Genomic DNA, 57671 nt, shown 5'->3' with positions numbered 1-57671 from the left:
TTTGCTTTGGGGCAAATAATACTATTTTTAAGTGGAGTACGGGGATGAGAGTCTCGAAGGTTCATATACAGTTCTTTTTTTATTTTGTAGCCTTTGTATTAACATTAGGATTTGCGATTGTAAATGAAACCGTCCATCTAAACGTAATGACTATTCTGCTGGGAGCCTTGATTGGTATATTAAATGCAAACGGCAATATCCAAATGTCTAAGGCTTTTGAAAAAGGGCCTGCTAGTTTGACCTCGCCATTAATAGGCACGAATACTATATTTCCAATTGTTTGTGCAGCCTTTGTTTTTCATGAACAAATTACACTGATTCAGTGGTTAGGAATTGTATTTATGTTGGGATCTGCCATGGCCATTCAGTATTCAAATGAAAAAAAGCGAAAGACCAATTATCTTTCTTGGATGATTCGTGTAAGCCTAGCTATTGTATCCTTTGGAATATTAGGAATTTTAATGAAAACAACCTCATATTTGCATCTCAATTCATTGAATATCCTCATTTCTATGTATGGTGGCGGAAGTATCTATTTAATCATTTGTAGTGTCCTGACGAAGGAAAAATGGCAGAGAGCAGAAGTCAATGTGGGTTCGATTGTAGGTCTAATTAGTATATTGGGTTATAGTTGTTATTTCTACGCGCTTAAAACAGGGACAGCAAGTATCGTCTTTCCAGTAGTAAGTTTAAATTGTCTAGTCGTTGTTCTAGCTGGATTTCTACTTTATAAAGAAAAACTAAAAAGGTATCAAGTTATTGGAGTTCTTACTGCCATTCTTGGGATCATTTTTACGAAGTTATAAAGAGCTAATTTTATTTGTTCAATAAAAAGTGCAGAGCCTTTCAGTTTAATTGAAAGGCTCTGCACTTTTTTTATCTAGCTCAAAATTTAGTTAATGAGACCCAGCATTTTCAGTCCATTAAAAATACCAGAATCAGTGACCTCTGTCGTTTTATGTTTGGTATATTGAAAAAGATCGGGATGTCCGTTTCCCATCGCAAAGCCTTCCCCAACATTTTGAAGCATTTCCTTATCGTTCATTCCATCTCCAAAGGCGATCGAACTTTCCTTTTCGATTCCAAGTCTCTGTAATACTACTTGAACTCCAAAACCTTTGTTCACGCTATCTTGAATGACATCATAACAATGGCGCATCCCATCTACATTGACTTGGGATAAATGGATTCCTTCTTCATTTTTCTGATAAAGGGAAGGATCCTCTTTTTTTAGGTTCACTAGCGTCATCCCTAAGACAGCGCTATTGACTGAAGGTGAATACGGTTCATTTTTATGTAAGTGAAATTTGTGCATAAAGTCAATGATACTCTCCGCTTCTATATTGGTAAAAACGTTCTTACTATTTGTATAAAGGACCACTTCATGATGGTTCTCTTTTGCAATTTCTAAGAATCTCTTAACGGTTGAGCTTTTCATTGGTTTCTGGTATAGGTCCTTACCTTTAAAAATGGCATAGGCACCATTATAACCAATGAATGAATGGATATTCAACTCCTTGCCAAGCTCATCAATTTCATGAAGTGGTCGGCCGGTTGCTAAGAAAACTTCCACCCCTTTTGCTTGAACTTGTGAAATAGCTTCTTTGGTGGAATCCTCAATTGTATCATCAGGCCTCAATAAGGTTCCATCGATATCTAAAAATAAAACTTTGTAATTGGTCACGTCCGCAGCTCCTTTTTCAAAAAATGTTGGGTTTATTCTACCACTTTTCGATAAAGGAAGTCACATTCATTTAATTGTGTTGGTTTACAAAGTTTGGAGGAATAATAGAAGGGATAGACATCAAAATGAAAAAGTGAGGCAAAAAATTATGAAAAAGATGTTCCTGCTGGTCCTGTCTCTTCTCATCTTAGGACTCCCCAAAAATGTGGCAGCCAAGCAAATAGTTCCGATTCTAGTCTATCACTCCATCGACCAATATAGTGGTACTGGGTCCAAGGAGCTGTATGTGACACCAGAAAACTTTGAGAAACAAATGACCTATTTAAGAGATCATGGGTATACCTTATTAACTTTCGAACGTTGGCAGGATATAAAATCAGTCCCAAAGCCAATATTTATTACCCTAGATGACGGGTATAAAAATAATCTCCATGCGTTTTCAATTTTACAAAAGCTGACAAATAGAAATTTTCGTCCCACTGCTACCTTTTTTGTGATTTCTGATTTCATCGGTAGAACGAACCGCTTAACAAATTCGGATCTAAGAATGGTTGTAAATTCAGGATTAATCTCAGTTCAGTCACATACATCGACACATCCAGATTTAACCAAAGAGAATAACCTAAAATACGAACTGAAGGAATCGAAAGAAAAGATTCAGAAAATAACAGGGAAACCGGTAATTGCAATCGCATACCCCTTTGGGAATACCAATGAACATGTGGTGGCAGAAACAAAAAAATATTATCAATTTGGACTCACAACCACGCCAGGTCCATTTTCTCTGACGGGCTTTAAAAACGAACTCTACTATTTACCGCGGATTTATATAAAATATTCAACCACTCTCAATGATTTTGAACAAGCGGTGCAGATAAAGTAAGTAGAGAATGAAAAGACACTGTAAACTGTGCGAAATCTCTATGTAATCAAACAACGTTATAATAGTGAAAACATAATCTAGACTCTATTAGGGCGGGTGTTTATATGGAAGAGACAATGGCAAAATCCTACTTACAAAAGTCACTTGACGAGTGGAAGGATGATATTTCGTTAGTTTTAAATGAGATTGCGAATGAATATGATGAGGTAGCACAGGAATTAAAGGTATATTCATACAAATATGGGATTACCAAGCAAGTGATTCAATCGACAGTAAATGAAGAAATCATCGAAAAAATCCGTGACATGTACCATAAACCTTTTGAAGAAAGCTACAATCAGCTCAAGGAATACATAAAGGACTTAGAGGAGAAAAGGCGTGTTTTTCAAATGTTTATTCAAAAGATTGAGGAAGTAACCAAAAAAGAATCATCGAAAATTACTACTTATTAACAATACCTACATCCATCAATAACATACTTAGGCAGCCTGATCATTTTGATTCGGCTGCTTTTTTATTTGGCTCTAGTTAAAGGACCAGTGCATCCATGTCATGCATATATTGAAGTAAAAGATTAATTGTGAGGTGTGAAACAATGATTACCGCTACGATTGGCAGCAAAACCTTTCGAATCCCAGATAACCTTGAGGAATATTTTCAACCGTTTCGCTCACAAGTGATTGGGATAAACCAGGAATTTGAATCTCCTCTTGGAAAAAAGAAAATTGTTTATGCGGATTGGACGGCCAGCGGGCGTCTTTATCGCCCCATTGAACAGAAGATTTCAGAGGTATTTGGCCCATTTATGGCCAATACACATACAGAATCGAATATAACCAGCTTAATGATGACGGGAATATATAATCAATCCAAACAAATTATTAAAGATCATGTAAATGCCGATGAACATGATGCCCTGATCCTCGATGGATTTGGGATGACATCAGTTATTAATAAGTTTCAAAGATTATTAGGAATTAGAGTACATGAACACTGGAAATCGCGGCTGGCACTTCCAGAGAGTGAGCGGCCAATTATTTTTATTACGCATATGGAACATCATTCTAACCATACGTCATGGCTTGAAACATTAGGCGATGTTGTTATTTTGCCTCCAGACCAGGATGGTAATGTGGACTGTAATCAGTTAGTCCAGATGCTTCAGCATTATAATAATAGAAGATTGAAGATTGGTTCGTTTACAGCATGCTCCAATGTAACAGGGCTGCAAACCCCATATCATCAATTAGCGAAAATTATGCATCAACATGGCGGAATCTGCTTAGTGGATTTCGCAGCATCAGCTCCGTATGTAACAATTAATATGCACCCTGAGGATCCCATGGAAAAACTTGATGCCATCTTTTTCTCTCCGCATAAGTTTTTAGGAGGACCGGGCACTAGTGGGGTTTTGGTTTTTGATACTCGACTTTATTCAAATCATGTTCCAGACCATCCAGGGGGTGGAACGGTGAAGTGGACGAATCCATGGGGCGGGCACCAATATTATTCCGAAATTGAACTTAGGGAAGATGGCGGGACACCTGGGATCCTGCAAGCGATTCGGACCGCCCTATGCCTGAATTTGAAAAATCAAATGGGTGTGGATAATATATTGAAACGAGAGAAGGAACAGTTAAGTATTCTATTACCTAAATTAGTTGAAATACCGGGTGTTCATTTATTGGCTGGACATAAAAACGAACGACTCGGAATTATTTCGTTTTATATTGAAAATATTCACTACAATTTAATTGTCCGCCTGCTCAATGATCGGTTTGGAATTCAAGTAAGAGGAGGATGCTCTTGTGCAGGGACCTACGGGCATCATCTCCTTCAAATTGATAAACCCTCCTCAATACAAATTTCTAAGAGTATTAACGAGGGGGACTTGTCGCAGAAACCAGGATGGGTCCGGTTCTCAATCCATCCAATTATGACAAATGAAGAAATAATGTTGTTTATAAATGCGATACGAGAAATCACCTTAAACATTAATGAATGGAAGAATGAATATCTTTATGATAAGGCAAGTAATGATTACTTTTATGTCGACCACAAAAGGGAGGACATGGCCCCGCTATTTCGGTTTGAATAATGAATGAGGTTACCCGCAAACTTGTTTGGGCATATGCTGTCAGGAGAAAGGTGGGGTCTTATGATTCATACAGTTAAGCCAGGGGAAACATTGGGGATTATCTCTGCAAATTATCGCGTAAGTCTCCAACGCCTTTATGCAGCTAATCCTGGGGTCGGGCATTTACATGTGGGACAAAAAATTCAAATTCCAGGTCTGCCAGAGCCTTCAACGATTCCCTATTCCATACAAATATCTGTTGGTAAACGAAGACTTTCATTATACAACAATGGCAGACTAGTGAAAATTTTTCCTATTGCAGTAGGGAAGATGTTGACGAATACTCCTACAGGTGATTTCGTGATTGTTAATAGACAATATAATCCCGGGGGACCATTCGGCGTATTGTGGCTGTCTTTATCAAAACAGGGCTATGGTATTCACGGCACCAACAATCCAAGTTCGATAGGAAAAGCGGTCTCTCATGGCTGTGTAAGAATGTATAACCGGGATGTCATGCAGCTGGCTGATATGGTGCCCAATGGCACTCGAGTAATGATACGTCCTTAAGTGAAAAAAGGCAGATTTTCGAATCAGCCTTTTTAATTTGTTTAGAATTCGTTTATTTTATCTCACAATCTTCACAAATAGACGAATCAAAATTATAATTTTTAATATAAAGGAAGCAATCATTAGCCGAGAGGAGACGTTTCTTTTGAAAAAAGTATATATCATCCATGAAAATAGCGACTGGACCATTCATCTTACAAAGAGGTTAGACGAACTAGGTGTGCCTTATGAAGAATGGCATCTAGACAGTGGACGTCTAGACCTTTCAAAAGAACCACCAGAAGGAGTTTTTTATAACCGAATGAGCGCGTCTTCGCATACAAGAGGACACCGTTTTGCACCTGAATTTGCTGGACAAGTCCTTGCTTGGCTAGAAGCCCATGGTCGAAAGGTTTTTAATGGTTCTCGCGCACTTCAGCTGGAAGTTAGTAAGGTTATTCAATACTTAGAACTAAATAAATACGGAATCCAAACACCTCGAACCATCGCAGCTGTAGGAAAGGAGCAAATCCTTGAGGCGGCAGTTGAATTTATGAATAAACCTTTTATTACAAAACATAACCGAGCAGGGAAAGGGTTGGGCGTTCAGCTTTTTCAATCCTTAGAGGGATTAAAAAACTATGTAGAAGGACCTGCTTTTGAAGAACCAGTGGACGGCGTAACATTAATTCAAGATTACATACAAGCACCGGAGAGTTTTATTACGCGCTGTGAATTTATTGGTGGGAAATTCGTATATGCAGTCAAAGTAGATACTTCTGAAGGATTTCAATTATGCCCGGCAGATGCCTGCCAGATTGGGGATTTATTTTGCCCTGTTGGTGAAGAGAAGGAAGAGAAACCAAAATTTGAAATCATTAATGGTTTTTCAGACCCGATTATTAAAAAGTATGAGCAGGTACTTGCTGCTAACCAGATTCAAGTAGCCGGCATTGAATTTATTCGTAATGGAGCAGGCGAAATTTATACGTATGACATCAATACAAATACTAATTATAATTCGGAGGCTGAAGCAAAGGCAGGAAAATTTGGAATGTTAGAGCTTGCTAAGTTCTTGAAAGAAGAGCTAAATCGATTGATAGTTTAGTTTTTTATATTTATTCAAATAGAAATATCAGGCGTGAACTCCTTTGTGATTTCACGCCTAAAACTATTTGTAATTACCCTTAATTATTCTGCTTTTGCTGCTTGAATTTGAAGGTTGATTTTTACTTTATCAGCTACTAGGACGCCGCCAGTTTCAAGGGCAGCATTCCAAACTAGGCCATATTCAGAACGATTAATCGTACCTTCTGCACTGAAACCAACTTTTTCATTACCCCATGGATCTTTTCCCTGACCTTCAAAAGTAACCGCAAAGGTTTCTGGTTTTGTAACTCCGCGAAGTGTTAATTCACCTGTAACGTTGTATTCACCATCGTCAGTTTTTTCAATTTTTGTCGAGCGGAATGTCATAGCTGGATGATTGGCTGCATCAAAGAAATCTGCAGAAACTAAATGTCCGTCACGATCCTGATTTCTTGTATCTACACTTGCTGTATCAACGGTAAATTCAATATTTGCTGTTGTTAAATCTGTTGGATCTGCTTCAATTGTCGCATCAAATTTGTTGAAAGTACCTTTCACGTTTGCAATCATCATATGACGAACAGCAAAATCAACACTACTGTGTGATGCATCAAGAGCCCATTTTGTTTTAGTCATTTTTGAATTCCTCCAATATGTTTATTTTTAATTATTTTATCTTGAAATCTAAATAACTTAATTCAAGATAAATTATATGTTGCTGACAAACATATTGTCAATTAGATTTTATTAATTTTTTTTAAGATTTTTCCAATACTATCATTATAAGTTAAAATGGCAGAATGAATTTTCTATAAGGGAGAGGTTGTAGATTTATCGGTGCTGTAAAGTAAAATTTGACAATAAAAAAAACGCCCAAAAGGCGTTTTTGATTCGTAGTGATAATCTTCTTGAAAATGTTGAGTCAGCATGATAAAATGACAGTTGGCATAAATTATTTATTATGCAATTGTTTAAAAAATACCTATTATAACATTAACACAATTCGATTCAATTGTCAACAATTGACCAAAACTTACCTGGAGAGTGGTTGGATGAGCGATTTACTAAGCAAAGACTGGCAAATGGAACAAACAAGAGTCACTTCAGTGGTAAAAGAAATCGATAAAAAAATAAATAAATTAAAATCAAATGCAGGAAAAGTAGGTGCAGATGTCCTTGAGATTCGAAAGGAATTTTGGGAAGACGTAACCGTCAATTTAGATGAACCTGATGATGTAATTGAAACAGCTGCGAGTATTAAACAGCAGGTTGAACTCCTCTCTGAACGTGAGCGGACACATAAACAGTTGGATAAACAGCTTAACACACTGTCTAGATTAAAGTATTCCCCATACTTTGGCCGGATCGACTTTTTTGAAAAAGGGGAAGCCGCGATGGACCAGGTATACCTTGGAATTGCATCCTTGATGGACGAACATGATGAAAATTTCTTAATTTATGATTGGCGTGCACCCATATCAAGCCTCTATTATGACTACTCACCAGGCCCAGCTCAATATAAAATCCCAGAAGGAACGATTGAAGGTGAAATGAGCTTAAAGCGTCAATTTATTATTAAAGCCTCCGAGATTAAAGGGATGTTTGATACAGGGGTCACGATTGGGGATGAAATGCTTCAGGAGGTCCTTGGAAACAATGCGAGCACTCAAATGAAAAGCATTGTTGCTACTATTCAACGAGAGCAAAATGAAATTATTCGCAATGAACGTGCAAAAATATTGATCGTTCAAGGAGTTGCGGGGAGTGGTAAAACGTCTGCAGCCCTGCAACGGGTTGCCTACCTGCTCTATCGTTATCGTGGGACCTTAAATTCAGAAAATATTATGTTATTTTCGCCTAACCCGCTATTTAATAGCTATGTTGCTACAGTTTTACCTGAGCTCGGGGAAGAAAATATGCAGCAATCCACTTTTCAGGAATATCTAAATTCTCGATTAGGGAAGGAATTTGATGTGGAAGATCCTTTTACCCAGATGGAGTATTTGCTAAGTGGGAAGGATGAAAAGGATTATCATGAAAGAGTTGAGGGGATTCGCTTTAAAGCAAGTTTGGACTTTAAGAATATTATCGAACAATACGCGAAGGGTTTATCTCAAAAGGGACTAATTTTTAGGGATTTAAAATTTAGAGGAGATGTATTAATTTCTAAAAAGGAGATTCATGATTATTTTTATTCTTTAGAGGATCACATTACCATACCTAATCGAATGAAGCTTGTTAAAGAATGGTTGTTAAGAGATCTAAAGCGAAAAGTTAGACAAGAGCGATCAAGAAGTTGGGTGGAGGATGAAATCCAATACCTCGAAAAAGAAGATTTTATGGAGGCTTTCAAAAAGCTTCAGGAAAAGAATCAATTTTCCGGTAATTCATTTGATGATTTTGAGCAGGAGCAAAAGTTTCTTGCAGAAATGGTCGTAAAAGAGAAGTTCAAGCCATTATTTACTCGAGTAAAAAGTTTACGGTTTGTTGATGCTCCACGAGTTTATTGCCAGTTATTTAAGCAAGCTGAATATATGGATAAAAGCCTGCCGGTTGAATGGAATAAAATTTGCAGACAGACGATGGATAAATTAAATGAGAAGGTCATTCCATATGAGGATGCCACACCATATGTGTATCTCCAGGATTTAATTGAGGGGCGTAAGTCTAATACGGCGATACGGCATATTTTTATTGATGAAGCACAAGATTATTCCCCATTTCAGTTTGCTTTTATTCAAACCCTATTTCCTTATAGCAAAATGACATTGCTCGGGGATTTTAATCAAGCAATATTTTCTGGTGCTACCGGTGCGGAAACTGTTCTAACTAACCAAGTCAAAGCAGGGGAGGAAGTCGAATCGTTTGTCCTTTCCAAAACCTATCGATCGACTAAGGAAATTGTCGACTTTACCAGTACGTTGATTGAGGGCGGGGAAAAGATTGAACCCTTTAACCGCAGGGGCAGAAAGCCGTTAGTTTCAGTCATTGATGAGGATGGTAGAACAGGATTAATTGTAAGGAAAATAAAAGATTTTCAAAATGAAGGACATCGTACTATAGCAGTTATTTGCAGGACCTCTGATGAAAGCATAAGGGCCTATCGTGCGCTTAAGAACGAGATTTCATTGCATCTAATTGAGAAGGGAACAATCTCCTATGAAAAAGGGATTCTTGTCATTCCTTCTTACCTAGCGAAAGGAATTGAATTTGATGCAGTAATTTTGTACGATTGTTCCCAATACAAGGAAGAAAGTGAACGGAAATTATTTTATACTGTCTGTACAAGAGCCATGCATGAACTGCATCTGCTTACCACATCAGGGATTAGTCCTCTAATGGAAAAAACGCCAAACGATACTTACTTATTCGAAAAAACAAGTGTAATCTAACAATAAAGAAACTGTATGTCTCGTTGTAGAAACATACAGTTTCTTTTAGTTCATATAAAAGTATTTTCTTACCACCTTTTATACATGCTATCTACAACAAACTAGGAAACGAGGTATACACTTGCTAAAGGAACATCGAAGTCTTATTCTTTTCATTCTACTTTTTTCTATTGTCCTTATTTGGTCGGCAATTCATCCGCATGATCGTTTCACGTGGTGGCTAGAGGTGATTCCGGCACTTATTGGTGTATTTATCTTATTATTAACCTATCGTTTCTTTCAATTTACAACACTTGTTTATTTTTTAGTCCTTGTTCATGCTTCAATCTTATTTATTGGCGGTCACTATACATATGCAGAAATGCCGTTGTTTAATTGGTTTAGAGATATTTGGGACTTGGATCGTAATTATTATGACCGTCTTGGCCACTTTGCTCAAGGGTTTATTCCAGCGATCATTATCCGTGAATTATTGATAAGAACTTCTCCGTTGACCGATTCTAAATGGCTGCCCGTTACGGTGATCTGCATATGTTTAGCCATTAGTGCAACCTATGAATTAGTTGAATTCACTGTGGCTTTGTTGACTGGAGAAGCAGCTGAGGCATTCCTTGGAACGCAAGGGGATGTCTGGGATACCCAATGGGACATGCTGTTGGCGTTAATTGGTAGTATTATTTCCTATATTACTTTACGTTTCATCCATACACGCCAGCTTCAAAAAATTGAAACGAGAGATTAAATCTAAACGGATCAAAAACCAGCAGAATCACATCTGCTGGGTTTTTTATTATTTCTTCCATTGTTTTTGAACTTGTTCTAATGCAAGTTGGAATATTTCATCCTCTGGAGTTTCACGATTGGCGATGACGTTTGTTAAATAGCTTTTTCCTTCGAGAGTTACTGTTACTTCTACTTGTACCATAAATAAAATCTCCTTTTCTATAAATAAAATAATTGGTTTTGTAATGTAATAAAAATTACACAACGATTAAACGTATTTAACAATTTGAAAAATTATGACATGAATTGTTCGACATACATTTCTAAAGTATTTAGTTTTGATATAATCATATTAGAAAAACTATAAAATGGAGGTTTCTAATTTCAATGTATTTTGAAGAGGTTAAAAAAGAAACGTTATATATCGCACTCGAGATGATTAACTCGAATCCTAAATATAATATTTTTGAAAATGGTAAAGAGGCCAGGACACTTGCTGACATGGAAGAAGAATTCTTAAATCCTAATACAAATAGTGCTTTTATTAAGTTAGATGACACGTATATAGGAATAATTGATTACTTAATAGAAAATCCGAAAGACCATTACCCGTGGCTGGGTCTATTACTGCTGCATGGTGATTATCAAGGATATGGGTTCGGTGCACAGGCATTTGCAGTCTACGAAAATGAAATGCTGAAACGAGGTAAGAAAGTCGTTAGAATTGGTGTATTAAAAGAGAACAAACGAGCACAACGCTTTTGGGAAGCATTAGGATTTACATATTATAATACAGCAACCATGAAAAATGGAAGTGGTATTTTTTGTTATGAAAAACAAATTGGACAATAACTTTTGACTTGAAGTTATACTTCCAAATACATAAATTGCTCCGCAAAGAGTTGAACTTGATCTTTGTCGATTTGGTTTTTTTTCAGTAGTGATTCTGCGATGACCACATGTGCCTGAATAGACGCATTTCTTTTTAAATCTCGTATGGATACATCTCCGTTTAACAAAAGGATTGCTTTTTCTTTAATGTCTTGATTCTTAGATGACTTGTATAATAGGTAGGCAATGCATGTTACCTTATCCACAATTAACACTCCTCTATAATCAAAAATAACATTTTTTTACTATTTCGACGAGAAGCAACGTGTTTCCTGCTAATATTCTGAAAATTTATAAAAAACTTTAGAGATTATGTTTTTTTATAAGAATCATGGATACACGGTCTATTAATCTGAAAATTCAAATAAATTATAATAAAGAATCTTCCCGGGGGCGGTTGTTAATGTTTGAATTTAAGGAAGAAAAACTTTCTGGATTTGAGGTAGTTAAATCAATTGCCAAAGATGGTTTTCACATTAATGATGTCAAATATGAAAGCCCTTCCAAAGGCGAGGTTTCTGCCTATCTATTCATACCTGATAAACTAGGCCCTCTTCCTGCAGTCATTTATATGCACCCAAGTCAGGGAAATAGAAAAACATTTTTCTGTGAAGCCCAAATGCTAGCAACCAAGGGCTATATTACCCTGCTTATTGAAGCCCAATACTTAAGAGGGAATGGAAATTTAAAGTTACAAGGAAAGAACGAGTTTACAAAAACGATTGAAGAAATGGCAGATATTCAAAAATACATTCAAACAGTAATGGATATAAAAAGGGGAGTCATATTGCTTAGTGAGCTAGGAAAGGTGGATAATTCCAAGATCGCTTTTGTCGGTCAAGGCATAGGGGCAGCGTGGGGTGGAATTCTTTCAGGTATTGATACTCGCATAAAAACTTTTATTCTGATCTCAGGATATGGGCAAGTGTCAGAGATGCAAATGACAAGTGAACATCCAGTAGCCATGCTAATTCGTGGCTTTTTACCTCCTGAACGATTTGAATATTTTATATCGAGTCTTAAGAAGTTGGATGCGATTCATTATGTTAAAAATGCTTCGCCAGCATCGATCTTTTTCCAATTTGCCGAAAATGATGAATACATCAGTCGAGACCAAGCTGCCTCTTTGTATTCAACTGCCAGCACGCCTAAAAAAATCAGTTGGTATGATACGAATCATTTATTTTCCAACGGTGAAGATGCCCTCTATGACCGGATAGAATGGCTGAATGTACAATTTACTGGACAGAAATCCAAGTTTTCAAAAGAATCGACAACGAGCTGAAAAAATTACTTTTAAAACGGAAATCTTGTTGAATATTGCTAATTTGATATGATTTTTATATAATATTGAAGGGATAAAAGAAACGATGAAAGTATTGTGGAATATTACCTTTCGTCCCAATCGGGATGGAAGGTTTTTACCTTTTTACATAAGATTTAGGAGGAAAATCAATGAAACAGGCCTTAATCAAGGACTTATACAGAAATACCGAAAGCTATATTGATCAAAAGGTAGAATTATCTGGCTGGATTCGTACCATTCGTGATTCCAAAACTTTTGGTTTCATCGAATTAAATGATGGCAGCTTTTTTAAAGGTGTACAGATTGTATTTGAAGAACAGTTAGCGAACTTTAAGGAAATTGCCAAACTCCCAATCAGCTCATCTATTAGGGTGAAAGGGGATTTTATTCATACTCCACAAGCAAAGCAGCCTTTTGAAATTAAAGCAACTGACATTGTGATTGAAGGTACGTCAAATGTGGATTATCCATTGCAAAAGAAGAAGCATTCGTTTGAATACTTACGAACAATTGCTCATTTACGACCAAGGACAAATACGTTTTCAGCCGTTTTTCGTGTAAGATCGCTTGCATCCTATGCGCTCCATAAATTTTTCCAAGATAAAGGGTTTGTGTATGTTCATTCGCCAATTATTACCGGTAGTGACACTGAAGGTGCGGGGGAAATGTTCCGAGTAACTACCTTAGATATGGACAATCTTCCAAAAAATGAAGAGGGCAAAACGGATCTTAGCAAGGATTTCTTTAACAAAGAAACCAATTTGACAGTAAGCGGGCAGTTGTCGGCTGAGGCGTTTGCTTTGGCATTCCGAAATGTCTACACCTTTGGCCCAACATTTAGAGCAGAAAACTCTAATACTGCAAGACATGCGGCGGAATTTTGGATGGTTGAGCCTGAAGTTGCCTTTGCTGAACTGCCAGATATTATGGATTTAGCTGAAGAAATGGTGAAATTTGTAATTGGCTATGTATTAGAGCAGGCTCCAGAAGAAATGAATTTCTTTAACAGCTTTATTGAAAAAGGTTTACTAGACCGTTTAAATAATGCCTATACGGCGGACTTTGGCCGTGTGACCTATACGGAAGCAATTGATATTTTACGGGAGTCCGGTGAAACGTTTTCTTATCCAGTTGAATGGGGTCTTGACTTGCAAACCGAGCATGAACGCTATTTAAGTGAAAAGGTATTTAAACGACCTGTATTTGTTACTGATTATCCAAAAGAAATCAAAGCTTTCTATATGAGACTAAATGAAGACAACAAAACAGTTGCTGCAACAGATTTATTAGTACCGGGAATTGGTGAATTGATTGGTGGCAGTCAGCGTGAAGAACGTGAAGAAATCCTAGCAGGAAAAATAAATGAACTTGGCATGACTGAAGAAGATTACTGGTGGTACCTGGAATTAAGGAAGTATGGCGGCACGAAGCATTCAGGTTATGGTATTGGTTTTGAGCGTTTAATTATGTATCTAACAGGAATGACTAATATTAGAGACGTAATTCCGTTCCCAAGAACAACAGGGAATGCTGAGTTTTAAATAAAAAGAGAAGACCAGTTTCGAACTGGTCTTCTCTTTTTTGATTATTATTGGTCCTTTAATTCCTCTTCGAAAAAGAATGTTTCCGGGTGTTCCTTAACAATATAAGAGTATCTTTTCATGTTTTTTACATATTGTGATTTTAGAATGGTGACGACTTCGCCAGTTTCAATAATATTTACTGATTGTCCGTTTTTGTATAGATTGGTTGAGTTTTTCAATTTAACACCCCTTTACCTATTCCTTATTTAGTATATCATAAAATCCTTAAACCCATTGCTATCTTATTGGATAATTAACCCCGATTGAAACCTTAAAGCCGACTTCCTTTCAAAACAAGACGTAATGTGTTATGCTTTAATGAAAGTGAGGTGTCATTTTGACAAATTATAAGGCAAGAAAAAGTAACCTCAAAGAATTACTATCCAAAAACGGTATGGACTTGGAAAGTTTGGAAAGGAAAACTAATATTCCTCAAACTCAACTCAACGACTACTTGTCAAAGAAAGTAATGAACTTAAATACTGCAATGACCATTTCCAAAGAATTGAATTGCCGGATTGAAGATTTATATATTTGGTCTTCAGAGGAGAAAGAAGCATAGAAGCATAAAAAACAGACTCAACATAGAGTCTGTTTTTTGTTTCAAAAAAATAGTACGCATTTTTGCGTACTATTTCTATTGGAATTAATGGTTTAAGTCACATTCCTTTAAAGGAATTATCTTAGTTTTCTTAGTGAATTTATATCCTAGCCATACAAGTAAGAATAATGGCAGGCCGATGTAGGAGACTAATACTCCATTCCAATCGATATGATCACCCATGAATGCTGAATAGTTTTGTCCTAAGACAACAAATCCACATACAAGAAAAGCAAAGATTGGACCAAATGGGAAAAGTTTTGATTTATATGGTAATAAGCTTAAATCTTTACCTTGGGCAATAAATGCCTTTCGGAAACGATAATGACATACTGCAATCCCTAGCCAAGCGATAAAGCCAGACATCCCGGAAGCATTTAATAACCAGACATATACTGTTCCGTCACCAAAGAATGAAGCAAGGAAAGCAAGTGTCCCCACTAAGGTTGTTGCAAATAACGCATTAACTGGGACGCCTCTTTTGTTTAATTTACCAAGAAATTTTGGGGCTTTACCTTGGCGGGCTAGATCCCAAAGCATCCGGGTGGATGCATACATTCCAGAATTTCCTGCCGATAAAACTGCAGTTAAGATTACTGCATTCATGATTGATGCAGCGAAAGCAATTCCTGCCTTTTGGAAAACCAAAGTAAAGGGGCTCACAGTAACATCGCCATTTGCTAAATTGTCGTTTGTATAAGGAATAAGAAGACCTATGACTAAAATCGCCAATATATAAAATAATAAAATACGCCAAAACACTTGTTTTACTGCACGTGGGATGGCTTTCTTTGGATCCTCTGTCTCACCAGCTGCCACACCCAAAAGTTCTGTTCCTTGAAAGGAAAAGCCTGCAGCCATAAAGATGCCTAGCATCGATAAAAACCCACCGTGGAATGGAGCATCACCAATCGTGAAGTTTTTGAAGCCAGGTGCTTCGTTACCCATGATACCGAAAATCATTAACGTCCCAGTTACAACAAAAATAATAACGGTTACCACTTTGATTAAGGAAAACCAATATTCTGCCTCTCCAAAACCTTTGACAGAAAGGTAGTTTAAGAGAAACATAATCACTAAAAAGATACCACTCCAAATAAATGACGGTGTATCTGGAAACCAAAATTTCATGATCATCGTTACAGCTGCTAATTCTGCAGCAATTGTAATTGCCCAGTTATACCAATAGTTCCAGCCAAGCGCAAAGCCAAGGGATGGGTCGACAAATTTAGTGGCGTACGTACTAAAGCTTCCTGCAACGGGCATATAGGCACCCATTTCAGCTAAACCTTGCATCAAAAAGAAAACCATCACACCAATAACAAGATAGGATAAAATGGCTCCGCCAGGTCCTGCACTATGGATGGCGCCGCCGCTGGCAAGAAAAAGTCCTGTTCCAATCGTTCCGCCAAGGGAAATCATGGTGAGATGACGAGATTTTAACCCTCTTTTTAATTCCGATGGGGCTTTTTGTATTGTTAAATCACTTGTATATTCAGACTCTTTTAATACTCTAGCTGTTTGCATAGTCTTGACTCCTCTTTTCTTCTTTTTTTCGAGAAGGAGTTTGGAATACAAAAAATGCCATCGAGGAATAATCGATGGCATTGTCAATACCCCGCATCATACCTTCCGAAAGATAGCTCAACACGATTAACTGGTAGAAATAATCGTGACAGTTCTGTTCCTATTTGAAGACAGACCCAGCATACTTTTTGAAGAGTTAAAAGTACACTTCGGCAGCTTTTCCTTTCAAGCAGAGTCATGGATGTCTCTCACATCTCGTCCTCTTTACTAATAAAAACCGCGACCTCTACCTCATCGGTTTGATGAGGATTTATCATATGAAATTAAATATACTAATATAGTATAGGAGTTTTTATAGAATTGTCAATATGCAATCTTCTAATTATCATTATACAGATAATTTATTTTATTAAAATAAATTTTTTATTTTACTTTAAGTGAGAGTATCGAGTATTATTTTTAAAAAGAATTAATGCCTGTTGGTATTAGGAGGATTTTTACCATGCAGATTGTTGGAATGATGTTGGGATCTCTAATTATTGTGGTTGCGTTTAACCTTTTCTTAATCCCACATGAAGTATTGAGCAGTGGATTAAGTGGAATTTCAATGATATTAGGGATGATCTCACCGGTGAATACTGGAGTGGCAAATTTTCTGCTAAATTTCCCTTTGTTAATTATTGGATATAAAATGTTAGGAAAAAGATTTATCGTGAATTCGATCTTTTCGGTTATTGTTATCTCGATAGGACTGTATGTAATTCCCGTATTTGCTATCGCAGATGATAGAATTCTTTCATCTATTTTTGGTGGTGCGTTAACGGGCTTAGGTGTCGGAATAGTTTTCCGTTGTTCCGGATCGACTGGGGGATTTGACATTATTGGCATGATCGTAGCCAGAAAAAGGGATTTTCCAATTGGTACTTTACTTTCAGGCATGAATGCGGTAGTTATTATGATCAGTGGATTTTTGTTTGATTGGGATTCTGCACTTTATACCTTAGTATCCATTTTTGTGACAGGTAAAGTAGTCGATGCAATCTATACGGATCATGCAAAATTAACTCTAATGATCATTACAGATAAAGGCGAAGAGATGAGGAATCATTTACTAAAAAATTTGTATCGAGGCTTAACTGTATTGGACGGTGTTGGCGGATACTCAAATAACCAGCGGAATGTATTGATAACAGTCATTTCCAGATACGAACTTAATGAAGTGAAAAACTTAATCACGGAAGTCGATTCACGTGCCTTTGTTAATATTACAGAAACGATTGAAGTAATGGGGCTGTTTCATCGGCCAAGTCCATAAATAAAGGGTTACATCTATTAAATGGATGTAACCCTTTTTGTTTCATCGGGAATTTCCTCGTTTTTTTATCCATTTCAATAACACATGGATAACCTCTTCAAGATCCTTCCCAGCTGGAGTTAATTCATATTCCACTTTTTTAGGTGATGTGGCAATTACCCTTTTAACAATCAATCCTTCATTCTCTAGATCACGCAAGCGCTCGGTTAACAAGCGATCAGAGATTCCAGGAATGGATGTAACAATTTCATGGTATCGCTTAGGTCCCTCCAGCAGTGAAAAAATAACAGAACCCATCCATCGTTTACCTATAAATTCAATCGCATTATGAAAATTTGTACATATATGCTTAATTTCCTCTGAGGAAGGAGACATACACTTTTGGTAGTTAGATTCACTCATTTAAAATCCCTCTTTTTTACTATTCTAACTATATCATATCATAGTTTATTTTCTTGACGAAAGGTACTTACTAATAGTAAGATGGTTTAGTACTTACTATTAGTAAGTTAAATTTATTAGGGGGAAAACTCTCATGCAAACTACCTTAACGAAAAGTTTATCTGAAGTGATTAAAGAACGTCACTCCGTTAGAAAATATGATTCAACTTATCAAATTTCCAAAGAAGAAATAAAGGATATGTTAAAAGAAGCTATTCAAGCCCCGTCCTCAAGTAATCTACAGCCTTGGCGTTTTATTGTGATCCAAGACCAGGAGCTAAAAAAGGAGCTTAGAGCAGTAGCTAATAATCAAGAACAAGTTGAAACAGCATCAGCGGTTATTGCTGTCTTAGGTGACAAGGAAATGTATAAAAGTGTGGAAAAAGTATACCGAAGTGCATTTGAAGCAGGATTTATGGATGAGGCCAATATGAATCGATTAATTGAGGGGACCAATAAAACTTATCCATTTGCTTCAGAAGAAGTCTTAAAAAATATTGCTTCATTTGACGCTGGCTTAGTGTCGATGCAATTGATGTTGATTGCTAAAGATCGAGGATATGACACCGTTCCGATGGGTGGATTTGATAAAGAAAAATTTGTGGAAATGTTTAATGTTGAAGATCGATTATTTCCAATTGTGTTGATTTCAGTGGGGAAGGCGGCAGCACCTGCATTTAATTCCACTCGTTTGCCGTTGGAAGATGTTTTAATAGAATATAAATAAAAAAGGAGGCGCATGAAAAATTCTCATGCGCCTGCTTTTTTCTATATGATAATAATTATAAATTTTGAAATTAGATTACTGTCTAGCTCCAGCGCCCTAGCGGCTAGTGTCCTTCGCTTTCCGCCCTACGATAAGTCAACATCGAATCGCCTCCAGCTCTTCGTGTTTCCTTTATCTCAGTTGGAGCGCTCCAGGCCATACGCCACTGACCAGGGCGCTTGCGCTTTTCCTAGTTGTTAATATACTTTTCGAATACATAGCCGAAATCTTTGACTATATATTGCTTTTTACTGTCTTCTAACCATTGAAAAGCTGCTTGATTAAGCATTTTGAATTGTACAACCAAATTACTGTCTGCACTTGTAACACGACCTAAAGTAGTGGAGGCAACATCTAAGCTTTGTTTAGCAAACTGAAGGGAAATTTCATTTTCATGTGATATTTCTGAAATTTTAATTAGGGCTTTATATAAATCCTTAATTTCCTCAATATGTTTTTTATGTACATCAATGGAGAAAGGCACTGAACCAATTTTAAATTTAATTTCGACGTCAAGGTCAACCGTTCCAGCTGTTTCAAGATAAACGTCTGAGATTCGGTTGGTAGCATAACTATAACGATGGAGCATCCTCTTTTTGCTGGTTGCACTTGTTCCATCTAAATGGATAAGAGCATTATTGGTAAAGCAGTATTCATCTGATTTGGATTTGATAAGAAAATAAATTTTTTCATTGTCTTCATGCATGACATAATCGTCTGCGTCTACCTTGTCATAATTCTCTGGTTTAATAACAGCACCCACATCACTTAAACCTAAAATATCGGCAGCTACTTTTCCAAACATGGATCTCAACCTCACTTTTTTTATTAATCTATCCTTTTTACGAATGGGGGATAAGAAAGTTTCATCTGTATCCAAAAAACTTTATGCGGTAAAATATGTTTGTATACATATGAACTCAATAAAAATTACAACTTGATAGTTCCTCTATTATAATGGAAAATACACTATATACATATTAATAACGTAATAGAAGGAGTAGAGATTATTGCGGCCGATTATTTTAGGTATCTTAGCGGCTTTCTTTTTTGCATTTACATTTATCCTCAACAGATCGATGGACCAGGCAGGGGGCAGCTGGATTTGGAGTGCATCTTTAAGGTATTTCTTTATGGTCCCTTTTTTACTTATTATTGTCATTGGAAGAAAAAATCTTAAACCCTTGCTTTGGGATATGAAAAAAAATCCAGGTAGTTGGCTATTATGGAGTTCGGTTGGTTTTGGATTATTTTATGGCCCTATTTGTTTTTCTGCAGCATATGCCCCAGGGTGGCTCATTGCAGCTACTTGGCAAGTAACCATTATCTCAGGGTCTTTGCTGGCTCCATTTTTTTACGAAAGGGTTATGACTGAAAAAGGTCCAATCCAGCAAAAGGGAAAAATTCCATTTAAGGGTTTGGGGATGTCAGTAATAATCCTACTAGGAATTATCTTGATGCAAATGGAACAGGCCAATCAAATATCAATTGGTGTGATTTCCCTGGGTGTTCTTCCTGTGCTGATTGCTTCATTTGCTTACCCATTAGGAAACCGAAAAATGATGGATATATGTGGCGGACGGCTGGATGTCTTCCAACGTGTATTAGGGATGACCTTAGCTAGTCTTCCATTATGGATTGTATTATCGATATATGGACTTTTTACGATTGGCACACCAAGCAAAGGGCAAATAGTCCAATCCGGACTTGTTGCAGTAACCTCAGGGGTCATTGCCACCATATTATTTTTTAAAGCAACCGATCTTGTTAGAGGAAATATGCAGAAACTTGCGGCCGTTGAGGCGACACAATCTGTGGAGGTATTATTCGCTGTTATTGGAGAATTATTACTACTAAACAGCACCTTCCCGACGCTGCTATCTTGGTGGGGTATGGGATTGGTCATGGTTGGTATGATCCTGCATAGCTTTTTTTCGCATAAAAGTAACCAGAAAATTATTCAGAATGAACGATCGCTAAAAATGAATAGTTAGAAATGATTAATCCTTATCAAATAAGCTTGATAAGGATTTTATATTGCTGCTTTTAGTGAAATTAACCGTTTAAATAAGGACTTAAGACATCAATGGTTTCTTGAATCTTCTTTGCATTACGCTTATACATTGCTTTTGATTTTTCACAATCGGTCTCAAGCGAAAAAATCTCTAAATCAGCCTGAATTTTTTTTAAGGTAGCAAGTAGTAGTGGACGTTGTGCGGGAGCTGGAACTTGAATTTTATCATCATATAGATCTACCGTGAGTTCTCCGTATGAATCCACTTGTCCTAGGAATACATTATCAAGTGTTACATCTAGTTTTTCTAACTCTGTATATAACCAGCCTCTGCCTTGTCCTGCACATCTTAACGATTCATCAACAATATTTCCATCCATGATAACCGTTTGTGGTTCTTTCTCATTCGGCATTTTCATTTGTAAATCTTTGGGCGTAAGTGGTTGGTTTTCTCTTTTTAATAACGCACTTAAATTTCCTCGTGGTTCCAACACTGCAAATTCTACATCAGCAAATTTAAAAATATTCTTCTGTCTAAGAAGAGCCGATAATTCATCGATGGTATATTTTTCTTTTTTCAAGTTTTCTTCTAAAATTTTTCCGTCCTTAATAACGACAGTACTTTTTCCCTCAGCAAAATCACTAAACTTTTTACTTTTTATAGCTAAAAAATTCACTAGAAAAGTTACGAATCCAAAAACGACAAGTGCCAGTGCACCATGGAACATATTGCCTTCCAAACCCGTTACGACTTCTCCGGCAATACTTCCAATGGTAATACCTGCAACATATTCAAAGAATGACAGTTCAGATATTTGTTTCTTACCTAGTACTTTGGTGGTAATAAATAAGAGTACCAAGAAGACTAACGAACGGACTATTATAAAAACCCAATCTGGCATCATTTCTCACCTCAAGATTTATGACCCTTTGTATTGGGGTTCATGTCGTTCAAGTTCTAATACACGGTACTGGAGATCCTTCTTTACTTCTCCAACCGTTAACATGGCTTGATTAAATGTAGCTTGTGCTTCACTGTCTAAAGAATTTAGCGCGAAGGAAGCCAGTTGTGCTTCGATTCCTTTCATAGTAGCTAGACATTGCTTAACATTTGAAGCGATGGTCACAAGTAAACTTCCTTTCATAAGGGATTTAAAATATCAAAAAGGGGTTGGCAAAAAATGCCAACCTAAAACTGCATTTTATTGATTATATTGAGGCTCTTCATTGAGAATTTCTTGAAGGCGCGGTTCAAGGCTATCAAGAACAGATTGAGTCTGTTGTGCCGCTTGTTGATAAAGTTGCTTTGCATTTTGGTTATCAGTGGCTAGTGCAAATGTTTCAAAACTTGCCTGAGCACTTTTTAGTCCTGCCAATGCTTGTTTTACTTGTGTTCCAACTGTCATAAGTAATCCTTCTTTCGTTATATAATTGAAATACAAAAATAGTATGCGGATATTTTCGGTGGTTATGTATAAAAAGAATCGGATAAAAATCCCATTTAGCAAGATATCATAATAAGGAAAATTCTGAATATTAACGAAACATTTTTTTTAGTTTTCGTCAAATGTATACGGGGGGATATTTTTGCTATGGATAAAGAAAAAAGAGTCGACTGAGGAAAATCATGTAAAACTGGTTGCGTATACGATTATTTTGTACATTTGCAGCATTTTTGTGCCATTAATTGTGGTGCCAACATACCAAAGTATGGTTTATTATTCTCGGTCGCAATGGTTTTTTTCGACGCCATTTTCTGCTTATATCACTTTTATGGGTGGCATTATTTATATCGCAGTCATTTTAACTCTCTACCTTATTTTTAGACAGAGATGGGAAGGTAATTGGTTTAAAGTGGTTTTGGGGGCAATGATTCTAGCTAGTATCCCAGCATTTATCTTAAGCTTAACCAACTATTATTATTTGGATAACGAGGGTATTCATTATAATACATTGAAAAGCCTAAAAGAAAAGGAATATAGATGGGATCGTATTTCAAAAGTCCATATTCTATACAGAAACCACCAAGGTACAACCAGTTTTTATCAATATCGATTTGAGATGCCAGATGGCAGTGAAATAACGATTCCTAGTAATGATAAATTGGTTGAACATAAATGGCGAGTGGAAAATAAAATAAAAGAAAACAAAATTCCTACTACCGATAATTTTAAAAATCCTATAGTGGATTAATAAAAAAGTCTTCCTTCAAAACCTCTGAAGGAAGACTTTTTTCATGTAAGTACATGCTCTAAAATAAGTGGCTGCAATGCTTTTGTTTGATCAAAAAAGATAAAACTGTCGTACCGCTGACCCATGTTTGAGGGAACATAATTACCGAAATGTTCATATTCTGGCCTATAAACCACACCTATTGCACGATGACCAATGGTAGTTGAAAACTCATCACGGTTCTGATCGGAGAAAAGTAAATATTTATTAGTCGGACTGGTCTTATGCATTAGTGATTCCCAACTTCCAAATTGAGCAGGAGGTACCTGCATGATTTGAACGTCTTTACCCCATTCAGTAGCTGCAACCACAGTACCAGTATAGGTCCCGAATCCGACGATAAATACATTTTCCGTACCATTTTGTTCCCTAATAATCTGGCCGACATTTACCATTCCTTCTTCTTTCATGTCGGTTGCTCTGGCATCACCGACATGGGTATTATGCTCCCAAATGATTGCTTTGGCATGATCTCCATAAAAGTTCATCACGGAGTTGAGGGCTTGTACCATGTGGTGATCACGGACATTCCATGATTTCGAGTCACTTTTGACCATTGTTCTGTAATATTCTTCAGCATTTGCGGTGACAAGGGCGTTTACCTCTATATTCAGGCTGCTTTCCTGATTGTCTTCAAATTTCCATTTGTTTTTCTGGATGGAGGCGAGAAGTTCGAGTGCTTCTCTCGTACAGTCTTCAGAGAGATATCCTGCTGAAACAGCATATGTTTCATGATTGCGGTTGAAGGGTTCAAAACACGAAAAAGCTTTTTTCGCGGCTTGAAGGCTCCGAGAATTTGTTTTTTCTAAATAGCGAATAATTTCATCCATACTTTCCCACAGACTATAGACATCCAAACCATAAAAACCGACTTTTTGAGAAAGATTTTGTTGATTATATTCCTTTAGCCACTCAATAAGTCCAATCATTTCTTGGTTAGCCCACATCCAAGTAGGCCAGCGATTAAAGCTTTCGAGTACCCTCCGTACGTCGTTCGTCGATTGGTTAAAGCCCTTAATGTATTGATTGATACTTTGGCAAGAGGGCCAATCACCTTCAACTGCAATAAAGGAGAAACCTTTTTCTTTAATTAATCTTTTGGATAGCTCTGCTCGGAGTGAATAAAACTCAGAGGTTCCGTGAGAAGATTCCCCAAGGAGCACATATTTTGCATCGCCAATTGCATCGATTAATGGATCGAGATCATCAGTTGTTTTAAAAGGTTTCGCGTATTTATTAATAGCTTTAAGCATAAGATGTTAAGCATCCTTTCCATTATACTTAAAGATAATTTACCCCTCTCTGTAAGCACTTAAATATCCAATGATTCACATAATTGACACATATAGTCCGTAAATTCAAAAAATTCCGTGTTATAATTTAATTGTAAAAGATAGAATAAACATTAACATCTTAGGAGGCTCAACCATACGTGTTCGTTCCGTTTTGTGAACGAGTAGTAAGGTCAATCCTTAATAATCATTTGGCAAGTGGAGCGATTGTTTTCCCTCTATAGAAAGGCGAAATCGAAAAACAAAATCCTTTCATAATTGGTATCTATGTTATCCTTAGAAAACCATATCAAAGGAAAATGTTTAAGATTTTATCAATGTGAAATTTTATTGAAGCTAACTAAAAAGGATAATTGCCATGAAGCTGAAAAACCCAAATGGTGAAGTAATGAGTCTCTATCGGTAATTCCGAAAAATTTTGTTTCTTTTAGGAATTTGAATTCCATTAATTCCATTAATTCCATGTGAATTAATTCCTTCAACGGAACAAACACACATTAGCTCATTGTTCAATGAACCCCTCCATTTTTAGTTTGAAAAAGGCTAGGGGGATTGATAATTGAAACACAATAGGCTAATTTCATGGTTGGGTCTCCTAAGATGTAAATAAAACTAAGGAGTTACTTCATACACTGAGGTAGCTCCTTTTTATTTTTTTGTAGGGGGTTAAAGCTTAGTATTGATTTAGGCACCCTGTTGATTGGAGCGGAAATCAACAGGCAAATTTAACAGAGCCTTTTTGTAAGAAAAAAAGCATTTGATTATAATTAGCAAGATGAATCCGATATAATATAATTAGGAAATTATTTTTGAAAGGGGCCAGATAATGTCGGGAACGCAAGAATTGACTTTAATCGAACAGCAGGCAGCAATTATGGCGAAAATTCAGCATCGTAGATTAACGAAGAGAAAGATTTTTCAAAGAATTCTATTAATAACACTAGGGGCCACCTTAATGGCTGTAGGACTAGAAATATTTCTTGTTCCTAATAATGTTATTGATGGTGGTATCACTGGAATTTCTATTATGCTTTCGTATGTAACAGGTTGGAAATTAGGGATGTTCCTCTTTATTCTTAATATACCTTTTTTCTTTATAGGTTATAAACAAATAGGGAAAACCTTCGCCTTATCCACACTTTATGGAATCATCATACTTTCGATTGGAACCACTTTACTGCATCCTGTGCCAGCCTTTACACAAGATATTCTCCTTGCAACAGTATTTGGGGGAATTGTTCTGGGTATTGGAGTCGGTTTAGTCATCCGATATGGTGGCTCATTGGATGGTACTGAGATTTTAGCTATTCTTTTTAATAAAAAGCTTCCTTTTTCTGTTGGGGAAATCATTATGTTTTTTAACCTCTTTATTCTAGCGTGTGCAGGTTTTGTATTCACTTGGGACCGTGCGATGTATTCGCTTATTGCCTATTTTGTAGCTTACAAAACGATTGATATTACCATTACAGGGCTTGATGAATCCAAATCGGTGTGGATCATAAGTGATAACGCAAAGCAAATCGGTGACGCAATTATGAATCGTCTCGGTCGTGGTGTCACTTATATCAATGGTGAGGGTGCATATTCAGGTGATGATAAAAAGGTAATCTTTTGCGTGATCAATCGTCTTGAGGAAGCAAAATTAAAGGAAATTGTGACTGAAAATGATGACAGTGCCTTTTTAGCAGTAGCAGATATTGCGGAGGTCCGTGGTGGAAGATTTAAGAAAAAAGATATCCATTAGTTACTAAAAACTAGTAATTTCTTTAGAATAATCTAATGGAAATAAAGAATAAAGTAAATATTTTGTCGTTATGAGACCTTGTTTGTGACAATGCATGTAGCATCTTTTTGAATTATGTCGGTTAATGCAGAATTAACGGGATGTTTAGATGACATTTTGTCGTACCTTGCGCTTACCTAGGAAATAAATTTACAAAATATGAATTATTTCCAGAAAAGATGGCAGAATATCCTGCCATCTTTTAGTTTAGAAAGCGCTTTCTTTGTTTGTTTTAGAATAAAAGCTCGAAAACCTCGTTCAATTCATTCGCTCTTTTCTCATCCTGCTCCTCTTTAGCATAATTAATTTCTTTCGGGAGAATTTTATTTAGAAAATTGATTTCTTTTTGGTTTAAATCTCGAACAAAGGACCCTTCAGAGCTATATTGGCCTTCCGATAATTTACGGTATATAGGACCGCCTTCAGAATGATCATCGGTATAATTTGACAAGATTTCTCGTAAGTAACCCAAAGTCTTATCCATTGTTTCACCAATCCTTTCATTTAATATTTTTGGGGCCAAACCTTATTAATATTCATCAGAAAAAAGTATAAAAAATATGTGTTAAAGGTTATTGTTTATTTTGGCACTCTGTTGATTGGAGTGGAAGGCACGAAGACTCCTGCGGGAGTACGGGGCAGGGGAGACCCCGCAGGAGCAAAGCGACGAGGAGGCTCCCCGGCACGCCCGCGGAAAGCAAAGTGCCTGGAACGGAAATCAACAGTCAAGTTTAACACAGCAAAAAAATAAAAAAGCCACTTCACCTATTGAGGAGAGAGGCTCTATTGTATTACTGTTTGGTGCAAGTTATTATTCGGTAACTTAAAATATCTTGATACTTTAAGACGATATTCCCATGTTCATTTAATATTTGAAATAACTCAGGTTCAAAATTGTTTGAGAAATGAAATTCAGTGGAATGATTACTATGACTTATATTCGTTTTCTCTGTTTTTATAACAATATCTTGGAACCCTGCCTGATTAAATAAATTTCGCCAATCTTCTTCTAGCAATAAAGAATCCAAGGCATAAAAATTCATTATTTCGGTTTCTTCGTTAGGAGTAAGTTTGGAGTTAATGGTCATCTCATTGGCTATTAGACGTCCGCCTTTTTTTAAGACTCGAAAAAATTCACTAATGGCAACGGGTTTGTTAACAAAGGCTAAAACAGATTCAGACAAAATAAAATCAAAAGTATCATCGTTAAATGGCAGTTTTTCAATTGACGCTTGAACCAACTTGATTGGTAAATTCAATGACTGAAATCGCCTTTTTGCTTTTTCAATCATGATAGGATTAATCTCCACACCAACTACCTTTGCAAAATAATGCTGATATAAAAATGCAGCTGTTTGGCCAGTGCCGCACCCAGCATCTAAAATACGTGATTTATTTGAAATATCTTCATTCGACAATATATATTTTGTTAATGGAATTCCACCAGGATGTGCTCCACCCACACCAAATTTGGCTAAGAAGTCAAAATAAGTTAAACCTCCCATAAATTAAGACACCACCTCATTTATCTTGTAGCAGTTTATGTAAAATATAGGTAAGAGGTTCTTTCGAATTACGGCTTGATTAGGGCAGGTGTAATTAAATATTATGTAAACTGTAAAGAATCTAACATACCAGTAAATAACTAAATAAGTTCTTATTTCTTGCTATATGCTCTGTCTAAAAAGAGCAAATTAAAGAAATGGAAGGGAAGAATCCTTTCCATTTCAATTTGAAGGAGTGCTTTGGATGAAAAAAATAAAAGCTCAACCGTTTCTCAAAATGTTTGCAAAAAAACGTAAAAGTAGAGGAGCCATGTGGGCGTCTCTATTAGGCATTGGCTTAAGTGCTGCTGTTTTTGGAGTGACAAAGGGAAAACGTAGGGACCTTGCACTTCCTATTCAAAATATGGTGAAAAATTTTACACCTAAAGCAAATCTTAGTCTAATGGATAATGCTGCATTAACCGAGTTTTCAGAGGAGCTATTAATGAGTGCACTAAATAATAAAAAGCAATAAGAAAAAAGTCCGCAGATTGGCTGCGGACTTTTTAATATGGTGGAGTTGGGACTTTTTTCGGTATGTAATTAATATTTTCAGAAGAGTAAACACTTATAATTAACAAATGGCCTAATGTCCTTGCTCTAATTAATACTGGTTGATTATAGGTATTCTTAAACTCAAAATCGGGTCCATACCAACTAACAGTCGCGTCTCGGCCTGGTGGAATATAAGGAACCTTTCTTGAATGAGAAAACCGCTCCACAATCTTGATGCCTGCATTGTCAACTGCATTATAAAGGGTTGAGGATACTTGGCAAATTCCGCCGCCGATGTCTTCTGTGAATTCCCCTCTAACGATGACTTTGGCACGTAAATACCCCTTCGCAGCTGTCCGTTTTCCGACTACTCTGTTAAAAGAGAATGTTTCACCCGGAAAAACCACCTGATTGTTAATTGCTTTTGTTGCCAGTTCTATATTGTTAGATCTTTTTTTATTTCGTGGATTAAAAGACGTAACATAACGTCCAATCCTCATACTGCGAATATCACTCAGTAATTCACTATCCACTTTTGGATAAACTGTAAGGAAAGGTAATTCCATGACCTTCGTTTGTCCAGTACTAAAAATATAGGCATAGAATTGCTCTGTAAATGTTTGACGATGGATTTGGGACCCTGCCTTTTCTGGAATAATACCACCATTCTGATCCAAGTGGGCATTTTCCGGTGCGATTGAAAATTGTTTATCTAAGTTATCCAAAAATTCATAGTACTTTTTAGAATTTAATAAGGGCAGGCCCGTTTGGGAAATGGTAAAATCATCACGATTAATGGTGGTAACTGTATGGCCATCCTTTGTAATAGTAAAACGATCTGGCGCTTCAGTAACCGGTTGGGTTAAAAGGAAATATCCCATTAACAAAGATAAAATCATACTCAGCAACCCCCTCACTATAATATTGGTAGAAGTAGGCTAATTCATGTAACCATAAAACAGATTCATACATTTTTGAAAAATATATAAGTAATTTCCAGTTTTTTTCTTTACAATAATCAAAGAATATAATATTCTCGTTATTGAGAATGATAATAAAATTAGGAGCTAATATTATTATGATAAATGAATCAGCTGTGGACGTTATATTGCATCCCGTTCGTATGAGAATCATCCAGTATTTAATTAATCAACAACTTACAGCGCAGCAATTAAAAGAATTCCTTCCCGATATCCCACAAGCTTCATTGTATCGCAACCTAAAAAAATTAGTTGAAACTGGAGTCATTCATATTGTTGATGAAATTCCAATCAGAGGAACTGTCGAAAAAGTCTATTCCATCCATGAACCAAACAAGGTAACCTTTAGTCCCGAAAACTTAAATAAGCTTTCAAGAGATGAACATATGAGCCTATTTATTAAATTTATGGCAAATTTAATGGGCGAATATGATCGATACTTAGATCAGGACAGCATCGATCTAGTTTCGGATGGCGTCACGTTCCGACAGGCATCCATCCACTTAAATGATGAGGAGTATGTGGAATTTATAAAAGAACTTTCAGCTGTTTATTTAAAAGTAATAAATAACGAACCAAAAGAGGGGAGGAGAAGAAGGACAGTAGCTACCATCGTGATTCCAGAGAAAAGGAAAAATTAGGTAAATTAAGAAATGGTCATCATTTTGATGACTATTTTTTTGATTCTACTGAAAAATTTGTTGAAATATAGTATATTAATAGATGATAACAGCAGGATAGAAAAGTGCTAGCAGATTGCTATTAAATACATAGGAGTGAATAACATGTCTGAAAACCAAAGAATTCAATTAAATGTAAGAATTACAAAAGAAACCTCGAAGTTGCTAGATGAAATTGTCGAATATTACCAACAAGGATTGAAGCTCGGCCGAATTTATAAAGGAGATGTACTAACAGATATCATTGAAAAGTCTTATGAAGTAATGAACAAGCAAAAGAGATCATTTACAAAAAGGTTTTAACTTTAAGGCCAGGAATTGTTAATTATCAGCATGATGGAAACGAATGAACCTTTCTGGCCAGCCCTCCTCATTTTATAATCCCATACTTTTTAATTCCCAATCAACAACTAATTAATTAAAAGAATATTTAGAATTTAATTTGAATATTTAATATTTACAGGTATAATTAGATGAAGAACATACCAACTGGTTAGTATGAAAAGGAGTGGAAAAAGTGGATTTTTCATATTCTCAAAGAGTGAAAGAGTTGCAGGGAAAATTAACTGCCTTTATGGAAGCAAATGTTTATCCTAATGAGCGTATTTACGAGCAACAATTAAACGAACAAGAAAGCCGTTGGAGTGCCGTTCCACCCATCATGGAGGAACTAAAAGAAAGGGCAAAAGCAGAAGGTCTCTGGAATTTATTTTTACCAGAAAGTGAATACGGGGCAGGGTTAACTAATCAAGAATATGCCCCATTATGTGAAATTATGGGACGGTCGTTAATAGGACCAGAAATATTTAATTGTAGTGCCCCTGATACCGGTAATATGGAAGTTATCGTCCGTTATGGGACAGAAAGACATAAAGAACAATGGTTAAAGCCTTTATTAGCAGGTGAAATTCGTTCGTGCTTTTCGATGACCGAACCAGCTGTGGCTTCTGCCGATGCGACCAATATTGAAGCCAGAATTGAAAGAGATGGGGATGAGTACATCATTAATGGTCGTAAGTGGTGGTCCTCAGGGGCGGGCGATCCTCGTTGTAAGATAGCGATTGTCATGGGCAAAACAGATCCCTCGGCGAACCGTCATGAACAGCAATCAATGATTCTTGTTCCACTAGACTCCCCAGGTGTAAAAATCGACCGAATGCTCCCGGTTTTTGGATATGATCATGCACCGCATGGACATGGAGAAATTACGTATGAAAATGTACGCGTACCAGCTGAAAACATTCTATGGGGTGAAGGAAAAGGATTCGCAATCGCCCAAGGCAGGTTAGGCCCCGGAAGAATACATCATTGTATGAGATTGATAGGTGCTGCAGAACGAGCTTTAGAGGAATTATGTAAGCGTGTTCAAAGTCGGACGGCATTTGGAAAAACTTTAGCAAGCCAAGGAGTCATCCAAGAATGGATTGCTGATTCCAGAATTGAAATTGAGCAAGCAAGACTGCTCACCTTAAAGGCTGCCTATATGATGGATACCGTTGGAAATAAGGAAGCAAAGACAGAGATAGCGATGATTAAGGTCGTTGCTCCTTCAATGGCATTACGAGTTATTGATCGGGCCATTCAAGCTTTTGGGGCCGCTGGTGTATCTAACGATTTTACTCTCGCGGCACAATGGGCTAATGCAAGAACATTACGATTAGCTGACGGACCTGATGAAGTACATCGTGCACAGTTAGCTAGACTTGAATTGAGGAAGTATCAATAGAATCAAGACATAGATGAAGGGCTGGAGGAAATATGAAATTGGAAGGAAAAACAGCGATTATAACCGGGGGTGGGGGTGGTATAGGCCGTTCGACAGCTATCCGATTTGCGAAAGAAGGAGCAAGGGTTGCTGTAGCAGATATTGACGCAGCTATTGGTGAAGAAACCGTTAGTTTAATTAAAAGAGGTGGCGGCGAAGCGATTTTTTTAAAAACAGACGTAACCGATTCAGAGCAATTAAAAGCTTTAATCGACACCACGATAAGCTCGTTTGGGGCTTTACATATTTTGTTCAACAATGCTGGAGTGGGAAATTCCGAAGTACGAAGTATTGATTTGGCTGAAGAAGAATGGGATCGAGTCATTGATATAAATTTGAAGGGTGTTTTTCTTGGCATAAAATTTGCCATACCAGAATTAATTAAAGCAGGAGGTGGAGCCATTATTAACACTTCCAGTTTACTAGGATTAAAAGGGCAGAAATATATGTCTGCCTATAATGCCTCTAAAGCAGGGGTTGTCACACTGACACAAAATGCGGCACTTGAATACGGGAAATACAACATAAGGGTCAATGCGATTGCACCGGGAGTGATTGACACCCCGATTATTGATCAGTGGAAACAAAATGAGCGGAAATGGCCAATTATCTCGCGAGCAAATGCGCTTGGGAGAATTGGAACACCGGACGAGGTCGCCAATGCAGTATTATTTTTAGCATCCGATGAGGCTTCATTTATTACCGGTACAACTCTATCTGTCGATGGCGGCGGCTTAATTTTTTAGAGATATCTAGTTTTATCAAACATTTTGGGGAGGAAAATTGATGAGTGAAATGAAAGCCTGGTTGGCTCATTATCCGGAAAACATTAATACAAATGTTACCATTCCAAATATACCATTAAGTCAAATCCTTCAAGAAACGACTGATAAATATCCTAACAATGCTGCACTCTCGTTCTATGGAAAAAAATTTAGTTATCAACAATTAAACGCACTGGTCCAAACCTTTACCTCTGCCTTGCAGCGTAATCAAGTTCAAAGAGGTGACCGTGTGGCAATCATGCTTCCTAACTGTCCTCAATACGTTGTTTCCTATTACGGAATTCTAACAGCAGGAGCGATTGTGACTCAGGTGAACCCGATGTCAGTGGAACGGGAACTAGAATATATTCTGAATGACTCTGGTGCGGAAACCATTGTTGTACTCGATACCTTATATCCAAGGGTGAAAAGTGTTCAAGCAATGACCAAGCTAAGGAATATTATTGTCGTCAGCCTGCAGCCCTCAGGAAATGAATTTGCACCGGATCGAAGTTTTGAAGGTTTTTTATCTGAAAGCAGCGGAAATGTCCTACCCATCGAGATAGACCCTGAGCACGATGTAGCCGTCCTGCAATATACAGGTGGCACCACCGGAAGATCAAAAGGAGCGATGCTGACGCATCGAAATGTATTAGCAAACGTCATTCAGAGTTATGAATTCTTTAAAGAAGAAATGGAAATTGGGAAAGAACGTTATTTAACGGTCATTCCACTCTTCCATGTTTTCGGGATGAGTTCTTGTATGAACCTATCAATTTATACAGCTTCTGAGTCTATTATGCTGCCTCGGTTTGAATTGGAGGAAGTATTAAACACGATTAAAAACGAACAACCAACTGTTTTTCCGGGTGTTCCAACGATGTATGTTGCCATCACCAGTCATCCTCGTGCGGAAGAATACGGGATTAATAGTATTAAAACATGCAACAGTGGAAGTGCGCCGATGCCGCTAGAGCTGCTCCACAGTTTTGAAAAGAAAACTGGGTCAATGATATTAGAAGGTTATGGGTTATCAGAAGCCTCCCCAACCACTCATTGCAACCCGCCGTTTTCAGAACGGAAACCGGGAAGTGTAGGGATTGGCGTCCCTTCGACTGAATACAAAATTGTAGACATCGCAACAGGGACGATAGAAGTACCTGTTGGTGAATTAGGGGAGGTCATCATTAAAGGACCTCAGATAATGAAAGGATATTGGAACATGCCGGAAGAAACGTCCAATACTCTCCGTGACGGCTGGTTATTTACAGGCGATATTGCCAAGGTGGATGAAGATGGTTATTTATATATCGTTGACCGGAAAAAAGATTTAATTATTGCAAGTGGCTTCAATGTTTATCCGCGTGATATTGAAGAGGTGCTGTACCATCATCCAGCTGTACAAGAGGCGGTTTGTATTGGAGTTCCAGATCCTTATAGAGGGGAAGGTATAAAAGCAGTAATAGTCCTTAAAGCAGCCAATACAGTTACTGAAGATGAAATCATCCAATATTGCAAGAAAAACCTGGCAGCCTATAAAGTTCCTGGACTCGTGGAATTCCGCGAGCAGCTCCCGAAAACCAATGTTGGAAAGATTCTCCGCCGCGCTTTAAGGGATGAAATGAAAATTAATTAAGGTCTTTTCTTTAGTTGAGAATAATTACGGAAAACAATTTAGATGGTCGAAATCCTCGTTAGTGCTTAAAGGGGCATTATTGAATATGATATAATTCTCATTAGACATATTAGAGAATGCGAGGACATAATGTGAAGGAAAAAATTACAGCACAAAGCATCAGTCTATTTGAAAAAAAGGGTTTTACTGAAACGTCCATTCAAGACATCGTTGATTCACTTGGTGTAACAAAGGGTACATTCTACTATTACTTTTCGAGTAAGGAAGAATTGCTAATGGATATCCATCTTGGTTATATCGATGGTTTACTTTATAACCAGGAACATATATTAAATGACACTTCAAAATCATTCAAGGAAAAATTATCCGCGAATGTTTATATGCTAATTACGAACATAACAACTCAAGGGGCAGCTGCTAAAATTTTCTTTCGGGAAATGAATAATTTAAGTCCCGAGCATCTTAAATTAATTGAACAAAAAAGAGATCAATTCCGACTTAACATCGAAGGACTAATTCGTTCAGGAATGGAAAAAGGGGAGCTCAGGCCAGATTTAAATGCCCCGATTATCACCATGGGGATTCTTGGTATTACCAATTGGAGTTACCAATGGTTTAATCCAGATGGAAAATGCACTGACGAGGAAGTTGCGGAGATTTTTGTCGAAATGATCTTAAAGGGAATTCAAGACAATTGACGAAAAAAGGTATAGGGGGGTTTTTGGATTATTAATCCCCCCTTTTTTAAGTAAATACTAACCGGTTAGTATGGTTTCGAATTTTTTAATTTGAGAGGAGGAATACGGTGCCCCATCAAATGAGTAAAGATACCATCCCTGTCCGTCAAGGGGAGGAATTAAACCTGTCTGTTCTTGATATGTTTTTACAAGAAACCATTGAAAATTTGCCTGGTGGACCACTTGAAATATTACAATTTTCCGCCGGTCATTCCAATCTGACGTATCAAATTAAAAAAGGGAAGTGGGAAGCGGTATTAAGACGTCCGCCTCTAGGTCCTGTTGCACCAAAAGCGCACGATATGGAGAGGGAATATAAAATTCTATCTGATTTGCACCCGATTTTTCCCGTTGCTCCAAAGCCCTTTTTGTTTTCTAATAATGAAAAAATTGTTGGAAGCCCCTTTTTCTTAATGGAAAGAAAAAATGGAATCGTAATCGATACATCCTTTCCTGAGGGAATTTCTGTATCGGATGATATCTGTCGGAGGTTATCGGAAGTAATGGTTGAACAGCTAGTAGAATTACATGCAATTGACTACAAACAGACGGGCCTGGCTGCTATAGCTAAGCCGGAAGGGTTTATGGAAAGGCAGGTCTATGGCTGGATTGGGCGCTATGAACGGGCAAAAACGGATGAAATCGATTGTATTGAACCTTTGAAGAATTGGCTGGTGGATCATACACCCAAAATCCATGAGTCAACTATTATTCATTACGATTATAAATTCAACAATGCCATGTTTAATCAAAATTTAACGGAAATGGTTGGTTTGTTTGATTGGGAAATGACCACCGTCGGAGATCCCCTTGCAGACCTTGGTGTAGCGATGGGATATTGGAATCAAAGCGATGATTCGGAACTGTTGATTAATGGGTTAGGGAAGGCACCGGTTACGGCTGTCCATGAAGGGTTTTTGACAAGAAAAGAATTCATCGAACTTTATGCCAAAAAGAGCGGCAGGGATGTTACTAATCTCAATTTTTACTTAACGTTTGCTTATTTTAAACTGGCAGTTATCGGTCAACAAATCTATTACCGCTATAAGAAAGGTCAAACAACTGACATTCGTTTTGCCAATTTTAATTATTTCGTGAAAAATTTAATTCAGCATGCAGCAAATGTTGCAGATGAGAGGTTTTAAAAGGGAGCTGGGTGTGAATGACGAAGATTCACCTTCTCATGAAGAAAGAGGAAATCTGCGCAGAGAAAATGGCGGATGGAAATAAAATAGCGGTGGTCTTAGATATACTATTAGCCACTACGACAATTGTTTCGGCTTTAAAAGATGGTGCAAAGGAAGTGATTCCAGTCTTGCACTGCAATGAAGCCGTCGAACAGGCAAAATTGTACCAACTGGGTGAATATATTCTGGCTGGAGAATTGGACGCCAAACCAATTGAGGGATTTGTTTATCCTAGTCCCACGTTAATCCGGGAATCGATCAACGGTAAAACATTAATTTTATCAACGACGAACGGTACAGTTGCATTAAGAAAATCATCTGCAGCGAATAAGGTTTACGTTGCCTCCATGCTTAATAATCCAGCGATTGCCGGTGCTATTCAAAAAGTAACGTCGGAACAGACTATTCTGATCATATGCTCTGGTAATTCAGGAGAAACCAGTTTAGAAGACTTTTATGGGGCAGGACACTTAATAGATTGTTTAGTAAAAAATAGTGAATATGAATTGACAGATGCGGCTAAAACGGCACTATATTTCTACCGGGGCCAAACAGATGCATATGAAATTTTACTAGATTCCTATGTTGGCAAACTGCTTGCTAAATATGATCAGCAGCAAGAGATTAGGATTGCAGCTTCCAAGGGCATAACAGCGATTGTCCCTATTTTACAAGATGGAAAAGTCGTGGTCGAAACAATTTCTGTATAAATCGATTATGAAAGTAAAGTTGAAAGGAAGATGAATATGAGCCAAGGACATTTGTTGGTTGAAAAATTAGGTCCGGTCTTGTCTTTGACATTAAACCGTCCAGAAAGTCTTAATGCGTTTAGCCCTGAGATGATTATTGGATTAAAGGATGCGCTAACTAACGCCCAAACAGATGAAGATATTCAAGTAATTGTGTTATCAGGAGCCGGCCGGTCCTTTAGTGCGGGTGGTGACGTGAAAACCATGGGGCAAGCAGATTCTGGCCAAGTTTACGACCATATTGGAAAACTGAATGAACTCATTTTGTTAATGAAAGACATAGAAAAGCCGATTATTGCCGCTGTCCATGGATTTGCTGCCGGGGCAGGGTTTAATTTAGTCTTAGCCTGTGACTTAATCGTTGCTGCGGAAGATAGCAAGTTTGCCCTCAGCTTTTCCCAAGTAGGTTTAATCTCAGATGGCGGTGGCTCTTATTTACTTCCAAGATTAATTGGCCCGCATTTAGCAAAACAATTCTTCTTTACGGCAGAGCCGATCCCTGCAGAACGACTCTATCAACTAGGAGTCATAAATTATTTAGTTCCATTAGAAAACCTTCAGGAAGATACAACAAAGTTTGCGTTAAAATTGGCTCATGGACCTGGAAAAGCTTACGGAAAACAAAAAAAATTGATTGACCAATCATTTACCTCTTCACTTGAGGATATCCTTGAACAGGAGCGCTTGATCCAGACATTAATGGTACAAACAGCTGATCACAAAGAAGGTATTACGGCTTTTAAGGAAAAGAGAAAGCCAGTATTTAAAGGAAAATAGGAGTTGACAATCATGAAAGCAATCCAATTAACAGAATTTGGTGGGCCCGAAGTATTACATGTAGTCGATATTGAAAAGCCAGTCCCAACTGGTCATGAAGTTTTAATTGAAATCAAAGCAATTGGTGTCAACTATGCTGATACGGCAAGGAGAGAGGGGCAGTATGTTGTTAAAACACCGCTGCCTTTCATTCCAGGAGCGGAAATTGCCGGAGTTGTTGCTGCCGTAGGTGAGCAAGTGACGAAAGTGAAACCAGGGACAAGAATTGTGACCTTAATTGAATCAGGAGGCTATGCCGAATATGCATTAGCCGATGAGCGGGCACTGATTCCACTGCCAGAACAGTTAGATTTCCATACGGCTGTTGCTCTGCCGCTTCAAGGCTTGAGTGCTTACCATATTTTAAAAACAATGGGCAGGTTGGAAAAAGGTGAAAGCGTGCTGGTGCATGCGGCGGCAGGCGGAGTAGGAACCATTGCTGTCCAACTCGCCAAGTTGTTTGGGGCAGGTAAGGTCATTGCTACAGCAAGTTCAGATGAGAAGTTAGCGTTGGCAGGGGAAATGGGTGCAGATGTCCTAATCAATTATACAGAGTCGGATTGGGAACAACAGGTTCTGGAAGCAACAGGCGGGAGAGGGGTAAATGTCGCCCTTGAAATGGTGGGCGGGGATGTTTTTAATAAAACAGTGAAATGCCTTGCCACTTTTGGACGTCTTGTTGTGTTTGGTGCTGCAAGCGGTGAACAAAGCAAATTCTATCCGTCATCACTGATGGCTAGAAATCAATCAGTGATCGGCTTTTTCTTGCCGCAGATTATGAGAAAGCCAGAATTGTTGCAGCCAAGTTTAGTGGAGTTACTTACATACCTCGGTGCGGGACAATTAAAGCTCACCATTGGCGGGGTATTCCCTTTAGAGGAGGCTGCAAAGATTCATACCCTTCTGCAATCCCGGAAAACACAAGGGAAGTTAATTCTTGAACCATAAATAGCTGATAATCCACTCGTGAAATTGCACCTGGGCAACTCATTTTCAAATTTTAGTTAACACTTTGAAAGGGTGAACAAATGATGAAAACAGTTGAAACAGTAACAGGTCCAATTCCCGTTGAACAATTAGGGAAAACACTTATTCATGAACACTTTATTTTTGGTTATCCCGGATACCAAGGAGATGTTACTCTTGGTCCGTTCAATGAAGAAGAAGCACTTGAAGCAGCCATTGGTGTAGCCCGCCTCTTGCAAAGTTATGGTGTAGAAACGGTGGTTGACCCGACACCAAACGAGTGCGGCAGGAATCCATTGTTTTTAAAGAAAATTTCCGAAGCCACAGGGTTGCAGATTATTTGTGCCACTGGATTTTACTATGAAGGTGAAGGAGCACCTCCATACTTCAAGATGAGACAGGGCTTAGGATCTGCCGAAGAGGAAATCTATGAAATGTTTAAAACAGAGATTACCGAAGGGATTGCTGGAACGGGAATTAAACCGGGAATTATTAAACTAGCTTCCAGTAAGGATGAGATTTCTGAATACGAGAAAATGTTCTTCCGTGCTGCGGCTAGAGTACAGAAGGAAACAGGGATTGTTATTCTGACACATACCCAGGAGGGAACGATGGGACCTGAGCAGGTAAAGCTGCTAATTGAGCAAGGTGCCGACCCTAGCAAAATTATCATTGGCCATATGTGCGGCAACACCAATCCAGACTATCATAAAGAAGTCTTGGAACAAGGCGTAAGAATTGGTTTTGACCGTTTTGGGATTCAGGTTTTGGTCGGTGCTCCTTTTGACCAAGAAAGAGTAGCGACCTTGATGACCTTAATTGAAGAGGGGTATGAAAATCAAATTTTACTAGCCCATGATTCGGTCAATATTTGGCTGGGCAGGCCCCCAGTCATGAACGAGCAAGTCACACAAATCATGGAAAACTGGCATCCGGCCCATATTTTTGAAAATATCTTACCTACGTTGCGTGAAAATGGTATCACCGAAAAGCAAATCGACAAAATGCTTGGTATAAACGCAATTTCATTATTCGCGGGCGAGCCCGTTAAAGTTAACTAAACCAATGAAGAGGACTTGAAGTTGATTCAAGCCTCTTTTTTGTGGAAAAATATTAATAAATTATGAACAAACTATTAATTAGTCAGGAAGAATTGTATTTATTGTTGATATGCTTAAAATTTGAGATAAACTTAATAAAAAGAACACTTTAGGTATCAGTAGGAGTTGAATTATTTTGAGAATATTAGTGATTGAAGATAATAAAAGTGTCTGCTCTATGATTGAAATGTTTTTTGCCAAAGAAGGGATTGAAGGGGAGTTTGTGAATGATGGTCTTGAAGGCTACAACCGTATTAAAGGAGGAACTTGGGATGCGTTAATTATTGATTGGATGCTCCCAGGTATGGACGGGGTAACCATCTGCCGTAAAATTCGCCAAGAAAATTACACAGTTCCAATCATCATGTTAACAGCCAAAGACAGTGAGTCCGACCAAGTGCTTGGTCTTGAAATGGGTGCTGATGATTATGTGACCAAGCCATTCAGTCCGTTAACATTGATGGCAAGAATTAAGGCAGTAACACGGCGGTTCCAAACCCAAGTACCTAAGGAAAGTGACGATTTCCTTCAGACTGAACATTTTAAAATTAGTAAAAATACGCGTGAAGTGATTGTCGACGGCAGCCCAGTCATAAACTTAACACCGAAAGAGTTTGATTTACTTTACTATATGGTTGAACATCCCCGCCAAGTATTCTCAAGGGAGCAATTGCTGGAACGGGTGTGGGGCTATCAGTTTTATGGGGACGAACGGACTGTCGATGTTCATATTAAACGTCTTCGGAAAAAAGTTGAAACAACCGCACAGCCATTCTTCCATACTGTATGGGGAGTAGGGTATAAGTTTGATGAGTCAATCAAAACGGATGAAGTTTAGATACATTTACCAACAGTTTTTCAGTCATATTAGTATTATTATTGTGGCGTTTTTAGTTCTAAGTCTTTTGTTTGCTCATTATGTAGAGAATTTGGTTTATGAGAATAAAGCAAATGAATTGATCTCGTATGGAAAGTCTATTCTATCCGAGATTGATGAAACCCCGCAAGCGGCGGGCCAAATTATTAATCGTTATAGTTCGGTGTTAACAACAAGAAAAATGAGCTTTAGTATGTTTGATCAAGATGGAAAACTATACGCTGTTGGTAAACAGGGTCCAGCCCCTGGGGGGTTATCTGACAAAGATTGGGATCGGATTTCAAATGGTCAAACTCTTGTGGTAAATAGTGATTATAAAAGGTTCGGCCAAGAAGGGGTTACTTTTGTTGTATTACCATATCTTAATAACGGAACCTTTATAGGTGGAATTCTATTAACCTCACCGATTAGTGGCTCAAGTGCCATGGTTCATCGCGTCAATCAGTTTATTATGTATGCCATTATTATTGCACTGGTTGTGTCGTTTCTACTTAGTTGGTTTTTATCAAGGATTCATGTGAACAGGATTAAACGTCTTCGTGAAGCAACCTCCCTTGTCTCAGCGGGAAATTATCATGTCCACGTTGCCTCTTCTAATTTTGATGAGATTGGTGAATTAGCAAACGATTTTAATCACATGGTTGATAAAATAAATACTTCGATGGAGGAAATTGAAAGTCTAGAAAATAGACGAAGACAATTTTTATCTGATGTTTCCCATGAAATGCGGACGCCGTTAACGACCATTAGCGGCGTTATCGAAGGATTGAAAAATGATATGATTCCAGAGGAGGATAAAGAACGAGGAATAAATCTAGTTAGCCAAGAGGCCAAAAGACTTATTCGGCTTGTTAATGAAAACTTGGATTATGACAAAATTCGATCTAATCAAATCCAGTTATTCAGAGAAGAGTTTCAGCTCCTCGAGTTACTTGAAATTATTCAAGAACAGTTATTGCCGCAAGCTGAGGATAAAAATAATCAGATTGTTATTCAGGCAGAACCAGATGTTATGGTTAATGCTGACTATGACAGACTGATTCAAATTTTAATTAATATTACTAAAAATAGCATTCAATTTACCAGGGACGGTACTATATGGCTTCGAGGAAGAGCGGAGGGGCAGTCGACCATTATTGAAGTGGAGGACACCGGAATTGGTATCGAACCAAGTGAGATTGAAAATATTTGGCGCCGTTTTTATAAGGCTGATATTTCTAGGACCAGTAACCCCTATGGCGAATTTGGGTTAGGCCTTTCGATTGTTAAGCAATTGGTTCTCCTTCATAATGGAGAAATTAACGTCTTCAGTGAAGCGGGAAAAGGAACAAAATTCGTCATTAAACTATAAAAATTGCGAGAAGCTGCGGGCTGGTGCCTGCGGCTTTTTTGCGTAAAAACGATAAAAATTCGTAGATATTTCTAAAAGCCGTTATAGTTTGTTAATAATTTCTTAAGATTTGCGAGGTAAAGTAAAGACAAGATAAAACATGCTTAAAGGAGATTGAATGAGATGGATTATAAAAATGATAATGAATTCGATAAAAATCAACAAAATACAACTGATCTAACAAAAATTACAAAAGCAGAAGAACAATCAAAAGAGTCAATTAATGTAAACCATATCGAAGAAAATTCCTATGCAGTAGATGCGACCTTCACGGTGGAGACAAACAGTTCTGTGAATCGTGAGGATCTAGAAGAACAATTTGAATTTGATTCCTCAACGGAACCAACGGTCACACCAGGAATGGAACAAACCCGTACCATCAATCAGGGAGATCAACTGAATAAGAAAAAACGAAACGTAAAAGGATTTGCCTCCACACTTGCAGCAGGGGTAATTGGGTCTGTCTTGACATTAGCAATTTTACCACATACAGACTACATAAAAGATCATTTCCCGAAAGTGGAGTCTCAAGAGGCAATTAGTTCTCAACAAGGAACTGCGGTCAAACCTGTAGTGGCGCAGCCAACGGCTGCATCTTCTAATTCAATTGCGGATACGGTGGAAAAGGTATCGAAGGCGATAGTCGGGATTGTTAATTATCAGCAACAACAAAATAATTTTTATGGGAATTCAAGCTCTTCGCAAAGTGTGGAAAGCGGTTCAGGATCGGGGGTTATTTTTCAAAAAAACAATGGTACTGCCTATATTGTTACCAATAACCACGTGGTAGAAGGGGCAACGAAACTGGAAGTATCTTTGTATGACGGTGAAAAAGCAACGGCTGAAGTGGTTGGTACTGATGCTTTAACGGATCTAGCAGTTTTAAAAATTAACGCCAAATACGTAACTGCAACGGCAGATTTTGGTGATTCTTCCACACTTCGTCCAGGCGACCAGGTCTATGCCATCGGGAACCCGCTTGGACTTGATCTTTCAAGGACAGTTACCCAAGGGATTGTCAGTGCAACCAACCGAAGCATCGCCATTACAACCTCCGCTGGAAATTGGGATACCAATGTTATTCAAACAGATGCAGCAATCAATCCAGGGAACAGCGGGGGTGCTTTAATTAACCCACAAGGACAAGTGATTGGTATCAATAGTTTGAAAATTTCTGAAAGTGGTGTCGAAGGGTTAGGCTTTGCAATTCCTAGTAATGACCTAATTCCAATTGTGAATCAATTAATTAGCAGTGGAAAAATTGACCGCCCCTATCTCGGGGTAGGACTTGCTGATCTTGAACAAGTCCCACAAATGTACTGGCAAAATCTGCAGAATTCTACAAAAGGTGTCATGCTTACAAATATTGAGGCAAATTCAGCAGCTGCAAACGCTGGACTGCAAGTAAAGGATATTATTGTTTCTATGAATGGAACAGAAATTACCAGTTCCTCAGATTTACGTAAATATTTATATACCAAAGTAAGCAAGGGTGATGAAATAAAATTGGGAGTTTACCGCGATGGAAAACAAATCACTGTAAATGTGAAACTTGCGGAGTAATTGGAGGGAGTATCAAGAAAAATGTTCTTATTAAAGCAAAACAAAATAATGGTAATAATCCTATCAGTACTTATTGTAACGTCGGTAATTTTACTAAGTTTTACCCTTAAGAAGGAAGATACGGTCGCAAAGTTTAATGGTGAGGCCATTAGTAAAGACGAACTATATAGTGAAATGGTTGAACAGTACGGTTCTGCTACCGTGGAAAAAATCATTAGTGAAAAAATTGTGGCTGCAGAAGCTAAAAAACAAAAAGTCAGCGTTAAAGATAGTGAACTGAATCAAGAAATCGAAACTTTAAAAGCATCCTATGGTGGCGAAGAAGCCTTCAATCAAGCACTTGAAACCAACAATACTTCTTTAGCATACCTAAAACAGGATCTAAAAAATTATTTGACGATTAAAAAATTGCTAGAGCCGGAAATTACCATTTCTGAGGAGGAAATGAAAACTTATTTTGATGAAAACAAAGATTCATTTGCCCAAGCTGAGCAGATTAAAGCAAGTCATATTCTTGTGGCTGATGAGAAAACTGCAAATGAGGTCAAACAGAAACTTAATGATGGCGGTGATTTTGCAAAGTTAGCGAAAGAATATTCGACTGATGAGAGTACGAAGGATGCTGGTGGCGACCTTGGCTATTTTGGAAAAGGAACCATGGTCACAGAATTTGATAAAGCAGCATTTGATCTTGCCGTTGGGGAAGTTAGTAAGCCAGTAAAAACGGAGTATGGGTACCATATTATTAAAGTAGAGGCTAAAAAGAAGGCAAAAGAAGCAAATTATAATGACAGTAAGGCTAAAATAAAAGAAACATTAATAGATCAGAAAATTGATTCTGAGTACACAACATGGCTAGAGAAAAAGAAGAAGAGTTATGATATTGAGAATACCTTGGAAGAAGTCTAACCAAAAGATCTAGAGGTGAATAACAAGATGAATCGGGTCGGCAAATACGCAGCGAATGATACAGTAGATGATCTTGAACTGATGCATATGGTTTTTGAACTTCCTGAAAAGGATAAAATGATTATGTGGTCAGAAGGCTATATTGATCTTGTGATCGAGAAATTGCCTGAGTATGCCCGAGATGTATTGGAGAATCGCAAGGAAAAATGGGAAGATACGAAAGCCTATTATGAAAAGAAGATTGAAGATATTATTAACCAAGATGAGTTTAAATTGATGCAAAAGGGCGAAAGGAAGGAGTTCGCCCTTTTCGTCATGGAGCGTTATCCAGAGTATCAATCATTGCTTTTTTTAATCTACGATGGGAATCTAAAGGATGATGATTTTAGAAAATTTGTCTATCGCAGGAGGCAGGGGTCTCGCAAAAAGTACCTTCATTAAATGGGGATTGGCGGAATAAGTGTACAAGTTGGCGGAATTCCTCTGGAGTTTGGTGAAATAATCTTGCAGTGTGGCGAAATCCACCCGAGGGTTCGCGAGATAATCGCCCTAGTGGCGAAATCTGAATTGCCAACCTTTAGATTAATCAGAAAAAATGGGCTTGCAATCGTTATCAGAACTATTTACAATGTAAATAACTAATTGGAAACGGAGGTGGAGAAGAGATGAAACGTTCTATTTTTGCACGGTTACTTTGGCTGGAAGCACTCAATATTTTTCGTGCAATTTTTCATGGTGTAATTTTCAAAGGGGGAAGTCTGCCCTTTTTTCAAAATTACAAAATGAATATGGAACGATAACACATCTCTTTACCCACTATAAATAGGCAGGAGAGAGTGCGCTGATTTGCACTCTTTTTTCATGTCTAATTTTAAGCAGCCGCGGGTCATAAAAGATGCCCGCGGCTTTTTGTATAAAAAAGAGGGTGTTCATCTTAATCTTGATTAATAAGGAGAATGAACATGATTATTTGCAGTGTAAACCATATTGCCAAATCATTTGGTGGAAATATAATTTTTAAAAATCTATCCTTTGAAGTACAGGAAGGCAGTCGGGTGGGCCTTGTCGGCCGTAACGGCGGTGGTAAAACAACGTTATTAAAGCTTTTAGCCAACCAGGAAACGGTTGATGAAGGGGTTATTCATTGGAAAAAGGGTCTGAAGATTGGTTACTTGGCCCAGATACCTGATTTCAAGGAACTAACAGGTAAAGAAGTACTAAAAACATCTTTTGAGCAATTATCAGCCACCGAAACTAGGCTTCGGCAATTAGAGGTTGAAATGGGAGATGAAATTGCACCAGAGCACCTCCAAAGATTAATGGATCAATATGGAAAGCTCCAGGATGAATTTATCTTAAATGGCGGTTATGAAATGGATGCCCAATTGGATAGGATTGCAAACGGGTTGAATATTACCGACCTGCTTGATAAACCCTTCTCATCATTAAGCGGCGGGGAAAAAACAAAAGTTGGATTGGGTTTGAGTTTATTGAAAAATCCCGAGCTTCTACTCCTGGATGAACCGACTAACCATTTAGATATGAAAGCGATTGAATGGCTGGGGTCCTTCCTAAAAGAATATATAGGAACGATTATTCTCGTCTCTCACGACCGTTACTTTTTAGATGAAGTTGTCACAAAAGTGCTGGAAATGGAAGATGGAGAAATTGAACTGTACCATACGAATTTCAGCGGTTATGTGAAAGAAAAAGAAGAGCGGCTCTTAAGAGAATTTCAGGAATATCAAGAACAACAGAAAAAAATTAAAAAAATGAAAGAAGCGATTAAGCGTCTCCGTGACTGGGCAAACCGCTCCAATCCACCAAGTGCTGCGCTTCATAAACGGGCTACCAATATACAAAGGGCATTGGATCGAATTGAAAAACTAGACCGCCCAAAGATAGACGTCAAAAAAATGGCGATTGATTTCGAAGCCCATGATCGAAGCGGTAAAGATGTAATCGTTATAGAAGACGTTGCGAAGAGTTTTGGAAGCAAGAACTTGTTTGACCAAGTAAACATGCTCGTACAGTATAAGGACCGTACTGCAATTGTCGGGGAAAATGGCACTGGCAAATCGACGCTTTTAAAAATGATTCTGAAGGAAATTGAGCCTGATAAAGGTGTTGTAAAGGTTGGGAGTAATGTAAAGGCCGGTTATCTATCACAACATGTCTTTACTGATATTGGCGATAAACAGCTGATTGATGTCTTTCGGTCTGAAGTAGTTGTAAATGAAGGAGAGGCTCGTCATATTTTAGCCCGGTTTTTATTTTACGGACCAGCCGTTTTTCGGAAGGTAAGTCAGTTGAGCGGCGGGGAGAGAATGAGACTTAGACTTGCCCAGTTAATGTACCAGGATATTAATCTTCTAATTCTGGATGAACCGACCAATCATCTCGATATTGATTCTTGTGAGGTGTTAGAAGAAGCGCTGGAACAGTTTAATGGCACTATTTTAGCTGTTTCCCATGATCGCTATTTTCTCAATAAATTGTTTAAGAAAATATACTGGCTCAAGGATGGGACTGTTTGCTATTTCGATGGGAACTATGATTGGGCGAAAGGCAAATTGGAAGAAACAATTGAGATAAAACAGCCGGAAAGGCCAGTGTTGACGAAAACTTCCCCACCTAATGCATCAAAGGTGGAAGAAGTAGGGGCAGCCTTGATTGAGGAAAAAATTGAGCAAATTGAATCGGAAATTCAGCTTTTAAAACAAAAACTTGGTGAGGAAAGTGAACTTGAACTGCTGCAAAGAATTTATCTTGAATTAGAGGAGTGGGAACATAACCGTGACCGTCTCTACCAACAGCTAGAAGAAATCATCTAAAAAGAAATAGCTCCCCTTCAACATTTGGGGAACTGCAAAGGAGTCGCGCGTTTGCGGCTTCTTTTTTTGTGGTAGAAATTCCTTTTCGTATGGGGTATTTTTCCTTATAATTAGAGATGTTTCTTCAATCAAGGGAGGGGTCCTGTGGATATTAATTTTTCTTTAAAGCAAGTATCGCTCCTTTTAATCGTTACCTTGACAGGAGTGGTTTGGTCAGTCATCTTTCATCACCCACTTGTCACAGGGTTTTTCCCAGGCTACCTCATACTTGCGTGGTTAGCTATGAAAAAAAATTTACGTTTAAAACAGATTCTACATATCAGTATTCTGGGTGTGAACAAAACTAGAATTGTCATCTTAATCCTATTTCTGGTAAGTTTTTTACTGCCTTCTTGGTATTTATCGGGGACTATTCAGCAGATGGTGGAAATTGCCCTACATTTTATTGTTCCAGATCATTTTTTTGTCTTATCCTTTCTTTGTGCAATGGTATTTTCAATGCTGCTGGGAACAACGGTCGGGACTTTAAGTGCAATAGGCATACCAATTATTGGGACAGCCATCGTCCTCGAACTTCCCGTCGAAATGGTGGCAGGCGCCTTGGTTTCAGGTGCATTTGTAGGAGACAGAACATCACCATTTTCAAGCGCCCATCAACTTCTGTCGCATACAGTTGAATTGCCAGTAAAAAGACAATGGAAAGCGATGCTTTTTACTACGTTAGCCGCTATTTTTCTATGCTTTTGCTTTTATGGAGTGGCGGACTATCTAGTCTCAGGAACGGATGGTTCTACGCAGCAACTTGTAAGTTGGAATGATCTATCAGCTATTAAATTTATACCGCCAATTATATTAATTACATTTGTCCTTTTAAGAATTAGTATCGTTTATTCCTTTTTAACTAGTATTCTTTCAGCTTCAGCCATTGCTCTTTTCAATGGTACTACCTGGCCAAAACTGGGATTTTCATTGTGGCATGGAATCGAGGGTCTAGGCGGCGGGTTCCTTCATATGTACGAATTGCTCTTATTTCTAGCTTTAGCAGGAGCATATAATGGACTTTTGGAAGAAATGAATGTCATTCAGCCTTATTTAGATAGATGGTTACAATCATCTCGCACTCTAACTGGCGACACTTTAAAAACACTTTTGGCTACATTTTTGATCACATTAATCGCAGCAAATCAAACGCTGCCGATTATTCTCACAGGCAGGTCTTTCCTGCCCCATTGGTCTAGAAAATATGGAAAAGAAGAGTTAGCCCGAGTTATGGGGGATACAACCATGCTGTTTCCAGGGGTGGTGCCTTGGAGTGTTCTTGCCATCATGTGCAGTACCATTGTCGGAATACCAATTTTGGCATACCTTCCATTTGCACTTTTTTTATGGATTTTACCCATTTTAACGATTCTAGTATCCTTAGTAAAACAAGCACGAAAATCCAAGGAAAAGCAGACAGTATTAGCCTAAAATGGAGTCCGATGCGACTCCTTTTCTGCAATCTGATATGAATCACTCCGAATGAAGTCCTTAATTCTTTCATATATGTGGTAATAAAGAATTTGGACAAGGGATGATCAGATGCTGAAAAAGTTGGCGATAATAGGATTCGGGAGCACGATGATCGGGATTGGTATTAATGGGTTTATTCTGCCATTACATATCATTAATGGAGGGTTTTTAGGCATCAGCCTGCTGCTAAAATATATTTTGGATTTTAAAGTTGGAATGACTTTTATTTTACTGAATATCCCTGTTTACATGTTCGCCTTTAAATCAGATCCTGGGTATTTTTTTAATGGTGTGATGGGAGCAATCTGTTCCGGTATTATGATTGAATTGCTGGTACCATTGAATGGAATGTTTCATTTGTCCATCCTGAGCAGTGTGATTATTGGAGCTGTAATCATTGGAAGCGGGGTTGGGGTGATGCTCCGAAATCATATTAGCCCAGGTGGAATGGACCTGCTGGCACTGCTCATCGCCAAATGGTCAAATGTCAATGTGGGTGTCATTATGTTTGTGATGGATGCGTGCATCATTATTACAGGTTTGTACCTTCTTCAAGATGTGAAACTTTTTTATTCGCTGATTATTGTTGCGATTGTGGGACTACTAGCAAGCCTGATTACCACTAGGAATATTGAGCAGAACGTAATAAAGTAAATATTTCATATTAGGGGTAAGATGAGTAAGTATAAAAAGGTTAGTTAATAAGGAGATATACGATGGAACCTCTCAGAGATCTTCTCAAGGAAAATTTAAAGGTTTTATTTGTTGGTTTTAATCCAAGCATTCGCTCTAGTGAACTTGGGCATCATTATGCAAGTCCAAACAATCGTTTTTGGAAGATATTGTACGAGTCAGGGTTAACGCCACGGAAATATGAAGCAATGGAAGATGAGAAGCTTTTAGATTTAGGATTTGGATCTACTAATATTGTTGAAAGGCCAACAAAAGCAGCGGATGAAATTACTAAAGAAGAGTATACGGAGGGAAGTGAAATCTTAAAGAAGAAGGTCGTTCAGTTTAAGCCAAAGGTAATCTGCTTTGTTGGAAAGGGAGTCTATCAGCAATACAGTGGTTTAAAAGTAATTCAGTGGGGAAGGCAAACCAAGTGTCTTGTACCTGGAGTTGTGGATTTCGTTGCTCCATCATCAAGTGGTTTGGTTCGAATGAAAATGGAAGAAATTATTGAGATTTATAAAGGGCTAGTCCCTCTCCTATCAGAATAAAACATCGTCGGGAGATGCTGCTCCCCGGCGATGTTTTTCTATTCTTCGAATTTATTTTTATAGTGGGACAAGGCGATAAGAGGGAAAATATAGCGATAGCTGTGATAGTGAATGTAAAAACCTCCGGCCATACCTTGCCCCTTCGGATAAGCAGAGGTCCAATCTTCTTTTTCAAGGGAAGTTAATAAAAAGGTGATTCCATTTCTAATTTGTGATGTAGGTTCTTCTGAAGCAGCAATCAAGGCATCGATTACCCAGGCAGTGTGCGTTAAGGTGCTAAATCCTAATGGCACATAAGCCTTGTTACTATCACTATGGCACGACTCACCCCAGCCGCCATCTTTATTTTGGATAGTATGTAACCACTTCACGGATCTTTGGACAGCAGAATGATGATAAGGAATCCCGTTAGCTAATAACCCTGTAATGGCCCCCCATGTTCCATAAAGATAACAAATACCCCATCTCCCATACCAAGAACCATCCTTCAATTGATTACTTAAGAGCCATTCAATCCCTTTATGGATCGCTTTATGGTCACTAGATAGATTCGTGTAATTCCCGAAAAATTCCAGGGTTCGCCCTGTAATGTCAGCACAAGATGGATCTGTTAGCAAAAACTCACCTTTTTCAATGGGGAGGAATTCGAACAACTTTGTATCGGTATTTCTTTCAAACGCGCCCCAGCCGCCGTCGTCATTTTGCATTGATAAAAGCCAGTTAAGACCTCTATCCCAGGCATGTCTCTCAAGCGGATTCATTCTAGAAATAGAGCGGAGTGAAGCTGATGTATCGTCCACATCCGGATTCATCGTATTGACATCTGAAAATCCCCATCCTCCGGGCATAGTCTTTGGATTATGAATGACCCAATCACCAAATTTATGATGCTGTTGCTTTAGAAGATATTGATTGGCCTTTGTCACCATTGGATCATTTGTGGTAACCCCAGCCGACTGCAAAGCATAACCAATCAACGAAGTATTCCAGACATTCGCTGTTGTGTACTGCATATGGGGATGGCCGTTGATTTCGCATTTCATCGCAAGCAACCCATTCACAGCCTTTGTGATTATGGGATCTGTTTTCTTATACCCATGGGCAATTAGGGCAAAAATCATCAAAAAGGTGGAACTGTAATAACTATAAAAAGTGCCGTCAGGTTCGAGGTGATCCAGCATGTACTTTTTAGCCCGCTCGACCGCTAATTGATGGAGTTGTTCAGGTAAACCCATTAATCTTTTAACTCCATCTTTGATAAATGAAAGCAGGGAACGATATTCCGAGGAGCGAAACCAAGGATTTTCATGATGACGGTGTAAGTGCAGCTCTGAAAGATTCGGGCTCATCGAAGTCTTAATAAAAAACTTTTTATCGGCAAGTAAAATAATTGGCGTTAGATTGGCCCGGCCGAAAACAGAAAGCGAGTAAAAGTTAATCGGAAAATAGTGTGGTAAAAGTATAAATTCAATGGGAAGAGGAGAAAAATCTGGCCAAATATATTGACCCGTTAAAGAAAGCATCACTTTGGTAAAGATACTTACTTCCTCCAAGCCGCCTTTGGATATAATATATCTTCTCGCTGCACGCAAACGCTTGTCATCCTTCTTGGCATACCCTGAATACAACAATGCATAATAGGCTTCCACGGTGGCGGTCAAGTTGCCATCGCCTTCATCATAGAAAAGCTTCCAAGCCCCATTCTCCTCTTGCTTACTAAAAATCCTCGCAACCAAACCCTGAATTAATTCTTCATCATTTAATTCCAATGTCCGCAATAAAATGATCATATAGGCATCTGTTGACAATCCTGTTTCAAAGGGGTAATTCCAGGATCCGTCGGGAGTTTGGTCTGCTCGAAGCCTATCAACAAGCCAATCGATGCCCTTGCTAGTATTGATCATAAGGGTTTCTCATTCCTCTCCCAGTAAAATATTCTCATTCATACATATTCCATTGGAGGAAGGAGAATTCGTAAAGGAGGTCATGAGCCATATTTTTTACGAGAAATCGCCAGAAGACCACACTTGATTTAATTAGAGACGAATTAAAAAATAAGAGCAAACAAGCAGGGATTCCGCCAAAACTAACGAGAGAAGAAGGAACGCTTTTAGAACAAATAAGAGGAAGGACAGCAGTCCATAACTTAAATAATGTCACAAGAACAAAAGCCTACTTGGAATTTTACCTCCTTCATCCTGAAATCCACTGGGCATTCCTTGGACATATGGTCTCACGTAATGGCGGTTGGAACATGACCGACTTAAAAGGAGAATTTCTCACCCGTTTGCTCTCAAAAAAAGATAGTGAAACGTTCTTTGCCTTTTTAGAGCGTGGGAATTGGCTGATTTTCCAAGATGTATACCCGCAGTTTTTGCTGTACCATGAAAGTTTAAGGCAAAATAAACCATTATTTTACTTATGTTCTTTTCTCAACATTTCAACCTTCATGGAAACAATTTGGAATCAATTTTGGCTTAAGCATGAAACCTATATCCTTGCCATCGCCCTGGTTATCAATGAACAAAGTTATTTGGAGAAACGAGTGGTCCAAAATCCACTATACCAAAAGGGCGTGTTAGATAAATTTGAATATATCCTCCAAGATTTGCTTTCGTTTAACCATATTCTTTTTCCATATGGAAAAAGGAACCTAGCTGGGCAAACACTGCATCAGTTTGAGTCATTACGTGAGCGTATTCTACTTGGAAAAAGATTATATACCATCATTTTTAAAAACAAAGAGCGGTTAAAACAAGTGTTAGATTGGGCAAAAACCCATCCGCATACTGGATCAAGGAAAGATTACTGGCCGCATATTTTTAATAACGTTAACGAAGGAATTCCAGGCTTTGCCTATCAGACACGTTTAAAAGCCTGTCAGCTTAGGCCGCGTGCCAGAAAAATTTATAGTCCAGCCCTTGAGTACGCTTGGAAGAATGTCATTCATACGGAGGCTGAAAAAGGGGACTGGTTTGATGATGTTCGTGTGGTGGATTACTTAATTGAGGACCATGAAAAAATGGACGGGGAGATAATAAATGAATACTGTAAAACACTTGAACGACTCGAACTCGCAGCCATCGCGAAAAAAGCCCTATCGATTTTGGACTAACCCATCAATCTCAGCGGTGTTTTTAGCTACTTTGCTTGCAACGTATTTAGATTTATTACTCGTAGGTAAAGGTATGTATAAGTTTCCTATGAGGCCAATCCCAAATGTCTTTTCCATAAATATTGGGTTTACACTTGTGGTGTTGCCGGTGTTGATTTTCGTGTTTCTTCGGGTTATGGACCAGTTGAATAAATGGGGGAAGGCAGGCTTGATCTTGTTTATCAGTCTTTTAATGCCCATTTTTGAAAAATTAGCGGAATTGATGGGATGGTTTGAACACGCGGAGCACTGGGAACATCTTTATTCGTTTTATGGGTATTTGCTATTTTTATCCTTTATTTATTCATTTTACAGCTGGATGGCGAAACGAAAAGGTTAACAGACAAAAAGCCGAGATTTTCATCTCGGCTTTTTGCGATGTAACCCTTAGTTACACCTTGCCCCTTCCGTCCGTACAGTGGTTAAGTGTCCCGCAACAAGCGAATGTCGGAAGGGGTACTAATATAATACCACAAGCGTGTTAGAAATATAACCAATCGAAGAAAATTGGGGTCCCAAACTTTCTTTTCTTCATTGAAAAGTGTATGATAAAAATGATTTTTACATAAAGGAGTGTTTTTTAATGGCTAAAAAAGGATACATAGTAATGGAAAATGGAGAAAAGATGGAGCTTGAATTTTACCCTAATGAAGCTCCAGGTACAGTTGCGAATTTTGAAAAATTAGCGAACGAAGGATTTTACAATGGTGTGGTATTCCATCGTGTCATCCCTGGTTTTGTAAGCCAAGGAGGGGATCCAACGGGAACTGGGATGGGTGGCCCAGGCTACACAATTAATTGTGAAACAGAAGGAAACCCTCACAAGCATGTTCCAGGTTCCTTATCAATGGCGCATGCGGGTAGAAATACAGGCGGCAGCCAGTTCTTCATCGTTCATGAATCACAGCCACATTTAAATGGTGTTCACACTGTTTTTGGTCAAGTGACTTCTGGACTTGAGACTGCTCTTAAAATGAAAAATGGTGACAAAATGAAAGAAGTTAAAGTATTTGATGAGGAGTAATCCTTAGAAGGAGGGAGCAGCTAAGCTCTCTTTTTTTTGTCTAATTTATGATTGGATAGGGCAAATTAACCTCAAAAGTCAAATTGGGGGTCATTTATGAAAAAAATTGTTTTCGTGCTTATTCCTTTTCTGTTATTTTCTTTTCAACCATCTGCTAAAGCAGAAAAAACAGAATCCAAAAATTTGAAGGCTGCGATTATCATTGATGATTTTGGCGGGGGCACAGGTGGGGTTCGGGACTTCCTCGAAGGAGGTATACCGATTACTGCTGCAGTCATGCCGTTTACCGAGCACTCTAAAGTACATGCGGAATGGGCACATAAATATGGCATTGAAGTGATGATTCATTTATCGATGGAACCGAAAAGAGGAAAAAGATCGTGGCTTGGGCCAAGACCGATTACGAATGATCTTTCACCTGCAGAAGTAAAACAAATTGTCGAGGATGCCATAAAGGATGTTCCGTATGCCGTAGGGATCAATAACCATATGGGTTCCCTTGCCGTTGAAAATGAACAAATTGTTCGCGCAATAGTTGAAGTGGCTAAGAAAAAAAGATTATATATTATCGATAGTGCCACAAGCCCAAATACAAAATTCCCGAAAATAGCCAAAGAGCTAGGTGTTCCTATCCTTAAAAGAGATGTATTTTTAGATGACATATCCTCCACTTCGCATGTATACAAACAAATGATTAGACTAGCGAGGGTAACTGAAATTAAAGGTACAGGAATTGCAATTGGGCATGTTGGTATTACTGGGAAGGTATGTTCAATTGGTGTCTTTCAATCGATGGACGAATTCGAAAAACGAAAGATAAAAATTGTCCCTGCTTCTTACCTGTTTTCCGGCAAATCAGTAGAAAAATACTTTATACCATTAAAAAAGGGCAGTTAACCACTGCCTTTTATTTCGCATTCATTCTACTTTCACAATTGCGCTATTACTGATAAAATGTCTCCTATCAAAATAAATAATAGGCTGTGATAAAGGTTAATATCGATTTTGGCAATCTGATGATTGGAGTGGAAGGCACGAAGACTCCTGCGGGAGTACGGGGCAGGGGAGACCCCGCAGGAGCAAAGCGACGAGGAGGCTCCCCGGCACGCCCGCGGAAAGCGAAGTGCCTGGAACGGAAATCAACAGACAAGTATAACACAGCCAAATAATAAGTAAGCAAGGGAGAAGGAATCGTTAAAAATGAAATTTGTATCATGGAATGTCAACGGCCTTAGGGCGTGTGTTAAAAAAGGATTTTTGGATTATTTTCAGGAAGTAGCTGCAGACATCTTTTGTGTGCAGGAAACGAAACTGCAAGAAGGGCAAATTAATCTGGAGTTGGATGGTTATCACCAATATTGGAACTATGCAATCAAAAAAGGATACTCGGGTACCGCTGTGTTTACTAAAAACAAACCGCTTTCTGTTCGGTATGGAGTCGGGACAGATGAGTCTGAAGATGAAGGAAGAATACTTACCCTAGAATTTGATGATTTTTTCTTAGTTAATGTTTATACTCCAAATTCACAAAGAGATTTAGCCCGAATTAATTTTCGATTGGAATGGGAAGATCGAATCCTTCAACATATAAAAGAACTAGATCAACTAAAACCAGTGATCCTATGCGGGGACTTGAATGTTGCTCATCAGGAAATTGATTTGCGCAATCCTAAATCCAATCTAGGCAATTCTGGCTTTACGGAAGAAGAACGTGGGAAAATGACTTCCTTACTTGCAGAGGGGTTTATTGACAGCTACCGTCATTTTCATCCCGATCAAGAGGGAGCTTATACCTGGTGGTCTTATATGGCTAAAGTACGGGAAAGAAATATTGGCTGGCGAATTGACTATTTTATTGTCTCTGAAAAGTTACAAGAGCGACTTAAGAATGTGGACATTCATTGTAATGTAATGGGAAGCGACCATTGTCCGATCATATTAGAAATCAATTGACTCAAAACAATTAGTTTTTCTTATTGTAAATCATAAATAACCTGTCATTTTCTTTATGAAGTAACTGCCATATAGTAATTATAAAGGATGTTACCGAGGGGGAAATGACATGGATATTAAAAAAGATGTAAAACAACAGTTTGGAAAAAGTGCTGATTCGTATGTAAGTAGTGCCATCCATAAAGATGGGAATGACTTGCAAAAACTTGTGCAATTGGCGACGATCACTGGAGAAGAAGAATTACTGGATATTGCCACTGGCGGAGGACATACAGCTAATGCGTTTGCTCCTTTGGTTAAGAAAGTCACCGCTCTGGATTTAACTCCTGAAATGTTAAAAGCAGCAGAAAAATTCATTCGAGGTAATGGTCATTTAAATGTCGGTTTTAAAATAGGGGATGCAGAAAATCTTCCATTTTCAGATGGAGTATTTGATATTGTTACCTGTCGGATTGCTCCGCACCATTTTCCTAACGCAGATAAATTTGTTGAGGAAGTTCAGCGGGTATTAAAGCCAACTGGTCAGTTTTTACTTGATGATAATGTAGTTCCAGAAGAAGATGACTATGACTTATTTTATAATACGGTAGAAAAATGGCGGGACTACAGTCATTTCAGAGCTTGGAAAAAGAGTGAATGGCTCCGTATACTTGAGGTGAATGGATTTGAGGTTTATGAACTACATCGTTTTGAAAAAACATTCCGATATGAATCTTGGTGTAACCGAATGAATCTACCAGAGAACGAAAAAGCTAAGTTATCCGACTACATCCGAAACTCCACTCAAAAAGTAAAAGAGAAATTCAGGGTGTCAATTGAGAATAATCAAATAATCTCATTCCAAGGTGAAGCTGTTATTATGAAGGCTTTAAAAAGGTAAAAAAACCTTTGCAGAAAGAGTGGATTTCTTTTTGCAAAGGTTTTTTCAATTTAAACATCGTTAAGAGCTGTTCCAATTACATCAAATTCCGGCAATTTTTCTTCCAAAACGGATTGGTGTAATTGCTCTTGTTCGCTAGGAGCAATGAATCCAATTTCATCCTCTTTTTTAAGGAAGTCCATACTCACTTTAATGTCATCTCCTTTTGCTATACCCAAGTACAAAAGTATTTTTTCCTATAAAAAGTAATCTAAACCTAATTATTTATCTTTTCTATAGGTATGAAATTAATAATGATAATTGCAAGTCCAATAATTTCTTCGGAACCGGACAATTCAATTTATATAAATTGAAAGGAAGTGGTTGACGAATGGTTAATAGGGTAGTATTATATTCATTGTCGCTGAAACGAAATAATTAACCTAAAGGTTAAAAAAACATTTCGAAATGAAGTTGACGATGATTCACTGTTATGTTAGAATAACAAATGTCGCTAATCACTCGATTGGTTGACGAAAGATTAATAGACTTGTCCTTTGAAAACTAAACAAACAAAATCGTGCAAACAATAAATTTTAGTTTCTTTTAAGAAACTAAGCCAACGTAACAAATGAGCTAATCAACTTTCTTGGAGAGTTTGATCCTGGCTCAGGACGAACGCTGGCGGCGTGCCTAATACATGCAAGTCGAGCGAGACTCTTCGGAGTCTAGCGGCGGACGGGTGAGTAACACGTGGGCAACCTGCCTGTAAGACTGGGATAACACCGGGAAACCGGTGCTAATAC

Annotated in this window: 64 protein-coding genes, 1 rRNA gene and 1 riboswitch (1 of these 66 running past the window's edge); of the genes, 48 read left to right on the top strand and 17 right to left on the bottom strand. The window is 38.1% G+C overall.

Annotated elements, in window-relative coordinates; genetic code table 11:
- Nucleotides 1-806 carry the 3' portion of a DMT family transporter gene (locus FS608_RS00305; protein ID WP_144547052.1) on the top strand. 31 nt of this gene lie to the left of the window's left edge, so only the last 806 of its 837 coding nucleotides appear in the window; its start codon lies off the left edge, out of view; the stop codon is at nucleotides 804-806.
- Nucleotides 807-892: 86 nt separating this feature from the next.
- Here the strand turns inward: FS608_RS00305 and FS608_RS00300 are convergent, their stop codons facing one another.
- Nucleotides 893-1684 carry a Cof-type HAD-IIB family hydrolase gene (locus FS608_RS00300; RefSeq protein ID WP_144547049.1) on the bottom strand — a complete coding sequence of 264 codons (792 nt, stop codon included), beginning with the start codon at nucleotides 1682-1684 and terminating at the stop codon, nucleotides 893-895.
- Between the two features lie 148 nt (nucleotides 1685-1832).
- On the opposite strand from FS608_RS00300, the gene FS608_RS00295 reads away from it, so the two are divergent.
- The 5 genes from FS608_RS00295 (at nucleotide 1833) to FS608_RS00275 (ending at nucleotide 6301) form a co-directional block, all read left to right on the top strand.
- Nucleotides 1833-2567, top strand: coding sequence for a polysaccharide deacetylase family protein (locus FS608_RS00295; RefSeq protein ID WP_144547047.1), 735 nt, complete (start codon nucleotides 1833-1835; stop codon nucleotides 2565-2567).
- Nucleotides 2568-2683: 116 nt separating this feature from the next.
- Nucleotides 2684-3019 carry a hypothetical protein gene (locus tag FS608_RS00290; RefSeq protein WP_395947227.1) on the top strand — a complete coding sequence of 112 codons (336 nt, stop codon included), beginning with the start codon at nucleotides 2684-2686 and terminating at the stop codon, nucleotides 3017-3019.
- A gap of 143 nt (nucleotides 3020-3162) precedes the next feature.
- The gene (locus tag FS608_RS00285) at nucleotides 3163-4665 is read left to right on the top strand and encodes an aminotransferase class V-fold PLP-dependent enzyme (protein WP_144547043.1); all 1503 of its coding nucleotides are present in this window, start codon (nucleotides 3163-3165) and stop codon (nucleotides 4663-4665) included.
- A gap of 60 nt (nucleotides 4666-4725) precedes the next feature.
- Complete coding sequence (locus tag FS608_RS00280; RefSeq protein WP_144547041.1) at nucleotides 4726-5214, top strand: L,D-transpeptidase family protein; 489 nt, start codon at nucleotides 4726-4728, stop codon at nucleotides 5212-5214.
- 145 nt (nucleotides 5215-5359) lie between these two features.
- Entirely contained in the window at nucleotides 5360-6301 is a 942-nt protein-coding gene (locus FS608_RS00275; RefSeq protein ID WP_144547039.1) for an ATP-grasp domain-containing protein, read from the top strand.
- Nucleotides 6302-6384: 83 nt separating this feature from the next.
- Here FS608_RS00275 and FS608_RS00270 read toward each other — a convergent pair whose 3' ends face one another.
- Entirely contained in the window at nucleotides 6385-6918 is a 534-nt protein-coding gene (locus tag FS608_RS00270) for a YceI family protein (RefSeq protein ID WP_144547037.1), read from the bottom strand.
- A 416-nt stretch (nucleotides 6919-7334) separates the two neighbouring features.
- Here FS608_RS00270 and helD point away from each other — a divergent pair, with 416 nt between their 5' ends.
- On the top strand, nucleotides 7335-9674 hold the full coding sequence (gene helD, locus FS608_RS00265) for an RNA polymerase recycling motor HelD (protein ID WP_144547035.1): 2340 nt from the start codon (nucleotides 7335-7337) through the stop codon (nucleotides 9672-9674).
- Nucleotides 9675-9795: 121 nt separating this feature from the next.
- On the top strand, nucleotides 9796-10416 hold the full coding sequence (locus FS608_RS00260; RefSeq protein ID WP_144547033.1) for a DUF2238 domain-containing protein: 621 nt from the start codon (nucleotides 9796-9798) through the stop codon (nucleotides 10414-10416).
- 48 nt (nucleotides 10417-10464) lie between these two features.
- On the opposite strand, the gene FS608_RS00255 is transcribed toward FS608_RS00260, so the two are convergent.
- A complete protein-coding gene (locus tag FS608_RS00255) occupies nucleotides 10465-10599 on the bottom strand; it encodes a BA3454 family stress response protein (RefSeq protein ID WP_144547031.1) in 135 nt (44 codons plus the stop codon).
- Between the two features lie 185 nt (nucleotides 10600-10784).
- Between FS608_RS00255 and FS608_RS00250 the strand changes: the two genes are divergently transcribed.
- Nucleotides 10785-11249, top strand: coding sequence for a GNAT family N-acetyltransferase (locus FS608_RS00250; RefSeq protein WP_144547028.1), 465 nt, complete (start codon nucleotides 10785-10787; stop codon nucleotides 11247-11249).
- A 14-nt stretch (nucleotides 11250-11263) separates the two neighbouring features.
- Here the strand turns inward: FS608_RS00250 and FS608_RS00245 are convergent, their stop codons facing one another.
- Nucleotides 11264-11494: a hypothetical protein gene (locus tag FS608_RS00245; protein WP_144547025.1), complete on the bottom strand. Its 231-nt coding sequence runs from the start codon at nucleotides 11492-11494 to the stop codon at nucleotides 11264-11266.
- Nucleotides 11495-11691: 197 nt separating this feature from the next.
- Here FS608_RS00245 and FS608_RS00240 point away from each other — a divergent pair, with 197 nt between their 5' ends.
- Both FS608_RS00240 and asnS read left to right on the top strand, forming a co-directional pair.
- Nucleotides 11692-12573, top strand: a complete 882-nt coding sequence (locus FS608_RS00240; protein ID WP_186328553.1) for an alpha/beta hydrolase — start codon at nucleotides 11692-11694, stop codon at nucleotides 12571-12573.
- Between the two features lie 170 nt (nucleotides 12574-12743).
- Complete coding sequence (asnS, locus tag FS608_RS00235) at nucleotides 12744-14135, top strand: asparagine--tRNA ligase (RefSeq protein ID WP_144547019.1); 1392 nt, start codon at nucleotides 12744-12746, stop codon at nucleotides 14133-14135.
- Nucleotides 14136-14182: 47 nt separating this feature from the next.
- Here the strand turns inward: asnS and FS608_RS29995 are convergent, their stop codons facing one another.
- Entirely contained in the window at nucleotides 14183-14356 is a 174-nt protein-coding gene (locus FS608_RS29995) for a hypothetical protein (RefSeq protein WP_180230150.1), read from the bottom strand.
- A 158-nt stretch (nucleotides 14357-14514) separates the two neighbouring features.
- Here FS608_RS29995 and FS608_RS00230 point away from each other — a divergent pair, with 158 nt between their 5' ends.
- Nucleotides 14515-14739 (top strand): helix-turn-helix domain-containing protein, encoded by a 225-nt coding sequence (locus FS608_RS00230; RefSeq protein WP_144547016.1) that lies wholly within the window; start codon nucleotides 14515-14517, stop codon nucleotides 14737-14739.
- Nucleotides 14740-14823: 84 nt separating this feature from the next.
- On the opposite strand, the gene FS608_RS00225 is transcribed toward FS608_RS00230, so the two are convergent.
- Complete coding sequence (locus tag FS608_RS00225) at nucleotides 14824-16305, bottom strand: amino acid permease (protein WP_144547013.1); 1482 nt, start codon at nucleotides 16303-16305, stop codon at nucleotides 14824-14826.
- 105 nt (nucleotides 16306-16410) lie between these two features.
- A riboswitch (Lysine riboswitch) is annotated at nucleotides 16411-16602 on the bottom strand.
- 205 nt (nucleotides 16603-16807) lie between these two features.
- Between FS608_RS00225 and FS608_RS00220 the strand changes: the two genes are divergently transcribed.
- A complete protein-coding gene (locus FS608_RS00220) occupies nucleotides 16808-17620 on the top strand; it encodes a YitT family protein (protein WP_144547010.1) in 813 nt (270 codons plus the stop codon).
- Between the two features lie 42 nt (nucleotides 17621-17662).
- Here the strand turns inward: FS608_RS00220 and FS608_RS00215 are convergent, their stop codons facing one another.
- Nucleotides 17663-18022, bottom strand: coding sequence for a winged helix-turn-helix transcriptional regulator (locus FS608_RS00215; protein WP_144547007.1), 360 nt, complete (start codon nucleotides 18020-18022; stop codon nucleotides 17663-17665).
- Between the two features lie 133 nt (nucleotides 18023-18155).
- Between FS608_RS00215 and FS608_RS00210 the strand changes: the two genes are divergently transcribed.
- On the top strand, nucleotides 18156-18788 hold the full coding sequence (locus FS608_RS00210; RefSeq protein ID WP_144547004.1) for a nitroreductase family protein: 633 nt from the start codon (nucleotides 18156-18158) through the stop codon (nucleotides 18786-18788).
- 229 nt (nucleotides 18789-19017) lie between these two features.
- Here the strand turns inward: FS608_RS00210 and FS608_RS00205 are convergent, their stop codons facing one another.
- Nucleotides 19018-19632 carry a PH domain-containing protein gene (locus tag FS608_RS00205; protein WP_144547936.1) on the bottom strand — a complete coding sequence of 205 codons (615 nt, stop codon included), beginning with the start codon at nucleotides 19630-19632 and terminating at the stop codon, nucleotides 19018-19020.
- Nucleotides 19633-19837: 205 nt separating this feature from the next.
- On the opposite strand from FS608_RS00205, the gene FS608_RS00200 reads away from it, so the two are divergent.
- Nucleotides 19838-20821: a DMT family transporter gene (locus FS608_RS00200; RefSeq protein ID WP_144547002.1), complete on the top strand. Its 984-nt coding sequence runs from the start codon at nucleotides 19838-19840 to the stop codon at nucleotides 20819-20821.
- A 61-nt stretch (nucleotides 20822-20882) separates the two neighbouring features.
- Here the strand turns inward: FS608_RS00200 and FS608_RS00195 are convergent, their stop codons facing one another.
- The 3 genes from FS608_RS00195 to FS608_RS00185 form a co-directional block, all read right to left on the bottom strand.
- Nucleotides 20883-21743, bottom strand: coding sequence for a DUF421 domain-containing protein (locus tag FS608_RS00195; RefSeq protein WP_144546999.1), 861 nt, complete (start codon nucleotides 21741-21743; stop codon nucleotides 20883-20885).
- 18 nt (nucleotides 21744-21761) lie between these two features.
- Entirely contained in the window at nucleotides 21762-21968 is a 207-nt protein-coding gene (locus FS608_RS00190) for a DUF1657 domain-containing protein (RefSeq protein ID WP_144547935.1), read from the bottom strand.
- Nucleotides 21969-22043: 75 nt separating this feature from the next.
- Nucleotides 22044-22247 (bottom strand): DUF1657 domain-containing protein, encoded by a 204-nt coding sequence (locus tag FS608_RS00185; protein WP_026563681.1) that lies wholly within the window; start codon nucleotides 22245-22247, stop codon nucleotides 22044-22046.
- 181 nt (nucleotides 22248-22428) lie between these two features.
- Between FS608_RS00185 and FS608_RS00180 the strand changes: the two genes are divergently transcribed.
- Complete coding sequence (locus FS608_RS00180; RefSeq protein WP_144546996.1) at nucleotides 22429-23034, top strand: hypothetical protein; 606 nt, start codon at nucleotides 22429-22431, stop codon at nucleotides 23032-23034.
- A 41-nt stretch (nucleotides 23035-23075) separates the two neighbouring features.
- Here FS608_RS00180 and FS608_RS00175 read toward each other — a convergent pair whose 3' ends face one another.
- Entirely contained in the window at nucleotides 23076-24326 is a 1251-nt protein-coding gene (locus tag FS608_RS00175) for an erythromycin esterase family protein (RefSeq protein ID WP_144546992.1), read from the bottom strand.
- Nucleotides 24327-25239: 913 nt separating this feature from the next.
- Between FS608_RS00175 and FS608_RS00170 the strand changes: the two genes are divergently transcribed.
- On the top strand, nucleotides 25240-26109 hold the full coding sequence (locus FS608_RS00170; protein WP_144547934.1) for a YitT family protein: 870 nt from the start codon (nucleotides 25240-25242) through the stop codon (nucleotides 26107-26109).
- A gap of 271 nt (nucleotides 26110-26380) precedes the next feature.
- On the opposite strand, the gene FS608_RS00165 is transcribed toward FS608_RS00170, so the two are convergent.
- A complete protein-coding gene (locus FS608_RS00165) occupies nucleotides 26381-26632 on the bottom strand; it encodes a sigma-G-dependent sporulation-specific acid-soluble spore protein CsgA (protein ID WP_144546989.1) in 252 nt (83 codons plus the stop codon).
- A 111-nt stretch (nucleotides 26633-26743) separates the two neighbouring features.
- Between FS608_RS00165 and FS608_RS00160 the strand changes: the two genes are divergently transcribed.
- Nucleotides 26744-26899 carry a hypothetical protein gene (locus FS608_RS00160; protein ID WP_222127292.1) on the top strand — a complete coding sequence of 52 codons (156 nt, stop codon included), beginning with the start codon at nucleotides 26744-26746 and terminating at the stop codon, nucleotides 26897-26899.
- A 40-nt stretch (nucleotides 26900-26939) separates the two neighbouring features.
- Here the strand turns inward: FS608_RS00160 and FS608_RS00155 are convergent, their stop codons facing one another.
- The gene (locus FS608_RS00155; protein WP_144546983.1) at nucleotides 26940-27653 is read right to left on the bottom strand and encodes a class I SAM-dependent methyltransferase; all 714 of its coding nucleotides are present in this window, start codon (nucleotides 27651-27653) and stop codon (nucleotides 26940-26942) included.
- Nucleotides 27654-27897: 244 nt separating this feature from the next.
- Here FS608_RS00155 and FS608_RS00150 point away from each other — a divergent pair, with 244 nt between their 5' ends.
- Nucleotides 27898-28167, top strand: a complete 270-nt coding sequence (locus FS608_RS00150) for a hypothetical protein (RefSeq protein ID WP_144546980.1) — start codon at nucleotides 27898-27900, stop codon at nucleotides 28165-28167.
- 31 nt (nucleotides 28168-28198) lie between these two features.
- Here FS608_RS00150 and FS608_RS00145 read toward each other — a convergent pair whose 3' ends face one another.
- Entirely contained in the window at nucleotides 28199-29086 is an 888-nt protein-coding gene (locus tag FS608_RS00145; protein WP_144546977.1) for a VanW family protein, read from the bottom strand.
- Between the two features lie 179 nt (nucleotides 29087-29265).
- Between FS608_RS00145 and FS608_RS00140 the strand changes: the two genes are divergently transcribed.
- From FS608_RS00140 to FS608_RS00045, 21 genes are all read left to right on the top strand, one after another.
- Complete coding sequence (locus FS608_RS00140; RefSeq protein WP_186328550.1) at nucleotides 29266-29808, top strand: helix-turn-helix domain-containing protein; 543 nt, start codon at nucleotides 29266-29268, stop codon at nucleotides 29806-29808.
- Nucleotides 29809-29952: 144 nt separating this feature from the next.
- Nucleotides 29953-30150, top strand: a complete 198-nt coding sequence (locus tag FS608_RS00135) for a hypothetical protein (RefSeq protein WP_144546971.1) — start codon at nucleotides 29953-29955, stop codon at nucleotides 30148-30150.
- A gap of 214 nt (nucleotides 30151-30364) precedes the next feature.
- The gene (locus tag FS608_RS00130; protein ID WP_144546968.1) at nucleotides 30365-31573 is read left to right on the top strand and encodes an acyl-CoA dehydrogenase family protein; all 1209 of its coding nucleotides are present in this window, start codon (nucleotides 30365-30367) and stop codon (nucleotides 31571-31573) included.
- Nucleotides 31574-31605: 32 nt separating this feature from the next.
- A complete protein-coding gene (locus tag FS608_RS00125; protein WP_144546965.1) occupies nucleotides 31606-32358 on the top strand; it encodes an SDR family NAD(P)-dependent oxidoreductase in 753 nt (250 codons plus the stop codon).
- Nucleotides 32359-32398: 40 nt separating this feature from the next.
- Entirely contained in the window at nucleotides 32399-34012 is a 1614-nt protein-coding gene (locus FS608_RS00120) for a long-chain-fatty-acid--CoA ligase (RefSeq protein WP_144546962.1), read from the top strand.
- A gap of 131 nt (nucleotides 34013-34143) precedes the next feature.
- Complete coding sequence (locus FS608_RS00115) at nucleotides 34144-34710, top strand: TetR/AcrR family transcriptional regulator (RefSeq protein WP_144546959.1); 567 nt, start codon at nucleotides 34144-34146, stop codon at nucleotides 34708-34710.
- A gap of 119 nt (nucleotides 34711-34829) precedes the next feature.
- Nucleotides 34830-35894 (top strand): phosphotransferase family protein, encoded by a 1065-nt coding sequence (locus FS608_RS00110; RefSeq protein ID WP_144547933.1) that lies wholly within the window; start codon nucleotides 34830-34832, stop codon nucleotides 35892-35894.
- A 17-nt stretch (nucleotides 35895-35911) separates the two neighbouring features.
- On the top strand, nucleotides 35912-36646 hold the full coding sequence (locus tag FS608_RS00105; protein ID WP_144546956.1) for a 2-phosphosulfolactate phosphatase: 735 nt from the start codon (nucleotides 35912-35914) through the stop codon (nucleotides 36644-36646).
- Between the two features lie 36 nt (nucleotides 36647-36682).
- Nucleotides 36683-37462: an enoyl-CoA hydratase/isomerase family protein gene (locus tag FS608_RS00100; protein WP_144546953.1), complete on the top strand. Its 780-nt coding sequence runs from the start codon at nucleotides 36683-36685 to the stop codon at nucleotides 37460-37462.
- 12 nt (nucleotides 37463-37474) lie between these two features.
- Entirely contained in the window at nucleotides 37475-38449 is a 975-nt protein-coding gene (locus FS608_RS00095; protein ID WP_144546950.1) for a quinone oxidoreductase family protein, read from the top strand.
- Between the two features lie 80 nt (nucleotides 38450-38529).
- Entirely contained in the window at nucleotides 38530-39528 is a 999-nt protein-coding gene (locus FS608_RS00090) for a phosphotriesterase family protein (protein WP_144546947.1), read from the top strand.
- Between the two features lie 175 nt (nucleotides 39529-39703).
- The gene (locus FS608_RS00085; protein ID WP_144546944.1) at nucleotides 39704-40405 is read left to right on the top strand and encodes a response regulator transcription factor; all 702 of its coding nucleotides are present in this window, start codon (nucleotides 39704-39706) and stop codon (nucleotides 40403-40405) included.
- The gene (locus FS608_RS00080) at nucleotides 40377-41795 is read left to right on the top strand and encodes a sensor histidine kinase (protein WP_260871540.1); all 1419 of its coding nucleotides are present in this window, start codon (nucleotides 40377-40379) and stop codon (nucleotides 41793-41795) included. Before FS608_RS00085 ends, FS608_RS00080 begins: the two co-directional genes overlap by 29 nt.
- A gap of 399 nt (nucleotides 41796-42194) precedes the next feature.
- Complete coding sequence (locus FS608_RS00075; protein ID WP_395947412.1) at nucleotides 42195-43397, top strand: S1C family serine protease; 1203 nt, start codon at nucleotides 42195-42197, stop codon at nucleotides 43395-43397.
- Between the two features lie 48 nt (nucleotides 43398-43445).
- Nucleotides 43446-44306: a peptidylprolyl isomerase gene (locus FS608_RS00070; protein ID WP_260871539.1), complete on the top strand. Its 861-nt coding sequence runs from the start codon at nucleotides 43446-43448 to the stop codon at nucleotides 44304-44306.
- Nucleotides 44307-44333: 27 nt separating this feature from the next.
- Nucleotides 44334-44747, top strand: a complete 414-nt coding sequence (locus FS608_RS00065; protein ID WP_144546935.1) for a hypothetical protein — start codon at nucleotides 44334-44336, stop codon at nucleotides 44745-44747.
- Between the two features lie 224 nt (nucleotides 44748-44971).
- A complete protein-coding gene (locus tag FS608_RS31045) occupies nucleotides 44972-45106 on the top strand; it encodes an RAxF-45 family protein (protein ID WP_260871538.1) in 135 nt (44 codons plus the stop codon).
- A 162-nt stretch (nucleotides 45107-45268) separates the two neighbouring features.
- The gene (gene abc-f, locus FS608_RS00060; protein ID WP_144546932.1) at nucleotides 45269-47140 is read left to right on the top strand and encodes a ribosomal protection-like ABC-F family protein; all 1872 of its coding nucleotides are present in this window, start codon (nucleotides 45269-45271) and stop codon (nucleotides 47138-47140) included.
- A 144-nt stretch (nucleotides 47141-47284) separates the two neighbouring features.
- Nucleotides 47285-48610 carry a Na+/H+ antiporter NhaC family protein gene (locus tag FS608_RS00055; RefSeq protein ID WP_144546929.1) on the top strand — a complete coding sequence of 442 codons (1326 nt, stop codon included), beginning with the start codon at nucleotides 47285-47287 and terminating at the stop codon, nucleotides 48608-48610.
- Nucleotides 48611-48721: 111 nt separating this feature from the next.
- On the top strand, nucleotides 48722-49306 hold the full coding sequence (locus FS608_RS00050; RefSeq protein ID WP_144546926.1) for a YitT family protein: 585 nt from the start codon (nucleotides 48722-48724) through the stop codon (nucleotides 49304-49306).
- 62 nt (nucleotides 49307-49368) lie between these two features.
- Nucleotides 49369-49875 carry a mismatch-specific DNA-glycosylase gene (locus FS608_RS00045; RefSeq protein WP_144546923.1) on the top strand — a complete coding sequence of 169 codons (507 nt, stop codon included), beginning with the start codon at nucleotides 49369-49371 and terminating at the stop codon, nucleotides 49873-49875.
- Between the two features lie 38 nt (nucleotides 49876-49913).
- Here the strand turns inward: FS608_RS00045 and shc are convergent, their stop codons facing one another.
- Nucleotides 49914-51779, bottom strand: a complete 1866-nt coding sequence (gene shc, locus FS608_RS00040; protein ID WP_144546920.1) for a squalene--hopene cyclase — start codon at nucleotides 51777-51779, stop codon at nucleotides 49914-49916.
- Nucleotides 51780-51868: 89 nt separating this feature from the next.
- On the opposite strand from shc, the gene FS608_RS00035 reads away from it, so the two are divergent.
- From FS608_RS00035 to FS608_RS00010, 7 genes are all read left to right on the top strand, one after another.
- Complete coding sequence (locus tag FS608_RS00035; protein WP_144546917.1) at nucleotides 51869-52990, top strand: DUF2515 domain-containing protein; 1122 nt, start codon at nucleotides 51869-51871, stop codon at nucleotides 52988-52990.
- Complete coding sequence (locus tag FS608_RS00030; RefSeq protein WP_260871537.1) at nucleotides 52917-53369, top strand: CBO0543 family protein; 453 nt, start codon at nucleotides 52917-52919, stop codon at nucleotides 53367-53369. Before FS608_RS00035 ends, FS608_RS00030 begins: the two co-directional genes overlap by 74 nt.
- Before the next feature lie 243 nt (nucleotides 53370-53612).
- Nucleotides 53613-54053 carry a peptidylprolyl isomerase gene (locus FS608_RS00025; RefSeq protein WP_098576738.1) on the top strand — a complete coding sequence of 147 codons (441 nt, stop codon included), beginning with the start codon at nucleotides 53613-53615 and terminating at the stop codon, nucleotides 54051-54053.
- Between the two features lie 96 nt (nucleotides 54054-54149).
- Nucleotides 54150-54950, top strand: a complete 801-nt coding sequence (locus FS608_RS00020; RefSeq protein ID WP_144546914.1) for a divergent polysaccharide deacetylase family protein — start codon at nucleotides 54150-54152, stop codon at nucleotides 54948-54950.
- 119 nt (nucleotides 54951-55069) lie between these two features.
- Nucleotides 55070-55222: a hypothetical protein gene (locus FS608_RS29990; protein WP_222127291.1), complete on the top strand. Its 153-nt coding sequence runs from the start codon at nucleotides 55070-55072 to the stop codon at nucleotides 55220-55222.
- A gap of 31 nt (nucleotides 55223-55253) precedes the next feature.
- Entirely contained in the window at nucleotides 55254-56006 is a 753-nt protein-coding gene (locus tag FS608_RS00015; protein WP_144546911.1) for an exodeoxyribonuclease III, read from the top strand.
- A 109-nt stretch (nucleotides 56007-56115) separates the two neighbouring features.
- Nucleotides 56116-56886, top strand: coding sequence for a class I SAM-dependent methyltransferase (locus FS608_RS00010; protein ID WP_144546908.1), 771 nt, complete (start codon nucleotides 56116-56118; stop codon nucleotides 56884-56886).
- 50 nt (nucleotides 56887-56936) lie between these two features.
- Here FS608_RS00010 and FS608_RS29985 read toward each other — a convergent pair whose 3' ends face one another.
- On the bottom strand, nucleotides 56937-57074 hold the full coding sequence (locus FS608_RS29985) for a hypothetical protein (protein WP_186328548.1): 138 nt from the start codon (nucleotides 57072-57074) through the stop codon (nucleotides 56937-56939).
- Between the two features lie 437 nt (nucleotides 57075-57511).
- On the opposite strand from FS608_RS29985, the gene FS608_RS00005 reads away from it, so the two are divergent.
- Nucleotides 57512-57671 (top strand): 16S ribosomal RNA (locus FS608_RS00005); the annotation flags it as partial.

This window comes from Bacillus sp. X1(2014) (genome assembly GCF_007678255.1).
The sequence above is the reverse complement of the archived record's forward strand: the minus strand, read 5'-3'. Positions and strand labels throughout refer to the sequence as shown.

Excerpts from the sequence above, each read along its gene's own strand:
- FS608_RS00080 (WP_260871540.1), top strand. The coding sequence starts at position 40,377 with ATGAGTCAATCAAAACGGATGAAGTTTAGATACATTTACCAACAGTTT.
- asnS (WP_144547019.1), top strand. The coding sequence starts at position 12,744 with ATGAAACAGGCCTTAATCAAGGACTTATACAGAAATACCGAAAGCTAT.
- FS608_RS00205 (WP_144547936.1), bottom strand. The coding sequence starts at position 19,632 with ATGTTTGGAAAAGTAGCTGCCGATATTTTAGGTTTAAGTGATGTGGGT.
- FS608_RS00045 (WP_144546923.1), top strand. The coding sequence starts at position 49,369 with ATGGAACCTCTCAGAGATCTTCTCAAGGAAAATTTAAAGGTTTTATTT.
- FS608_RS00030 (WP_260871537.1), top strand. The coding sequence starts at position 52,917 with ATGAATACTGTAAAACACTTGAACGACTCGAACTCGCAGCCATCGCGA.
- FS608_RS00025 (WP_098576738.1), top strand. The coding sequence starts at position 53,613 with ATGGCTAAAAAAGGATACATAGTAATGGAAAATGGAGAAAAGATGGAG.
- FS608_RS00175 (WP_144546992.1), bottom strand. The coding sequence starts at position 24,326 with ATGCTTAAAGCTATTAATAAATACGCGAAACCTTTTAAAACAACTGAT.
- FS608_RS00100 (WP_144546953.1), top strand. The coding sequence starts at position 36,683 with ATGAGCCAAGGACATTTGTTGGTTGAAAAATTAGGTCCGGTCTTGTCT.
- FS608_RS00010 (WP_144546908.1), top strand. The coding sequence starts at position 56,116 with ATGGATATTAAAAAAGATGTAAAACAACAGTTTGGAAAAAGTGCTGAT.
- FS608_RS00120 (WP_144546962.1), top strand. The coding sequence starts at position 32,399 with ATGAGTGAAATGAAAGCCTGGTTGGCTCATTATCCGGAAAACATTAAT.
- FS608_RS00240 (WP_186328553.1), top strand. The coding sequence starts at position 11,692 with ATGTTTGAATTTAAGGAAGAAAAACTTTCTGGATTTGAGGTAGTTAAA.
- FS608_RS00075 (WP_395947412.1), top strand. The coding sequence starts at position 42,195 with ATGGAACAAACCCGTACCATCAATCAGGGAGATCAACTGAATAAGAAA.
- FS608_RS00170 (WP_144547934.1), top strand. The coding sequence starts at position 25,240 with ATGGCGAAAATTCAGCATCGTAGATTAACGAAGAGAAAGATTTTTCAA.
- FS608_RS00125 (WP_144546965.1), top strand. The coding sequence starts at position 31,606 with ATGAAATTGGAAGGAAAAACAGCGATTATAACCGGGGGTGGGGGTGGT.
- FS608_RS00165 (WP_144546989.1), bottom strand. The coding sequence starts at position 26,632 with ATGGATAAGACTTTGGGTTACTTACGAGAAATCTTGTCAAATTATACC.
- FS608_RS00095 (WP_144546950.1), top strand. The coding sequence starts at position 37,475 with ATGAAAGCAATCCAATTAACAGAATTTGGTGGGCCCGAAGTATTACAT.
- FS608_RS00280 (WP_144547041.1), top strand. The coding sequence starts at position 4,726 with ATGATTCATACAGTTAAGCCAGGGGAAACATTGGGGATTATCTCTGCA.
- FS608_RS00285 (WP_144547043.1), top strand. The coding sequence starts at position 3,163 with ATGATTACCGCTACGATTGGCAGCAAAACCTTTCGAATCCCAGATAAC.
- FS608_RS00140 (WP_186328550.1), top strand. The coding sequence starts at position 29,266 with ATGATAAATGAATCAGCTGTGGACGTTATATTGCATCCCGTTCGTATG.
- FS608_RS00145 (WP_144546977.1), bottom strand. The coding sequence starts at position 29,086 with ATGATTTTATCTTTGTTAATGGGATATTTCCTTTTAACCCAACCGGTT.
- FS608_RS00255 (WP_144547031.1), bottom strand. The coding sequence starts at position 10,599 with ATGGTACAAGTAGAAGTAACAGTAACTCTCGAAGGAAAAAGCTATTTA.
- FS608_RS00065 (WP_144546935.1), top strand. The coding sequence starts at position 44,334 with ATGAATCGGGTCGGCAAATACGCAGCGAATGATACAGTAGATGATCTT.
- FS608_RS00150 (WP_144546980.1), top strand. The coding sequence starts at position 27,898 with ATGAAAAAAATAAAAGCTCAACCGTTTCTCAAAATGTTTGCAAAAAAA.
- FS608_RS31045 (WP_260871538.1), top strand. The coding sequence starts at position 44,972 with ATGAAACGTTCTATTTTTGCACGGTTACTTTGGCTGGAAGCACTCAAT.
- FS608_RS00070 (WP_260871539.1), top strand. The coding sequence starts at position 43,446 with ATGGTAATAATCCTATCAGTACTTATTGTAACGTCGGTAATTTTACTA.
- shc (WP_144546920.1), bottom strand. The coding sequence starts at position 51,779 with ATGATCAATACTAGCAAGGGCATCGATTGGCTTGTTGATAGGCTTCGA.
- FS608_RS00155 (WP_144546983.1), bottom strand. The coding sequence starts at position 27,653 with ATGGGAGGTTTAACTTATTTTGACTTCTTAGCCAAATTTGGTGTGGGT.
- FS608_RS00270 (WP_144547037.1), bottom strand. The coding sequence starts at position 6,918 with ATGACTAAAACAAAATGGGCTCTTGATGCATCACACAGTAGTGTTGAT.
- FS608_RS00020 (WP_144546914.1), top strand. The coding sequence starts at position 54,150 with ATGAAAAAAATTGTTTTCGTGCTTATTCCTTTTCTGTTATTTTCTTTT.
- FS608_RS00195 (WP_144546999.1), bottom strand. The coding sequence starts at position 21,743 with ATGCCAGATTGGGTTTTTATAATAGTCCGTTCGTTAGTCTTCTTGGTA.
- abc-f (WP_144546932.1), top strand. The coding sequence starts at position 45,269 with ATGATTATTTGCAGTGTAAACCATATTGCCAAATCATTTGGTGGAAAT.
- FS608_RS00220 (WP_144547010.1), top strand. The coding sequence starts at position 16,808 with ATGCAGATTGTTGGAATGATGTTGGGATCTCTAATTATTGTGGTTGCG.
- FS608_RS00105 (WP_144546956.1), top strand. The coding sequence starts at position 35,912 with ATGACGAAGATTCACCTTCTCATGAAGAAAGAGGAAATCTGCGCAGAG.
- FS608_RS00225 (WP_144547013.1), bottom strand. The coding sequence starts at position 16,305 with ATGCAAACAGCTAGAGTATTAAAAGAGTCTGAATATACAAGTGATTTA.
- FS608_RS00215 (WP_144547007.1), bottom strand. The coding sequence starts at position 18,022 with ATGAGTGAATCTAACTACCAAAAGTGTATGTCTCCTTCCTCAGAGGAA.
- FS608_RS00090 (WP_144546947.1), top strand. The coding sequence starts at position 38,530 with ATGATGAAAACAGTTGAAACAGTAACAGGTCCAATTCCCGTTGAACAA.
- FS608_RS00210 (WP_144547004.1), top strand. The coding sequence starts at position 18,156 with ATGCAAACTACCTTAACGAAAAGTTTATCTGAAGTGATTAAAGAACGT.
- FS608_RS00015 (WP_144546911.1), top strand. The coding sequence starts at position 55,254 with ATGAAATTTGTATCATGGAATGTCAACGGCCTTAGGGCGTGTGTTAAA.
- helD (WP_144547035.1), top strand. The coding sequence starts at position 7,335 with ATGAGCGATTTACTAAGCAAAGACTGGCAAATGGAACAAACAAGAGTC.
- FS608_RS00250 (WP_144547028.1), top strand. The coding sequence starts at position 10,785 with ATGTATTTTGAAGAGGTTAAAAAAGAAACGTTATATATCGCACTCGAG.
- FS608_RS00295 (WP_144547047.1), top strand. The coding sequence starts at position 1,833 with ATGAAAAAGATGTTCCTGCTGGTCCTGTCTCTTCTCATCTTAGGACTC.
- FS608_RS00185 (WP_026563681.1), bottom strand. The coding sequence starts at position 22,247 with ATGACAGTTGGAACACAAGTAAAACAAGCATTGGCAGGACTAAAAAGT.
- FS608_RS00290 (WP_395947227.1), top strand. The coding sequence starts at position 2,684 with ATGGCAAAATCCTACTTACAAAAGTCACTTGACGAGTGGAAGGATGAT.
- FS608_RS29990 (WP_222127291.1), top strand. The coding sequence starts at position 55,070 with ATGATTGGAGTGGAAGGCACGAAGACTCCTGCGGGAGTACGGGGCAGG.
- FS608_RS00135 (WP_144546971.1), top strand. The coding sequence starts at position 29,953 with ATGTCTGAAAACCAAAGAATTCAATTAAATGTAAGAATTACAAAAGAA.
- FS608_RS00110 (WP_144547933.1), top strand. The coding sequence starts at position 34,830 with ATGAGTAAAGATACCATCCCTGTCCGTCAAGGGGAGGAATTAAACCTG.
- FS608_RS00050 (WP_144546926.1), top strand. The coding sequence starts at position 48,722 with ATGCTGAAAAAGTTGGCGATAATAGGATTCGGGAGCACGATGATCGGG.